Annotated in this window: 64 protein-coding genes (2 of these 64 only partly in view); 35 read left to right on the plus strand and 29 right to left on the minus strand. The window is 44.4% G+C overall.

What is annotated here, in order from left to right; all coding sequences use genetic code 11:
* The 4 genes from LJ658_RS01080 to LJ658_RS01095 all read right to left on the minus strand — a co-directional run.
* Positions 1-831 carry the 5' portion of an LLM class flavin-dependent oxidoreductase gene (locus LJ658_RS01080; RefSeq protein ID WP_230544601.1) on the minus strand. Its footprint begins 186 nt before the window's first position, so only the first 831 of its 1,017 coding nucleotides appear in the window; it begins with the start codon at positions 829-831; the stop codon falls past the left edge of the window.
* A gap of 5 nt (positions 832-836) precedes the next feature.
* On the minus strand, positions 837-1,943 hold the full coding sequence (locus LJ658_RS01085; RefSeq protein ID WP_230544602.1) for an NADH:flavin oxidoreductase: 1,107 nt from the start codon (positions 1,941-1,943) through the stop codon (positions 837-839).
* Positions 1,944-1,958: 15 nt separating this feature from the next.
* Entirely contained in the window at positions 1,959-2,261 is a 303-nt protein-coding gene (locus tag LJ658_RS01090) for a helix-turn-helix transcriptional regulator (protein ID WP_230544603.1), read from the minus strand.
* Between the two features lie 110 nt (positions 2,262-2,371).
* Positions 2,372-2,722 (minus strand): helix-turn-helix domain-containing protein, encoded by a 351-nt coding sequence (locus LJ658_RS01095; protein ID WP_230544604.1) that lies wholly within the window; start codon positions 2,720-2,722, stop codon positions 2,372-2,374.
* A 111-nt stretch (positions 2,723-2,833) separates the two neighbouring features.
* Here LJ658_RS01095 and LJ658_RS01100 point away from each other — a divergent pair, with 111 nt between their 5' ends.
* Complete coding sequence (locus tag LJ658_RS01100) at positions 2,834-3,436, plus strand: short chain dehydrogenase (protein ID WP_230544605.1); 603 nt, start codon at positions 2,834-2,836, stop codon at positions 3,434-3,436.
* Between the two features lie 11 nt (positions 3,437-3,447).
* Complete coding sequence (locus tag LJ658_RS01105; RefSeq protein ID WP_230544606.1) at positions 3,448-3,771, plus strand: hypothetical protein; 324 nt, start codon at positions 3,448-3,450, stop codon at positions 3,769-3,771.
* Positions 3,772-3,842: 71 nt separating this feature from the next.
* On the opposite strand, the gene LJ658_RS01110 is transcribed toward LJ658_RS01105, so the two are convergent.
* A complete protein-coding gene (locus LJ658_RS01110) occupies positions 3,843-4,220 on the minus strand; it encodes a helix-turn-helix domain-containing protein (protein ID WP_230544607.1) in 378 nt (125 codons plus the stop codon).
* Between the two features lie 91 nt (positions 4,221-4,311).
* Between LJ658_RS01110 and LJ658_RS01115 the strand changes: the two genes are divergently transcribed.
* From LJ658_RS01115 to LJ658_RS01175, 13 genes are all read left to right on the plus strand, one after another.
* A complete protein-coding gene (locus tag LJ658_RS01115) occupies positions 4,312-4,899 on the plus strand; it encodes an FMN-dependent NADH-azoreductase (RefSeq protein WP_230544608.1) in 588 nt (195 codons plus the stop codon).
* Positions 4,899-5,753: a dioxygenase gene (locus LJ658_RS01120; protein ID WP_230544609.1), complete on the plus strand. Its 855-nt coding sequence runs from the start codon at positions 4,899-4,901 to the stop codon at positions 5,751-5,753. The genes LJ658_RS01115 and LJ658_RS01120 overlap by 1 nt, the downstream gene beginning before the upstream one ends.
* A gap of 273 nt (positions 5,754-6,026) precedes the next feature.
* The gene (locus tag LJ658_RS01125; protein WP_230544610.1) at positions 6,027-6,794 is read left to right on the plus strand and encodes an SDR family NAD(P)-dependent oxidoreductase; all 768 of its coding nucleotides are present in this window, start codon (positions 6,027-6,029) and stop codon (positions 6,792-6,794) included.
* 88 nt (positions 6,795-6,882) lie between these two features.
* Entirely contained in the window at positions 6,883-7,800 is a 918-nt protein-coding gene (locus LJ658_RS01130; RefSeq protein WP_230544611.1) for an AraC family transcriptional regulator, read from the plus strand.
* A 485-nt stretch (positions 7,801-8,285) separates the two neighbouring features.
* A complete protein-coding gene (locus LJ658_RS01135; protein ID WP_230544612.1) occupies positions 8,286-9,338 on the plus strand; it encodes a hypothetical protein in 1,053 nt (350 codons plus the stop codon).
* Between the two features lie 3 nt (positions 9,339-9,341).
* Positions 9,342-10,160: a glycosyltransferase family protein gene (locus tag LJ658_RS01140; RefSeq protein ID WP_230544613.1), complete on the plus strand. Its 819-nt coding sequence runs from the start codon at positions 9,342-9,344 to the stop codon at positions 10,158-10,160.
* Positions 10,161-10,171: 11 nt separating this feature from the next.
* Positions 10,172-11,005, plus strand: a complete 834-nt coding sequence (locus LJ658_RS01145; RefSeq protein WP_230544614.1) for a transketolase — start codon at positions 10,172-10,174, stop codon at positions 11,003-11,005.
* A gap of 1 nt (position 11,006) precedes the next feature.
* Positions 11,007-11,942 (plus strand): transketolase family protein, encoded by a 936-nt coding sequence (locus LJ658_RS01150; RefSeq protein ID WP_230544615.1) that lies wholly within the window; start codon positions 11,007-11,009, stop codon positions 11,940-11,942.
* Positions 11,943-11,953: 11 nt separating this feature from the next.
* Entirely contained in the window at positions 11,954-13,300 is a 1,347-nt protein-coding gene (locus tag LJ658_RS01155) for an aminotransferase class III-fold pyridoxal phosphate-dependent enzyme (RefSeq protein WP_230544616.1), read from the plus strand.
* Complete coding sequence (locus tag LJ658_RS01160) at positions 13,300-14,103, plus strand: SDR family oxidoreductase (RefSeq protein WP_230544617.1); 804 nt, start codon at positions 13,300-13,302, stop codon at positions 14,101-14,103. Before LJ658_RS01155 ends, LJ658_RS01160 begins: the two co-directional genes overlap by 1 nt.
* 11 nt (positions 14,104-14,114) lie before the next feature.
* Positions 14,115-15,545: an N-acetylneuraminate synthase family protein gene (locus LJ658_RS01165; RefSeq protein WP_230544618.1), complete on the plus strand. Its 1,431-nt coding sequence runs from the start codon at positions 14,115-14,117 to the stop codon at positions 15,543-15,545.
* An 8-nt stretch (positions 15,546-15,553) separates the two neighbouring features.
* Positions 15,554-16,492 (plus strand): sterol desaturase family protein, encoded by a 939-nt coding sequence (locus LJ658_RS01170; RefSeq protein WP_230544619.1) that lies wholly within the window; start codon positions 15,554-15,556, stop codon positions 16,490-16,492.
* 692 nt (positions 16,493-17,184) lie between these two features.
* Positions 17,185-18,045 (plus strand): RNA polymerase sigma factor RpoD/SigA, encoded by an 861-nt coding sequence (locus LJ658_RS01175; protein WP_230544620.1) that lies wholly within the window; start codon positions 17,185-17,187, stop codon positions 18,043-18,045.
* Positions 18,046-18,718: 673 nt separating this feature from the next.
* On the opposite strand, the gene LJ658_RS01180 is transcribed toward LJ658_RS01175, so the two are convergent.
* The 4 genes from LJ658_RS01180 to LJ658_RS01195 form a co-directional block, all read right to left on the minus strand.
* The gene (locus LJ658_RS01180; protein ID WP_230544621.1) at positions 18,719-19,333 is read right to left on the minus strand and encodes a MarR family winged helix-turn-helix transcriptional regulator; all 615 of its coding nucleotides are present in this window, start codon (positions 19,331-19,333) and stop codon (positions 18,719-18,721) included.
* Positions 19,334-19,932: 599 nt separating this feature from the next.
* Entirely contained in the window at positions 19,933-21,003 is a 1,071-nt protein-coding gene (locus LJ658_RS01185) for an alkene reductase (protein WP_230544622.1), read from the minus strand.
* Positions 21,004-21,089: 86 nt separating this feature from the next.
* Complete coding sequence (locus LJ658_RS01190) at positions 21,090-22,073, minus strand: AraC family transcriptional regulator (protein WP_230544623.1); 984 nt, start codon at positions 22,071-22,073, stop codon at positions 21,090-21,092.
* Positions 22,074-22,085: 12 nt separating this feature from the next.
* Positions 22,086-22,451 carry a helix-turn-helix domain-containing protein gene (locus tag LJ658_RS01195; RefSeq protein WP_230544624.1) on the minus strand — a complete coding sequence of 122 codons (366 nt, stop codon included), beginning with the start codon at positions 22,449-22,451 and terminating at the stop codon, positions 22,086-22,088.
* A 102-nt stretch (positions 22,452-22,553) separates the two neighbouring features.
* Between LJ658_RS01195 and LJ658_RS01200 the strand changes: the two genes are divergently transcribed.
* The 4 genes from LJ658_RS01200 to LJ658_RS01215 all read left to right on the plus strand — a co-directional run bounded on the left by LJ658_RS01200 (position 22,554) and on the right by LJ658_RS01215 (position 25,232).
* Positions 22,554-22,928 (plus strand): DoxX family protein, encoded by a 375-nt coding sequence (locus LJ658_RS01200; RefSeq protein WP_230544625.1) that lies wholly within the window; start codon positions 22,554-22,556, stop codon positions 22,926-22,928.
* A 245-nt stretch (positions 22,929-23,173) separates the two neighbouring features.
* Entirely contained in the window at positions 23,174-24,178 is a 1,005-nt protein-coding gene (locus LJ658_RS01205; protein WP_230544626.1) for an aldo/keto reductase, read from the plus strand.
* Positions 24,179-24,186: 8 nt separating this feature from the next.
* Positions 24,187-25,074, plus strand: coding sequence for an AraC family transcriptional regulator (locus tag LJ658_RS01210; RefSeq protein WP_230544627.1), 888 nt, complete (start codon positions 24,187-24,189; stop codon positions 25,072-25,074).
* 8 nt (positions 25,075-25,082) lie between these two features.
* Entirely contained in the window at positions 25,083-25,232 is a 150-nt protein-coding gene (locus tag LJ658_RS01215; protein ID WP_230544628.1) for a hypothetical protein, read from the plus strand.
* 28 nt (positions 25,233-25,260) lie between these two features.
* Here LJ658_RS01215 and LJ658_RS01220 read toward each other — a convergent pair whose 3' ends face one another.
* Complete coding sequence (locus tag LJ658_RS01220; RefSeq protein ID WP_230544629.1) at positions 25,261-25,626, minus strand: nuclear transport factor 2 family protein; 366 nt, start codon at positions 25,624-25,626, stop codon at positions 25,261-25,263.
* Positions 25,627-25,722: 96 nt separating this feature from the next.
* Here LJ658_RS01220 and LJ658_RS01225 point away from each other — a divergent pair, with 96 nt between their 5' ends.
* A complete protein-coding gene (locus LJ658_RS01225; RefSeq protein ID WP_230544630.1) occupies positions 25,723-26,637 on the plus strand; it encodes an AraC family transcriptional regulator in 915 nt (304 codons plus the stop codon).
* 227 nt (positions 26,638-26,864) lie between these two features.
* Here LJ658_RS01225 and LJ658_RS01230 read toward each other — a convergent pair whose 3' ends face one another.
* From LJ658_RS01230 to LJ658_RS01285, 12 genes are all read right to left on the minus strand, one after another.
* Positions 26,865-27,014 carry a hypothetical protein gene (locus tag LJ658_RS01230; RefSeq protein WP_230544631.1) on the minus strand — a complete coding sequence of 50 codons (150 nt, stop codon included), beginning with the start codon at positions 27,012-27,014 and terminating at the stop codon, positions 26,865-26,867.
* Complete coding sequence (locus LJ658_RS01235; protein ID WP_230544632.1) at positions 27,011-27,199, minus strand: hypothetical protein; 189 nt, start codon at positions 27,197-27,199, stop codon at positions 27,011-27,013. Before LJ658_RS01235 ends, LJ658_RS01230 begins: the two co-directional genes overlap by 4 nt.
* Entirely contained in the window at positions 27,196-28,017 is an 822-nt protein-coding gene (locus tag LJ658_RS01240; protein WP_230544633.1) for a PRTRC system ThiF family protein, read from the minus strand. Before LJ658_RS01240 ends, LJ658_RS01235 begins: the two co-directional genes overlap by 4 nt.
* Positions 28,014-28,754, minus strand: a complete 741-nt coding sequence (locus tag LJ658_RS01245) for a hypothetical protein (RefSeq protein WP_230544634.1) — start codon at positions 28,752-28,754, stop codon at positions 28,014-28,016. The genes LJ658_RS01240 and LJ658_RS01245 overlap by 4 nt, the downstream gene beginning before the upstream one ends.
* The gene (locus LJ658_RS01250; RefSeq protein ID WP_230544635.1) at positions 28,729-29,610 is read right to left on the minus strand and encodes a hypothetical protein; all 882 of its coding nucleotides are present in this window, start codon (positions 29,608-29,610) and stop codon (positions 28,729-28,731) included. The genes LJ658_RS01245 and LJ658_RS01250 overlap by 26 nt, the downstream gene beginning before the upstream one ends.
* Before the next feature lie 98 nt (positions 29,611-29,708).
* Entirely contained in the window at positions 29,709-29,885 is a 177-nt protein-coding gene (locus LJ658_RS01255; RefSeq protein ID WP_230544636.1) for a hypothetical protein, read from the minus strand.
* A gap of 3 nt (positions 29,886-29,888) precedes the next feature.
* Entirely contained in the window at positions 29,889-30,104 is a 216-nt protein-coding gene (locus LJ658_RS01260) for a PRTRC system protein C (protein ID WP_230544637.1), read from the minus strand.
* Positions 30,105-30,120: 16 nt separating this feature from the next.
* Entirely contained in the window at positions 30,121-30,741 is a 621-nt protein-coding gene (locus LJ658_RS01265) for a PRTRC system protein E (protein ID WP_230544638.1), read from the minus strand.
* Between the two features lie 5 nt (positions 30,742-30,746).
* The gene (locus tag LJ658_RS01270; RefSeq protein WP_230544639.1) at positions 30,747-30,998 is read right to left on the minus strand and encodes a hypothetical protein; all 252 of its coding nucleotides are present in this window, start codon (positions 30,996-30,998) and stop codon (positions 30,747-30,749) included.
* A gap of 1 nt (position 30,999) precedes the next feature.
* A complete protein-coding gene (locus LJ658_RS01275) occupies positions 31,000-31,371 on the minus strand; it encodes a hypothetical protein (RefSeq protein ID WP_230544640.1) in 372 nt (123 codons plus the stop codon).
* Between the two features lie 22 nt (positions 31,372-31,393).
* Positions 31,394-32,263 carry a hypothetical protein gene (locus LJ658_RS01280; RefSeq protein WP_230544641.1) on the minus strand — a complete coding sequence of 290 codons (870 nt, stop codon included), beginning with the start codon at positions 32,261-32,263 and terminating at the stop codon, positions 31,394-31,396.
* An 82-nt stretch (positions 32,264-32,345) separates the two neighbouring features.
* A complete protein-coding gene (locus LJ658_RS01285; protein ID WP_230544642.1) occupies positions 32,346-32,726 on the minus strand; it encodes a single-stranded DNA-binding protein in 381 nt (126 codons plus the stop codon).
* A gap of 702 nt (positions 32,727-33,428) precedes the next feature.
* Between LJ658_RS01285 and LJ658_RS01290 the strand changes: the two genes are divergently transcribed.
* Entirely contained in the window at positions 33,429-34,304 is an 876-nt protein-coding gene (locus tag LJ658_RS01290; protein ID WP_230544643.1) for a nucleotidyltransferase, read from the plus strand.
* On the opposite strand, the gene LJ658_RS01295 is transcribed toward LJ658_RS01290, so the two are convergent.
* From LJ658_RS01295 to LJ658_RS01305, 3 genes are read right to left on the minus strand one after another with little or no spacing between them, the layout of a single operon-like run.
* Positions 34,301-35,218, minus strand: coding sequence for an S-4TM family putative pore-forming effector (locus LJ658_RS01295; RefSeq protein ID WP_230544644.1), 918 nt, complete (start codon positions 35,216-35,218; stop codon positions 34,301-34,303). The two genes, LJ658_RS01290 and LJ658_RS01295, sit on opposite strands and share 4 nt — an antisense overlap.
* A 23-nt stretch (positions 35,219-35,241) precedes the next feature.
* On the minus strand, positions 35,242-35,661 hold the full coding sequence (locus LJ658_RS01300) for a hypothetical protein (protein ID WP_230544645.1): 420 nt from the start codon (positions 35,659-35,661) through the stop codon (positions 35,242-35,244).
* Positions 35,639-36,613, minus strand: coding sequence for a hypothetical protein (locus tag LJ658_RS01305; RefSeq protein ID WP_230544646.1), 975 nt, complete (start codon positions 36,611-36,613; stop codon positions 35,639-35,641). The genes LJ658_RS01300 and LJ658_RS01305 overlap by 23 nt, the downstream gene beginning before the upstream one ends.
* 118 nt (positions 36,614-36,731) lie before the next feature.
* Between LJ658_RS01305 and LJ658_RS01310 the strand changes: the two genes are divergently transcribed.
* Genes LJ658_RS01310 through LJ658_RS01325 form a run of 4 tightly spaced genes read left to right on the plus strand, consistent with a single transcriptional unit; the run spans position 36,732 to position 39,504 of the window.
* The gene (locus LJ658_RS01310) at positions 36,732-37,394 is read left to right on the plus strand and encodes an RNA polymerase sigma factor (RefSeq protein ID WP_230544647.1); all 663 of its coding nucleotides are present in this window, start codon (positions 36,732-36,734) and stop codon (positions 37,392-37,394) included.
* A gap of 7 nt (positions 37,395-37,401) precedes the next feature.
* A complete protein-coding gene (locus LJ658_RS01315) occupies positions 37,402-37,734 on the plus strand; it encodes a hypothetical protein (RefSeq protein WP_230544648.1) in 333 nt (110 codons plus the stop codon).
* Positions 37,685-38,509, plus strand: coding sequence for an ImmA/IrrE family metallo-endopeptidase (locus LJ658_RS01320; RefSeq protein ID WP_230544649.1), 825 nt, complete (start codon positions 37,685-37,687; stop codon positions 38,507-38,509). Before LJ658_RS01315 ends, LJ658_RS01320 begins: the two co-directional genes overlap by 50 nt.
* Positions 38,509-39,504 carry a hypothetical protein gene (locus LJ658_RS01325; protein ID WP_230544650.1) on the plus strand — a complete coding sequence of 332 codons (996 nt, stop codon included), beginning with the start codon at positions 38,509-38,511 and terminating at the stop codon, positions 39,502-39,504. Before LJ658_RS01320 ends, LJ658_RS01325 begins: the two co-directional genes overlap by 1 nt.
* On the opposite strand, the gene LJ658_RS01330 is transcribed toward LJ658_RS01325, so the two are convergent.
* A complete protein-coding gene (locus LJ658_RS01330) occupies positions 39,497-40,693 on the minus strand; it encodes a hypothetical protein (protein WP_230544651.1) in 1,197 nt (398 codons plus the stop codon). The genes LJ658_RS01325 and LJ658_RS01330 overlap by 8 nt on opposite strands.
* Before the next feature lie 37 nt (positions 40,694-40,730).
* On the opposite strand from LJ658_RS01330, the gene LJ658_RS01335 reads away from it, so the two are divergent.
* The 6 genes from LJ658_RS01335 (at position 40,731) to LJ658_RS01360 (ending at position 47,264) form a co-directional block, all read left to right on the plus strand.
* Positions 40,731-41,819: a DUF4238 domain-containing protein gene (locus LJ658_RS01335; protein WP_230544652.1), complete on the plus strand. Its 1,089-nt coding sequence runs from the start codon at positions 40,731-40,733 to the stop codon at positions 41,817-41,819.
* A gap of 50 nt (positions 41,820-41,869) precedes the next feature.
* Positions 41,870-42,763 (plus strand): FRG domain-containing protein, encoded by an 894-nt coding sequence (locus LJ658_RS01340; protein WP_230544653.1) that lies wholly within the window; start codon positions 41,870-41,872, stop codon positions 42,761-42,763.
* 3 nt (positions 42,764-42,766) lie between these two features.
* Positions 42,767-43,885 (plus strand): restriction endonuclease, encoded by a 1,119-nt coding sequence (locus tag LJ658_RS01345; protein WP_230544654.1) that lies wholly within the window; start codon positions 42,767-42,769, stop codon positions 43,883-43,885.
* Between the two features lie 164 nt (positions 43,886-44,049).
* On the plus strand, positions 44,050-44,406 hold the full coding sequence (locus LJ658_RS01350) for a hypothetical protein (protein ID WP_230544655.1): 357 nt from the start codon (positions 44,050-44,052) through the stop codon (positions 44,404-44,406).
* A gap of 135 nt (positions 44,407-44,541) precedes the next feature.
* On the plus strand, positions 44,542-46,404 hold the full coding sequence (locus LJ658_RS01355; RefSeq protein WP_230544656.1) for an SIR2 family protein: 1,863 nt from the start codon (positions 44,542-44,544) through the stop codon (positions 46,402-46,404).
* Positions 46,401-47,264, plus strand: a complete 864-nt coding sequence (locus LJ658_RS01360) for a hypothetical protein (protein ID WP_230544657.1) — start codon at positions 46,401-46,403, stop codon at positions 47,262-47,264. Before LJ658_RS01355 ends, LJ658_RS01360 begins: the two co-directional genes overlap by 4 nt.
* An 8-nt stretch (positions 47,265-47,272) precedes the next feature.
* On the opposite strand, the gene LJ658_RS01365 is transcribed toward LJ658_RS01360, so the two are convergent.
* Complete coding sequence (locus LJ658_RS01365; RefSeq protein WP_230544658.1) at positions 47,273-49,168, minus strand: hypothetical protein; 1,896 nt, start codon at positions 49,166-49,168, stop codon at positions 47,273-47,275.
* Positions 49,169-49,282: 114 nt separating this feature from the next.
* Between LJ658_RS01365 and LJ658_RS01370 the strand changes: the two genes are divergently transcribed.
* From LJ658_RS01370 to LJ658_RS01380, 3 genes are read left to right on the plus strand one after another with little or no spacing between them, the layout of a single operon-like run.
* Positions 49,283-49,897, plus strand: coding sequence for a DNA/RNA non-specific endonuclease (locus tag LJ658_RS01370; protein WP_230544659.1), 615 nt, complete (start codon positions 49,283-49,285; stop codon positions 49,895-49,897).
* On the plus strand, positions 49,894-51,225 hold the full coding sequence (locus LJ658_RS01375) for a hypothetical protein (RefSeq protein WP_230544660.1): 1,332 nt from the start codon (positions 49,894-49,896) through the stop codon (positions 51,223-51,225). The genes LJ658_RS01370 and LJ658_RS01375 overlap by 4 nt, the downstream gene beginning before the upstream one ends.
* 26 nt (positions 51,226-51,251) lie before the next feature.
* A complete protein-coding gene (locus LJ658_RS01380) occupies positions 51,252-52,268 on the plus strand; it encodes a hypothetical protein (protein ID WP_230544661.1) in 1,017 nt (338 codons plus the stop codon).
* A gap of 175 nt (positions 52,269-52,443) precedes the next feature.
* Here the strand turns inward: LJ658_RS01380 and LJ658_RS01385 are convergent, their stop codons facing one another.
* Positions 52,444-54,864: a hypothetical protein gene (locus LJ658_RS01385; RefSeq protein ID WP_230544662.1), complete on the minus strand. Its 2,421-nt coding sequence runs from the start codon at positions 54,862-54,864 to the stop codon at positions 52,444-52,446.
* A 117-nt stretch (positions 54,865-54,981) separates the two neighbouring features.
* On the opposite strand from LJ658_RS01385, the gene LJ658_RS01390 reads away from it, so the two are divergent.
* Positions 54,982-56,016 carry an HNH endonuclease domain-containing protein gene (locus LJ658_RS01390; protein ID WP_230544663.1) on the plus strand — a complete coding sequence of 345 codons (1,035 nt, stop codon included), beginning with the start codon at positions 54,982-54,984 and terminating at the stop codon, positions 56,014-56,016.
* Here the strand turns inward: LJ658_RS01390 and LJ658_RS01395 are convergent.
* Positions 56,008-56,246, minus strand: the end of a protein-coding gene (locus tag LJ658_RS01395; RefSeq protein ID WP_230544664.1) for an SIR2 family protein. 679 nt of this gene lie beyond the right edge of the window; only the last 239 of its 918 coding nucleotides appear in the window; its start codon lies off the right edge, out of view; its stop codon occupies positions 56,008-56,010. The genes LJ658_RS01390 and LJ658_RS01395 overlap by 9 nt on opposite strands.

The raw sequence follows: 56,246 nt of genomic DNA on the forward strand, positions 1-56,246 counted from the left end.
GGCTTCGGCTTCGTAAGGGTTCCAGATGTCGTCCATCGAATCCACCGGCGGCTGCAATAAAGCGCGTTTACCGGTAATGACCCCCATAAAAAATTGCTGTAAGGACGTGAACAAGCGTTGCGCTTCCGCATCGGTATCAGCGGCGACCACATTAATGCAGGCCATGACATAAGGCTCTGCCAGTTGCGCGGATGGCTTAAAATTGTTCCGGTAAATGGCGATCGCTTCTTTAAAATAGGCCGGCGCGAAATGACTGGCGAAGGCATAAGGCAAACCTAAAGCTGCGGCTAAATGAGCGCTGTCCGTACTGGAACCCAATATCCAGATCGGGATATCGAGGCCTTCGCCGGGATTGGCCCGCACTTTACTATGCGCATTCTCAGCTGAAAAGAAATTCTGTAGCCTTTGTACATCACCCGGGAAATCATTAGGCACCAACATATTCTCGCCACGGATAGCCACGGCTGTCACCTGGTCTGTACCTGGGGCGCGGCCCAGTCCCAGGTCGATCCGCCCGGGGTATAAAGTCGCCAGGGTGCCGAATTGCTCGGCTACGATCAGCGGGGCATGGTTGGGCAGCATGATGCCCCCTGAACCGACCCGGATGGTTTTGGTACCGCCGGCGATATAGCCGATCAATATCTGGGGCGCTGAACTGGCCACGCCGATCATATTGTGGTGTTCGGCAAACCAGTAACGGGTATAACCGGCCGCTTCGGCCCGTAAGGCCAGCTCCATACTGCGTTTAAAAGTATCCGCGGCGGTATATCCCTGCACCACGGTGGCCAGGTCTAAAACCGAATATTTAATATCACTTAATTGCTTGCTCATCGTAGTTATTCCATCACTAAATGTCCCAAAGCTTCTTTGGTAAATGACCTCAGTTCGTTGTTACGTCCATCACGGATCTTCTGCACCCAGAACGGATCTGCCAGGATCGGGCGGCCAACGGCTACCAGGTCAAAATCTCCGCGGTCCATGCGGCGTACCAGTTCCTCCAGCGAGCTGGGCTCGGAACTTTCGCCCCGGAACGAGCCAAAGAAATCGCCTGATAAGCCCACCGAACCGACGGTTATCGTGGCCTTACCACTCAGCTTTTTAGCCCAGCCGGCAAAGTTTAGATCCGAACCGTCAAACTCAGGTTCCCAGAAGCGGCGCTGCGAACAATGGAAAATATCGATGCCCGCATCAGCCAAGGGATTTAACCAGGCTTCCAGTTCCTGCGGGGTTTTAGCCAGCTTGTTATCATAGGCAGATGGCTTGAACTGGGACAGGCGGATGATCAACGCAAAATCTTCGCCAACCTGTTTACGCACTTCTTTGATGACTTCCACCGCGAAACGGGTACGCTCCGGCAGGGTCTTGCCGCCATATTGATCGGTACGCTCATTGGTTCCTTCCCAAAAGAACTGGTCGATCAGGTAACCATGCGCGCCGTGGATCTCCACGCAATCAAAACCCATGCGTTTGGCATCAGCCGCAGCCCGGCCAAAAGCGGCAATGGTGTCAGCAATGTCCGATTCGGTCATGGTTTTCCCGTTGTTAAAACCGGGACGGTTCAAACCTGAAGGGCCTTCAAAGGGTACCGGTGGCAACCAGCCCGAATGATGGTTGTCCATCACGCCCATGTGCCAGATCTGCGGGCCCATGCTCCCCCCGGCGGCATGCACGCCGTCAATGACGTTCTGCCAGCCGGCCAAAGCTTGCTCGCCATGGAAATGCGGAATGTTTGCATCGTTTGAGGAGGACGGCCGGTTGATCACTGTTCCTTCGGACAGGATCAGCCCGACTTCGCCCTCGGCCCTTTTGCGATAATAGGCAGCCACGTCGGCAGTGGGTATGGCATTTGGTGAAAAAGAACGGGTCATGGGCGCCATGACGATGCGGTTTTTGATATGTAAGGATTTCAGCGCGAACGGCTGGAATAAGCTAGTTGTATTCATAAAATAAATATTTTGTTAAACGTCAGAAAGGATTAGTTTGGAGAGTTGTTCGAATGCGGCCTCGTTGCGTTTGTAATAGGTCCATTGCCCCTTACGGGTAGACTGCACCAGGCCGGCGCGCTGCAGTATAGCCAGGTATTCAGAAACGGTGGATTGGGTTAACCCGCTCTTCAGCTGGATCTGTCCGACACAAACCCCATCTTCGAAACCTGCATGCTCCGCCTGTCCAGGAAAACTGGTTTCCGGCTCTTTGAGCCAGGCCAGTATCTGCAGCCGGGTCTTATTGGAAAGCGCTTTGAATAATTCTACCTGATCCATTGCACAAAGATATATCGGAATTTCCCGATATACCAATCAAATCATCAGAAATGACATTCTACTGATCAGTGATGCGAAGCCGCTGCGCCGGCGCTCAATTTGCGGCCCCGTCAAATTATTTGTTTAGCTAAAATGTTCTTCACGCTCCATTCTGACATCAGTTCCATAATATCCCGTAGCGATTCCCCCTTTTTACTCAATGAGTATTCAACACGTGGCGGGACCTCCGGATATGCTTTGCGAACAATAATACCTTCCGCTTCCAATTCTTTTAACTGACGTGATAGAACTTTAAGTGCAATGTTAGGCATCATCTTTCCAAGTTCGCCAAATCGCATCGGCCCTTTAAGCAGGATCCAGATAATAGGCGGTTTCCATTTGCCGCCGATTACGTCAATGGTAGCAGTTATCGGGCATTCTTCCGGGCCGTGCGTTTTTATTTCAACCTTTTTTTCCGTCATTATCTGATTTGCGCCCATATTAGACATAATTGACACTACTTGACATTTGGGTAACTACTTGACAAAAGTATAGTATTGCTATAGTTTTGTCAAATAAATAATTCTTTGAAAATGAAAATTATCATCATCGGTGCAACCGGCACCATAGGAAAACACGTAACGGCAGCGTTAGCACAAGATCACGAAATAATAAAGGCCGGGTCCAAAAGCGGAGACTTTAATGTCGATATATCTTCCGTTGAGTCAATTGAAGCTTTTTATAAACAGGTTGGCAAATTTGATTCGTTGGTTTGTGTCAGCGGTGATGGCCATTTCGGGCCATTAGGCAGTATGAAAGAGGCGCATTTCAGGGTTGGCATTAACAGTAAGTTGATGGGACAGGTTAACCTGGTGCTGATCGGTCAGCATTATATCAATCATAAAGGTTCTTTTACCCTGACATCCGGATCCTTAGCTGAAGATCCAATCATCCTGGGAACTAATTTAAGCGCGATGAACGGCGCCATCAATGGTTTTGTACGCGGAGCCGCAGTTGAACTTGAAAATGCGTTGCGCATTAATGCCGTAGCGCCGGATGTAGTTGAAGAATCTCCTATCTATTTCCCGTACTTTCCCAGGCATATTCCGGTCACTATGAATAGCGTAACCCAAGCCTACTTAAGGAGCGTTCTGGGCGGACAAACGGGCCAGGTTTATAAGGTTTCTAATCACTAACTACCGAAAAAATGAATTACGATAAAATTACTAATGAAACCGTCCGGTCTGCCTTCATCGCCTGGAACAACAGGGATCGCACAAGCTTTCTGAACCTAATCTCAGAAGATACCAAATTTGTACACAATGGCAAAGAAGAGAGCATCGTCGACTTTTCGGACCATTTTTTCTTCGGGCCGGTAAATGCTGTTTTTACGGCGATTCACCGTACAGAAAACAGCGGACAGTCGGTATTTGCAAGCCTGGTATCCGAAGAAACCGGAACAGTTGAAATCCTGATGCGCTTTGAAGTTGTTGACGGACTGATCAAAACCCTTGACGCCGGACGGCCTTAATTAAACCATGTTTCTTGGAGCTTCTATTCCCTGCTTTAATAACAACATCTAAGTCAGATGTTGTTATTTGTTTAGGATTGTCTGCGCATACTTTGCTTTATTTTTTCCCGATGCTGTTCGCCCCAGGCGCTCAGTTCGCCTAAGACATTTTTTAAAGTGCGGCTATAGCCCGTCGCTTCATAAACAATAGTCACCGGGGTGGTAGGGTAAACCTTGCGTGTGATAAAATCATTCAATTCCAGGTCCTTGAGCTCTTTAGCTAAGACCTTGGCGGATATGCCGCTCAGTTCGTGCTGGATCTCGTTAAAACGTTTTGACGATTGTACCAACGAAAGAATCAGCGGCAGTTTCCATTTGCCGTTCAGGACATAGAGCGCGTCGAGGACGTTTTTTAGCGAGTTAGCACATTCGACCTTATTTGGAAGGGGCTCATTTTTAATGACTTTCATAAAGGCAAAGGTAAGCACTTACCCGGATGTAAGCGCTTACCTTTAGGTAACTACTCACTTTTTGCCAGTCGGTAACTTTAGTTTTGCCGGTATGAAAAACATACTTTATATAAAGTCAAGCCTACAGGGCGAAGCGTCCTATAGCACGAAGCTGGGCAATGCCATTATTGAGAAGATTCAACTCAAATACCCTGGCAGCATCGTAGATGAGCTGGACCTGGTCAGCGCCGATATTCCGCATTTGAAACCTGAAGTATTACGTGCGATGTTTGCGCCCGAACCCGACCAGGCAGCCATTAGCCTTTCGGATACTTTAGTTAAACAATTATTTGCTGCCGATATCATTGTAATTGGTGCGCCGCTGATCAACTTTACCATCCACAGCGCGCTCAAAGCCTGGATTGATCATATTACCCGCGCCGGGGTCACTTTCGGGTATGGTGAAAACGGTCCTATAGGAAAAGTCACCGGAAAAAAGGTTTATATTGCCATGTCCTCCGGCGGAGTGTATTCCGAAGGTCCGGGTAAAACCAACGACTTTGTCGCACCTTACCTGAAAGCATTCCTCGGTTTTTTAGGCATGACGGACTTAACGGTGTTCCGTGCCGAAGGATTAAAAGTACCCGGCGTAAAAGAACAGGCAATGGAGAAAGCCGTGAACAGTATATTGATCGACTAATGGGAACATTAAATAGTTTTAAAAATTTCCTTGATACGCTTGCGGTGCAAAGTGTGCGGATGCCGGTATTATTTACCTCGCACGGCAGCCCGATGGATATCCCCCTGTCAAAAGAGGAGAAACCGTTTTGGAACAGTTTGTTTGCGTTGGGAAAGGATTTACGGCACAAGTACGAAATTAAGGCCGCTCTGGTTGTGTCGGCCCATTGGTGTACACAGGGCACCTTTGTCAATATATCGCCACAGCAAACCCAAATCTACGACTATTATGGCTTTCCGGATGAATACTATCGGGTGAAGTATCAGGCAGCGGGTGCGCCGGATATCGCAAGGGAGATCAAAAGAATCGTTCCATCTGTAACCGAGACCCCCGAATGGGGGTTGGATCATGATGCCTGGCCAATGCTGAAGCATCTGTTCCCGGAGGCCGACATCCCGGTTTTTCAAATGAGCATCGACTATCATGCTGCGCCTGATTATCACTTTCAATTGGGCGGGCAACTAAAGTCGCTACGGGATAAAGGGGTTTTGATTATAGGCAGCGGGTCGCTGATTCATAACTTACAATTAGTCAGGCAACGCTTCGCGAGCGGCGACATGACTCCTTTTGGCTGGGAAGCCGACTATGATCATTGGATCAAAAAAGAAATTGACCAGCGGAATTTTGATAGCGTCATTAATTACTACACCAGCCATACCTTAGGCAAACTAGCGGCACCTACCCCGGATCATTTTATGCCGGTATTGTACAGCCTCGGCCTGATGGACAGCAAAGATGAGGTGAAACACTTTTATGAGGGTGCGGCCAAACTTCCGGCATTCAGCGAACGCAGCTTTATACTCGAAAGCTGCTAATTTTCCAGGTCTTTAAGTTCCGTTTCACCTTTACCTATACCGCTGCTTGCACCGGTAATTAAAATCGTATTTCTCATGTTGCAATTATTTGATGATGTAAAGGTCAGCGGAAATGCAAAGCAGCAGATAACACAATTCCGGTAAATTGTATATTTATCACGGTTGGCAGACAGGCTAAAGAAATTCATTTCAGTTACAACTGTCCTTGATTTGGTTACAGTTGCATAAGATCAAATGCAGACTTTTGCTTCATAACAGTTAATCAAAAATCTAATGGAAAATCAAACAGCATCAGCAAATAAACCAATTGCATTAGTGACAGGTGCCAACCAGGGTGTGGGTAATGAAATAGCCAAAGCGCTCGCCGCTGACGGTTATGTTGTATATGTAGGTTCACGCAAACTCGAAAACGGGGAAAAGGCCGCAGCTGAGATTGGGCAAAATGCAAAAGCTATTCAGCTTGATGTTACCCAACAACAAACCATCAATGCAGCAATGGCGCGTATAGAAGGCGAATACGGCCGCCTTGACCTGCTGGTGAACAATGCCGGCATATCGCATGGCGGGACATCCCCCAAAAACCCGGAGGAACTGATGAGCACCGGGCGTGCCGTCAATGTGTCACTGGACGAAGTGCGCACCGTATGGGAAACCAATGTGTTCGGCGTTATAGCTGTTACACAGGCTGCTCTGCCTTTGCTGCGCAAATCATCGGCTGCACGCATCGTCAATGTATCAAGCGGCCTGGGTTCACTCACCTGGATATCCGACCCGGCTTGCTGGGCCAGAGAGCATTTCGGCATTGTGTACGCGGCCTCTAAAACTGCACTTAACGCGGTTACGCTTGCTTTCGCCTTAGAGCTGAAAAAAGAAAACATCAAGGTAAACTCAACCAGTCCGGGCTATACAGCTACAGCACTTAATAATTTCCAGGGCACAGACAGCCTTGAAGTTGGGTCACGTGAGCCGGTACGTGTAGCCCTGGAAACTGATGGCCCCACGGGTGGATTCACAGGACCTGACGGCCCGATGCCCTGGTAATACCGCTTAGCGTACTAAATAACCATATTACAACTCAATTATGACCGGCAGCTGAAACAGTCTCCGGTCATATCTATTATCTTTCAGCATGAAAAACGACAGGCCAAAGATTGTTAAACTCGAATCTATAACTGAGATACACCGTATGCTGGGTATACCGGGACCTGCTCATCCGTTAATCAGTTTGCTGGACACTAGGGAAGAACGGATTAACCTAAGCCGACTGCCGGTGAGCTATGTAACAACGCTTTACAAGATCTCCTTTATTAATAAGTTGGGTGGCAAATTCAGATATGGACAGGGCTATTACGATTTTGACGAAGGGAGCATGGTGTTTACGGCGCCTCATCAGTTAGTAGGCAGTACAGCAATTTACAAGGGAAACGAGGGCTTTTCGCTGATCTTCCATCAGGATTTCCTTCATGGTTATCCGCTTGCCTCAAAGATTAAACAGTATGGTTTTTTTTCCTACGCTTCAAATGAGGCCCTGCATCTTTCCGACCAGGAAAGGGCAACAATCTCCTCTGTTTTTACCATCATTCAGGAAGAATTGAACAGCCGGATAGACGATTTCAGCCACGATATAGTTATCGCACAGATCGAATTGCTATTGAGTTACGCCAAGCGCTTTTACAAACGGCAATTCCTGACCCGGCAAACTGTCACCAGCGATCTGCTGCAGCGACTGGAAGAACTGCTCAATACTTATTTCAATGAAGACAAGCCGGCCAATCAGGGTTTACCTACCGTACAATACCTGGCAGAGCAGTTAAACTATACACCCAACTATTTAAGTGATATGCTGCGTTCGCTCACCGGACTGAACGTACAGCAGCATATCCATGAAAAACTCATCGAGCGATCTAAAGAACTGCTTTCTACCACTTCCTTTACAATTAGTGAAATAGCTTACCAATTAGGTTTTGAACATTCACAGTCCTTTAGCAGGCTTTTTAAAACTAAGACCAGGCTTTCGCCTATGAAGTTTAAACAGGCTTTAAATTAACCTTTAACTGGGCGACAACACTATACTTATTGAATCTATTTAATAACTGAATTACTGGAGTAACAAACTTATGGATCGGACTTTTGTACTTGAAGAGTATTACGACATGCCGAGCGAAAAGGTGTGACAGGCATAAAGCTATAAAATCCTGGAGCAAGATCAAATAGCAAATCAAAACTCAGCGAGCCGATGATCTGTATTTTCTGAATTAAAGCCTGAGATTACCTGCGCTCCGCGGTACGCAACCGGGTGATTGATCACCCGGACAAGAATATTCCCTCTGGTTGAATCTATCTGCCTGCTTCATTAGAGTTTTGTTAGCGAATTCTATCACCACTTTTCCAGTTTTCAAAAGTTCATTCAAGTATCAACCGAGAGCATTTTCATATAAAAGCATTTAACAATTTCATAACCTAAATTTTCGATTAGTTAAAAATACGGCCTCTAAATTTAATATTTCAATCGAGGCTTATTAACTATTGTAAATGAAGAGGGTTTTGTTTATCACGGGTTCCATGCATCAAACTTTGCAAATGCACCTGATTGCACAGGAACTGTCCGAACTGGACTGTTGGTTTAGCCAAGTCTTTACCGATAGCCGAATTATTAACTTCATTATTAAATATACGACATTAGCCGATGGCACTGCGCTGGCAGGGCAGTTCAGGGATAATTCCGAAAGATATATGCAGCTACATAACCTGCAAATTGACTATGGCGCCAGGATTAATAAATATGACCTGGTGGTATATTGCTCAGATCTGCTTATTCCGCCCCGCATGCGGCGGGGAAAAACTATTTGGGTACAAGAGGGGATGGTAGACAAGGCAACGGTAATAAGTAAGCTGGTACAAGCTTTAAAATTACCACCGGCATTATGTGCTAATACCTCTTTAAACGGCTCTACCAATATTTGTGATTTCTATTGCGTTGCATCACCGGGCTATAAACAGCATTTCGAGAAAATGGGGACCAACGCCAGTAAGCTTATTGTTACCGGCATACCTAATTATGATAATGTAAAACAGTTTTTGAAAAACGACTTTCCATTTCGTGATTATGTAATGGTTGCTACAACGGATATGCGCGAGACCTTCAGGTTTGAAAACCGCCCGGCCTTTATTAAGCAAGCCGTAAAAATAGCCGCGGGCCGCTCGTTGCTATTTAAACTCCACCCAAATGAAAAATTTGACCGTGCAGAGAAGGAGATCCGGAAATACGCACCTAAAGGGTCGATGATTTTCAGGTCGGGCAATACAAATCATATGATCGCTAATTGTGCAGAGCTGATCACACAATATTCAACGGTTGTTTTTACAGGAATCGCATTAGGTAAAAAAGTTCACTCATGGTTCAATATCAACGAATTAATTAAGCTAACGCCGATACAAAACGGGGGCATTTCTGCACAAAATATTGCTGCGCTATGCAGAAGCTATGTAGCGCATGATGAAACACACGGGAAATTCAACCCCGCAGGCATCACAAAACAACAACAAACAGAGTCAGAACTATTGGAAGAACTGTTAATTAATTGACAAATGGAGGGTAAGATAGTAATCGTAATCCAGGCCCGCATGGCCTCAACGCGTTTGCCCGGCAAAGTGATGCGTCCCATATTAGGAAAAAGTCTTTTGGCAAGAATGGTTGAACGTTTGCAAATGATCAGCTATCCGGTATCGCTTATTATCGCTACTTCCGAAAATGAGGAGGACGACGTTATTGTACGGGAAGCTGAAGCATTGGAAGTGAAATGGTTTCGCGGCAGCGAGCATAATTTATTAGAAAGACATTATCATGCAGCAAAATTACTGGATGCGGCTTTTGTAGTTAAAATCCCTTCAGACTGCCCACTTATCGATCCTAGGGCTATTGATCGCGTTCTGAATTATTTTTTTCACCCGCCAATTAAATTTGATTACGTAAGCAATTTGCACCCGGCGACCTGGCCCGATGGTAACGACGTGGAAATAATGACCATAGCTTGCCTTACTGAAACGTATAAAAAGAGCAGCCGTAGTTTTGAGCAGGAACACACCACGCCTTACATATGGGAAAATCCCGATAAGTTTAAGATTGGAAATGTAGTTTGGGAAACGGGGAAGGATTATTCCATGTCGCACCGTTTCACGATAGATTACCTGGAGGACTATCATTTTATCAAAACTGTTTTTGAACAGCTTTATCTCCAAAAAAAAACTTTCTCGTGTAATGATGTCCTGGATCTGCTAACCGCACGGCCGGATATTATGCAAATAAACTCGGCTTATGCAGGGGTAAACTGGTATCGTCATCATTTGAGCGAATTAAAAACAGTTAATGCGGGCCAAACAAAAATGATCAAAATGCAAAGTACTTAAATATCTAATTTATGAAAAAAATTGCCTTAAATGTTCGTGAACATATCATCAGGATGGCTACCGCGGGTGGCTGTTTCATCGGCGCTTCGCTATCGGCTGTCGACCTGATCGTTTATTTATATATCGATTTTCTTAACGTCAACGTCAATAATCTTGATGATCCTGACAGGGATTATTTATTCCTATCCAAAGGACATGATGTACCAGCTCTGTACGGCGCATTTGTTGAGCTTGGCTTTCTGGAAAAAGAAAGATTAAATAACCATTTATCACTTACCGACCATATATACTGGCACCCAAACACCCACATCCCGGGCGTCGAATTTCATTCGGGTTCATTGGGCCACCTGCCCGCTGTTGCGGTGGGAGTAGCTATGGATATAAAGATACGCGGGGGTAACAATAAAGTGGTTTGCATACTTGGCGATGGCGAATTGAACGAAGGTTCCTGCTGGGAAGCAATACTGGTAGCCAATGCCTATAAACTGGATAACCTGGTTTTTGTGGTAGACCGCAACCAATTCCAGGCCAATGTACGCACCGAAGAATTGGTACCACTTGAGCCATTACAGGACAAATTTGAGGCATTTGGCGCGGCTGTTAAACGGGTTAACGGTCACGATTTTGCAGCGATAAAGCAGGCATTTGACACCTATCCTTTTCAAAGAGATAAAGTTAACGTGGTTATTGCCGATACGATAAGAGGCAAGGGATTGCCAAGCATACAGGAACGCGCCGACCGCTGGTTTTGTAACTTTTCGGCCGGCGAGGTAGATCAGTTATTGCTTGAGCTGCATGGCCATGCTGTTACCGAATTGACATCTGAAACCTTAATTGTACGCTAAGATGAGTTACGAAGAACTATTGACCGAAACAGCACTTGCGGATGAACGATTTATTGTGATGACCGCCGAAAACAGGGCATTGGTACGCAACCTGCCTGCCCTTTTAGGTAGACGTTTTATAGATACCGGTATAACTGAACAAACCATGGTGGGCGCCGCAGCGGGCCTGGCCTTACGGGGCCGCACACCGATAGTGCACGCCTTGACTGCTTTTTTAACCATGCGTGCATTTGAGTTTGTACGTACCGACGTTGGTATTGCCAATTTGCCGGTTAAACTAAGCGGTTTTATACCAGGTTTGTTGTCCGACGCGAACGGTCCCACGCACCAGGCCATCGAAGATGTTGCGCTAATGCGCGGAATCCCTAACATGACAGTATTTGCCCCTGCTGACGAAGATGATCTGGTTAAAATGTTGCCCTTTATCTGGCAGTCTGATGAGCCTGCTTATACGCGTATCAATACCCGGAAAACGACTTATCAGCACGGGGATTATATCCCCGGAAAGGCCGAAGTAATTTCAACGGGAACAGATGTAACCATTTTAACCTACGGCTTGCTATTTGAACAGGCGCTGGTAGCTGTTGAAATATTAAAAGACGAAGGTTTATCCGTAGGGCTTACCAATATGCGCAACCTGAAACCGGTTGACGAACAAGCTATACTTGATGCAACCACATCAAACCTCGTGGTGACCCTCGAGGACCATTTTTTAACCGGCGGGTTATATACCATAGTTGCCGAAACGCTTTTAAAACACCAGCAAAATGCTGCTGTGCTTCCCTTTGCTTTAAACGACAGTTGGTTCAGGCCCGCGTTATTGCCCGATGTTTTACAAAACGAAGGTTTTACCGGTAAACAAATAGCCGAACGAATACTCAGTTATCAAACTAACCATATTCAATCTGATATCTTAAAATCACAGTTTGCAGAATAAAAACCAAACATATGCCCAACAAAATAGCATTTAACGAAACCTATCCCGATATCACCCAGTCAGATAAATTATATAACCGTGCGCAAAAAGTGCAAAAACCTGTCACCCAGACCTTGGCAAAAGGGCCGGGACAGTTTACAAAAGGCGTTGCGCCAAAATATCTGGTAAAAGGCAAAGGCTCGCACGTATGGGACGTGGATGGAAATGAGTATATCGATTATAATTCGGCAATAGGACCGGTATCCTTAGGGTACGCCTACCCTGCAGTTGACAATGCTATTAAGCGACAGCTGGAAGACGGCATTACTTTTTCGCTGATGCACCCGCTGGAAGTTGAACTGGCCGAGTTGATACAGGAAGTTATTCCTAACGCCGAAGCCGTAAAAATTTCAAAAACAGGAGCCGATGTCTGCTCGGCAGCTATAAGGGTGGCACGCGCATTTACGGGGCGTGATAAGGTGTTTTGCTGCGGCTATCATGGCTGGCATGACTGGTATATTGGCGTTACCAGCCGTAACGCCGGCATACCGGCCGCCATACAGGACATGACCTATACTTTTGAGTATAACGATATCGAATCGATAAGCGCTGCACTCGATGAAACCGTAGCCGCGCTTATCCTGGAGCCTTTTATTTTCGAAGCGCCTAAACCAGGATTCTTGCAAGAACTGGCAGTCGCATGCCGTGAAAACGGCACCTTGTTGATATTCGATGAAATGTGGACTGGCTTCCGAATTGCAGCAGGCGGCGCGCAGGAATATTTCGACGTAAAAGCCGACCTGGCTGTATTTTCAAAAGCCTGTGCCAACGGTATGCCGATAGCGTTACTTACCGGCCGTGCCGATGTGATGGAACTATTTAATTCGCAGGTATTTAGTTATACCACCTTTGGCGGTGAGGCTTTGTCATTAGCAGCCTGTATAGCCACTATTAATGAACTCATTGATAAAGAAGTACCCAAATATCTCGACGAAAAAGGCGCCTTGCTAAAGGATGGTTATAACTGGTTAGTTACTGAGCTGGGCATGGGTAAATATACCCGTTGTATAGGCTTTAACTGCCGCACCATGGTAACCTTTACCCCAGAGGCTGGAAACGGGCTCGAAGTGAAAGCGTTAATGCAGCAGGAAATGATCAAACGCGGCGTACTGTGGGCCGGTTTCCATAATATGTGTTTTAGTCATACAGATGAAGATATTAACTATACCCTCGCGGTTTACCGCGATGTGCTTCCATTGGTTAAAACTGCGATTGAAAGCGGCAATATAAAAAGCTATTTAAAAGGCGAAGTACTGGAGGCAGTTTTCAGAAAAGTGAATGATTATAATATCAAACCAAAAGCCGTTACTACTGCCTGATGGAACTATTTTCATTAAACGGAAAAACCGCCATCGTTACCGGGGCGCTTGGGCTTATCGGTAAAAAACATTGCGAAGCGCTTGCTGTAGCAGGAGCAAATGTAGTGGTTGCCGATATGGATGCGGCGGCGGCAAAACAATTTGCACACGAATTGGGGGCAGGACATTACGGCATCGGCATTGATGTAACCAGCAAAGCTTCATTACAAACCGCTTTGGACGAAATCCTGGCGGTATATAAACGCATAGATGTATTGGTCAACAACGCAGCGGTTAACGATATGTTCGAAAATCCTGCAATGGCGGCGGAACTCTCGGCTTTTGAGAATTATCCGCTTGATGCGTTTCAAAAATCGCTGGATGTTAATGTAACCGGGGTCTTCTTATGCTCACAGGTATTTGGCGTTAAAATGGCAGAACAAGGGGGCGGCAGCATTATCAATATCGCATCTACCTATGGTATCGTAGGTCCTGACCAAACTATTTATCGCAATCAACACGGCGAACAGGTATTTCATAAATCGCCGGCCTATCCTGTCACTAAAGGGGCCGTTATAAATTTCACCCGTTTTTTGGCAGCCTATTGGGGCGGAAACGGCGTAAGGGTCAATACGCTTTCACCAGGTGGCGTTGAAAATAACCAGGACGATTTTTTTATACAAAATTATTCAGCAAAAACTTTATTGGGCCGCATGGCTAAATCTTCCGATTACCAGGGGGCGCTCCTGTTTTTAGCCAGTGAGGCTTCGAACTATATGACCGGGGCCAATTTGGTGGTAGACGGCGGCTGGACAGCAATTTAAACTTATGAGCTATGAAAGACATATTACAACAAAAGGCGCTAAAAATTAAATTATTAATTACGGACTGCGACGGCGTTTTGACCGACGGCGGCGTTTACTACGGAGACAACGGCGAAGACCTAAAAAAATTCAACATACGCGATGGTATGGGTGTAGAGCGTCTGCGTAAATGTGCCGGGATAGAGACAGCGATAATCACCGGCGAAAAATCGCCCTCTGTAATTGCCCGCGCAAAAAAATTACAGGTGGAAGAGCTACATTTATTTGTCAAAGATAAAGCGCAGGTTTTAAAAGAAATTATAAGCCGCCTGCGATTAAGCGCCCAGGAAGTAGCTTATATTGGAGATGACTATAACGACCTGGAAATAATGCAAATGGTTGGTTTAACAGCCGCGCCTGCCGATGCGCTACCAAAGATAAAAAATCAGGCAGACTATATTTGTCTGACCAAAGGAGGCGAAGGCTGTTTCAGGGAATTCGCTGAGATTATCATCGATGCAAAAAACAATTACCAAACCATATCTCCCGCAAAAAATGGTGTTGTTACCTTAAGTAACGGCCGTAAAATCGGGAAAGGGCACCCTTCATATATCATTGCCGAAATTGGCATTAATCATAATGGCTCGCTTGAAATTGCCAAAAAGCTGATAGACGAAGCAGTAGCCGCTAAAGCTGACGCAGTAAAATTTCAAAAACGCACGCCTGAAATTTGTGTGCCTAAAGATCAATGGGACGTTATGCGCGATACACCCTGGGGACGCATGACTTATATTGATTATAAGCGAAAAACAGAATTTGGCATTGCCGAATATGCTACTATCGACCAGTACTGCAAAAAGGCAGGAATAGACTGGTTTGTATCGGCCTGGGATGTGTCGTCTGTTGATTTTATGGAACAGTTTGACACCATATTATATAAACTGGCGTCAGCATCTCTAACAGATTTTGATTTGATTTCCCGTATCCTGGAAACGGGCCGTCCATTGATGTTATCAAGCGGCATGTCGACCATGAAAGAGATTGAAAATGCTTTGATTTTTGTGAATGAGTATGATGTTAATTATCCCGTTTTTTTGGCTCATTCCACTTCAGCTTACCCATGCAAGCCTGAAGAGCTTAACCTAAATATGATCCATACGCTGACTGATAAATTTCCGGGAGTGCCTATTGGTTACTCCGGCCATGAAACCGGGCTCGCTACTACCGTGGCCGCAGTAGCGATGGGCGCTACTTTTGTTGAGAGGCATTTCACGCTCGATCGGGCCATGTGGGGGTCGGACCATGCTGCATCGGTTGAACCACAGGGCTTCCAGCGTATGGTGCGGGATATACGCGATATAGAAACGGCAGCAGGCGATGGAATAAAAAAAATATATGAGTCGGAACTGGCGCCAATGAAAAGGTTACGGGTGAACCTGGGGGAAGAATATAGAATCAAATAAGCGGATTAATGCATCAGTTAAACGTTGTTGCCATAACTACATCCATACTTGTTTGCTGGTTAATCCTGATTATAACTTGGGAACGGGTGTCGCCTTATCGAAAAGGGCTGCCTTTTTTTCGCGAAGGTTTTTGGGTTGATTTGGTTTGGTATACCCTAATACAAAGTTACTTTCTCAAAATCATCATTTTTGATTACCTGATAGCACCCTTAAAAAGTCATTTCGATTGGTCACATTCTCAGTTAGTTCATAATTGGCCGGTTTGGGTTCAGGTAATATTTTTCCTGTTTACGCACGATCTTTATATCTACTTTTTTCACCGCTTTCAGCATAGCAATAAAATATTTTGGCGGATACATGAAGCGCACCACTCGGTAAAACAGGTTGATTTTTTGGCTGGCGCGCGCTCACATGTTTTTGAAATTATCATCAATCAAACCATTGAGTTTGCTCCTATTATTCTTTTAGGGGCCAATCCGGTAGTGGTGCCGATAAAAGCTATGCTCGATTCTATGTTTGGCATTTTTATACATGCCAACATCAAAGTGAACTTGGGGAAATTGAAATATTTTTTCAACACACCTTCCCTTCACTTGTGGCACCATGCCAATTATCAGGAGGTGTTTCATGCCAATTTCTCTACAAAATTCTCGGTCTGGGATTACTTATTTGGGACAGCCTATGATCCCGGACATGAGCCAGGCGACAGGCCGGAGAACTGGGGTCTGTTTTATGATTATCCGCGTGACTATTTTTTGCAACATGCTTTTTCAGTAAAGCGGTTTGATGAGCGTAATTTGTTAAAGTATGGATGGTTTAAAAGCTATTATACGTTACGGCCACGGTTGATTAAAATCCTGCTAAATCAAAAACATAAATTTATCAGCCTGTGCACCAGTTTAAACAACGGGGAGCAACAAGATATTAATTCAGTTAAACACCAATAATCATCCGTCCGGACTATTTATAGATCGGAAGATTAAACCAGATAACTGGCGGCACTCGCTGCCGAAACTTTATTAGGAAAGGTTTTCCTCTCTCTAAAGGATTAAAGCTCGCTCATCAAAGCGGTTTGATATTGCAATTCCTCGAAAAGTGAATTTTTGAAGGGACATCGCACCAATTAATTCTATTTCAGAAGTTGATGATTTTTAATAGATTAAATTGAGTTCAGTTCAATGTTCCCGTTGAAAAATTCGCGCAACTAACCGGGCAGCCTCGCCGGTTTCAAACGCGACTTTCAAAAGATATTTGGTCTGCCGCCAAGACAATGGCTCCAGGATAAACGGCTGAACGAAGCCAGACACCTGATCGAAACCAGACAGCAGAAGCCTTCCGCCATTATCTGGACCTGGGTTTAGAAATGCTGTCGCATTTCCCCATGACCCGCGTTTAGCCCGGCACCGCTTTGAAGACGGCTGGAGGCAGATTTTCGGCACGAATCTAAAAAATCACCTTGCGTGTTATGACATCCAAATAACACTATTTTTTGCTATCGTGCTTATCTTTGTACATTAAAGATTTGGCCACCTTTCTCCCGCAAGCATCAGTAAATCACTGTCATCTCTTGAGAATAATTTCTGCTCACCGCGCATTCTAAGGCATCAAATCTTTAGCATTCACATTAATATTTACATAAATGAGGCAACTTAAAATTAGTGAGTCGATCACCAATCGTGAGAGCGCATCGTTGAATCAATATTTGTCAGACATCGCAAAGATTCCGATGGTTACTCCGCAAGAAGAGGTGATCTTAACTCAAAAAATCCGCGAGGGCGACCAGGCGGCATTAGAACGGCTGACCACGGCCAACCTAAGATTCGTCGTTTCGGTGGCCAAACAATACCAGAGTTCAGGGATGACACTGGGCGATCTGATCAACGAAGGCAATGTCGGGCTGGTTAAAGCGGCGAAACGCTTCGATGAAACCAAGGGTTTCAAATTTATATCCTACGCGGTATGGTGGATCCGGCAATCCATCCTTTCGGCTATTAATGAGCAATCCCGGATGATCCGGCTGCCCTTGAACAAAGTTGGGGATCTCTCCAAAATTGCCAAAGCAGCATCACAGTTAGAACAAAAGTACGAAAGGCAGCCGACGCCGGAAGAGTTAGCAGAAACTTTGGAAATTACTGCTGACAAGGTTAGCGATGTCCTAAGCCATTCAGGCCGGCATATTTCCTATGATTCTCCATTTTCCAGCGAAGAGGATAATACCTTACTGGATGTGCTGCAAAGTTCGGAACCGGGAACAGATAAAGGACTGATGACCGAATCTTTATCTACCGAGGTTGCGGAAAGCCTGCGGGTACTTGGCGAAAAGGAAAGAGATGTATTAACCCTGTTTTTCGGTCTCAGTGATGGGCAGGCGCATAGTTTGGAAGAGATCGGCGATAAATATGACCTTACCCGTGAACGGGTCAGGCAGATCAAAGACAAAGCGTTGGCCAGGCTTCGCGCCAGTTCCCACACCTGGGTGTTAAAGGGCTATTTAGATTAGGGCAGTTTATAATACCAATCTGTCTCTTTTTCGCTCAGCGGCCACAGTTTCCAGCCGTCAAAGCGCTCGTCATAAAAAAACTTTTTTAAATCCAGCGACGTATTAGCTTACTGCCGGACCTAAAGTATAGTGACGTAACTTGTAGTATTACCCTTAGTTGACCGACTTTTTTTTTGCTCAAAATAATGTAAATAAAGACAGTCCCGATTAAGTTAAATTGAACTAGTATTCGGTTGTTGTTATCGATTAATCAATGTCTGTTACACATATGTGGGCACACAAAGTCAAATGCGCCAAATAACATGCTAAAATGGAAAGGTATGCAAAGATTGAACTAGGGCTGAGGAATGTGCGTTTTGCGACTAACGACCTATAATCGGAAAAATAGACAATTATCGTATTGCTCTCACCTAAATAACGGAGGGTTTCATTTACCGCTCTCCGCTATTTATATTAATTACTACGCTAAATTGCTGATAGTCTCTACTCTAACCTAATCCATCATTACGAAAAACAACGAATCACAAACTATTAAAACAAAGAACTCACCAAAAAAGAAGTTAATATTGGCTTTTCAGCTACCTATAAGCCGCGGTATTTCTGCGCATATTGCCAGACTTCTAATTTGTCTACACGGCCGCCCGGCTTAAAAGCAGAATACAGGTAACACTCTTTAAACATCATTTAACGTAGGTTGGAATTTTTTCAATTTATTCCACTTTTTGGCGATCCTGTCCAGCAGCGGCCCAAGTTGTTCCAGGCAGACCAGCATTGCACTTTCCGGCATGTCACCGTAAAGATCACTGTATACAGTATCCAGCGCCTTATGGCCATCTACCACTACCTTTTTACCTTTGGCAGTTATCGTCACCAGGCGAGACCTTTTGTCCAGCTCATCCGTTCTTTCGTCCAGTAAACCCTTTTTAACCAGCCGGTCTATCATTAAGATACCCGAAGATATTTCGATAAAATGCATGTAGATCAGATCCTTTTTTCGGATAGGTTCCGTTTTTTGTACCGTTAAGAGAAACAGGAACTCATCAAAACTTGTCAACCCCATCGGTTTCATTTCAGTCATGGTAAAGAACATCCAAAGGCGCGAAAGACGGTTGATCACCTTGGTCAGCGCGTACCGGCAAGCGTAATCGGGACCACTGTCCTCGGTGTCCGGTATCACCGGAACCTGCTGTTTTTTCAAATAGTCCTTACAGAAATCCGCTATAGATCCCGCCGGGTTCTGCTCTTCGAAACCCACCCATTCCTGCATGATCGCTAACGTCTTATTCATATTGACCTATTAATGGGGTAAAATTAAATAAATAAAATATAAATGCACTATATGAAACATAAATGTTTTATTTTTATCTAAATAAAACACAAATGGATTAATCATGGAAATGAAAGTAGCCAGTTTGGTCTCAGAAACGGTGTATTCAGAAGGATTGAGAAGGATTACTAAAAAATAAAAAGCCCTGTAAATCAACGACTTACAGGGTTATAAAATCAGCTAAATGGCTAATTTGTGCGCCCACCTGGCTTGGTAGGCTATCTCTATATCGTATTGATTTTCAATTACTTACAATGAACATCATCACGCCGGTTGGGCGTTTTACTCGTTCACCGTGTTCGCTTATCCAAATATACCAAAAAAACGGGAATGTCAACAGGAAAATAAAATTGGGTCCCAGGTTCGAGCCCGACCAGGAGCATCATTCATGCAAATGATTATTATTCTATAAATATTCTCTTTTTAGATAGTAAAAATTGTCTTGATTCTTCTGAAAATCGACAATGTAGATTGGTCAATTTCGAACCCCAATAAAATTTTTCTGGGTGCAAGGATATCCTTAACAAATCTGAAACTTAACTGATACTACCGAAAAAACATCAGTTAAATAAAACCGGGTAATCGGTATATCCTTTTGCGCCTGGTGTATACAAAGTGGTGAAATCAGGTGTGTTCAATTCTGCACCATTGATGATGCGTTGCTCCAGGTCCGGATTTGCCAAAAACGCCCTGCCAAAAGCAACAAGGTCCGCATCTCCTTTATTTAATTCAGCTTCGGCTTTCTCGGCAGTAAAGGTGTTACAATAAATAATTGTTCCCTCAAATTCGGTCCGGATCGCTGCTAAGGTTTGTGCAGGCACCTGCGGATTAATACTGATGTGTATAAAAGCAAGCCCGATGCGGTTAAACTCCCGGCTCAAATGAATGTAAGTTTCCTCCGTAGCATCGGCATCATAAGCCTGCAGATCACCAAGAGTGGAATTAGGTGATATCCTGACACCAACTTTTTCTTTGCCGATAGCGTCTGCTACCTGTTGAGCTATTTCCAGTGCAAACCTGCTTCTGTTTTCGATACTGCCGCCATATTCATCCTTACGGTCGTTCACATTGGGATTCAGGAACTGCTCGATAAGGTAGCCGTTTGCCGCGTGTAATTCCACACCATCAAAGCCGGCGGCCATCGCGTTCTTCGCGGCTATCACATAGCCGCTGATAACCTCTTGTACACCCTCGGTAGATAAGGCTAACGGAGTGGGGTAATCCTGCATACCCATCGTATCCGTTTGCATTTGCCCTGCCGCGGCTATCGCGGAAGCACCTACCACCTGAACACCCTCCGGTAGGTTCGCCTGGTGGCCGATACGGCCGGTATGCATTAGTTGCAAAAATATTTTGGTATCGTTTTGATGTACGGCGGCTGTTGTTAATTTCCAGCCTTCAATTTGTTCAGCTGAAAATATACCTGGAATACGGGCATAACCCAATGCCTCCGGGGCGGGTGCAGTACCTTCGGTAATAATTAAACCAGCTCCCTTGCGCTGGCCGTAGTATTCCGCCATCAGCGCGTTGGGTACATTGCCGATAGCACGGCTGCGGGTCATGGGGGCCATTACTAAATGATTCTTCAAATTCAGAGATTTGCTATTGTAGGGCATCAGTAACTTTTTCATATCGTTTATTTTTATGTTTTAAATGATATGTCAAAGGTCGCCAGGTTGCCCAGTTTAAAATAGCCTGGCCCGCCCGAAAAATAGTCCTATCCGCCTGCTGCGTACTTTTTAGGCTTTTGCTGGTGGTGCCGCTCAAATAAGCGGGTAAAGTGACTTAGATTACTAAAGCCTAACTGGTAGCCCGCTTCACTTACGGAGTAGTTTTTATGTTTGAGCAGGTAGGCCGCTTCCTCCATGCGGGCCGTTTGGTAATAATTATAAATGCTGTCGCCGAATACCTGCCGGAACAGGTCTTTCATTTTGGTTTCGCTCATGCCGCCTAATTTAGCCAGGTCAGGCAGGCTGGGTGGCTGACTGAGATCGCTGAGTATGGCTTTGCGGATAATGGACAGCTTTTCCGCATCAGCTTTATTAACAGGGCTATGCCCGGTAGACCGGCGGTTATGTAATTTAGTAAAAACATCGTAGAGCAGCGTTGCCGCCTTAAGCCGATAGTAAAATCCGGCTAAACCGTTAGCCGACTGTGGCTCTGATAGCTGTTTGAGGGTCATTTGTGTTTCGGTCCCCATACTTTCATAAAAAAGAAAGGATCCTTTGGGGTTGACAATGGCATTAATCAATTCGTCAGGCTGCCTAAGTTCCAGCAACGTTTTCAGGCGGGAAATACTGATCCCGAGCACGGTGTAATAAATCTCCGAATTAGCGGGAAAAGTAACTACTGAATCCAGGTTATTGGATGCAATTTGTATCGCCATATCGTTATAACGACTAAAATTCCGTTGTTCCTCGTCATCCGTAACCATGCTTACCGGCTCTTCATTGTTATAGAACATGACACTGATGAAGCTTGCCGGTTCTGATGAACCTATCCGTTTTAAGATCAGTTCCTGGTTGAGCCGGTACCGGTGGATCAGCAAGCGGAAGTCATCATTCAGGTCAACCCGGCGCACAAACCCCTCGCCGAGTGATGATGGGATTTGTAGCTCGTTGTTAACCACAGGCACTTTTAAGGCTTCCGCAAAAGTTGTTAAGAAATTAAACTGCGGCTGGGTAACGAATTCTATTAACATGGATGATACAGTTTACTTAGCGCTCATTTGCTTTACAATTCTCTCCCGGTGCTTGATGCCCCAGGCCGACATTTCATTAATAATAGGCTGGAGCGAATGACCGTATTCGGTTAATTCATATTCGACCGTAATAGGCTTAGTATCCAGCACCGTTCGAGTAACTAATCCATTTAACTCCAGTTGCTGCAATTCCTTGGACAACATTTTTGCTGCGATCCCGTCAATATTTGCTTTAAGCTCCATAAATCGTTGTTTGCCGAAACCAAGGGAACCTATAATCCGGATCTTCCACTTTCCGGACAAAACGTCCATGGTATCGTTAATGGCCATATGGTGGGCGGTACAACGTACAGAATCAAGGTCGATTTTTTCTTTCATATGCAATGGTAGTTTCTTCATGGAAATCGGTTTCCACGAGTAAACCCATTACAAAAATAAACCAAAGTCAGCATAGATTTGCCTTTGATAAAAACAAGAATCATGAAAGCAATAAAAATCACCTATTGGATCACTACCGGACTTATTGTTCTGGGCATGCTGGCCAATGCATATAACTATTTCTTTAATCCTACCCTGAAAGTAGCCTTCGACCATTTAGGATTTCCCGACTGGTTCCGTGTCGAATTGGGAATTGCCAAGTTGCTTGGCGCATTTGCAATAGCTATTCCTGCGGTTCCCGTGCGGGTTAAGGAATGGGCATATTTTGGATTTTCTCTCAGTTTCTCATCCGCGATCATCGCCCATTATAACGCAGGTGACTCTGTATTTAATATTGTAGCACCACTTATTATGCTTTTGATTTTAGTAGTATCCTACTTCAGTTACCACAAAGTGGTACGGCAAAAAATAGCGTGATTTTTTTTAAAATCTTGCATCATGATCAAATGGGTGCGATTGGTCTGACAATGATTTTGCCGATATCCACGCTGCCCGGCTGGCTGATCGGATAAACAACTGCACCCGATATGCATCAGGCGAAAGAGCAATCTCGGTCATCCCATCTATTTTACACCCGGTTCCATCAGTTTAATCCTTGATTTAACTACAAGGTTCAGGGATTTGCTTACATCTGCCCAATTGCATTGAGCGACCTTTGGGTTATGGAATTAAAACAAATTGCATTGGGCAGCCAAGGTTTGGTTGTCCCGATGATCGGGTTGGGTTGTATGGGCATGACCGGTTTTGAAGAAGGACACATGTACGGACCGGCAGATGAGCAGGAGGCCGTCGCTACGATCCATCGTTCGCTGGAACTGGGTGGCAACTTCTTGGATACAGCCGACCTGTACGGGCCGCTGAAGAATGAGCAATTGATCGCAAAAGCAATTGGTAATAATCGAAGCCAGTATATTTTGGCGACCAAGTTTGGCTGGGAAATCAATGATGAGAATAAGGTTACCTGGGCAATCAATGGGAAGAAAGATTACGTAAAGAAAGCTTTGGAACGGTCACTCAAAAATCTGAACACCGATTATATCGATCTGTATTATTTGCACCGCCTGGATAAAAACACGCAGATAGAGGAAACAGTGGAAGCCATGAGTGAACTGGTTAAAGAAGGGAAAGTGGGTTATATTGGTTTGTCGGAAGTATCGTCTGATACTGTTAGTCGGGCACACGCTGTACATCCGATAACGGCAGTACAAAGCGAATACTCTTTGTTTGAGCGGACGGTGGAAGAACGCGGGGTTTTGGCAACTTTAAATGAGCTGGGCATTGGTTTTGTAGCCTATTCGCCACTGGGCCGTGGGTTTTTATCGGGACAGATCAAAAGCCTGGATGATCTGCCGGAGAAAGATTTTCGTAAGGCTATTCCGCGTTTTCAAGGCGCACAATTTGACAAGAATATCGAATTGGTAAAAGCGATTGAAACGATGGCTGAAGAAAAGAACGTGACCGCTTCACAATTGGCTTTGGCCTGGATTATGAGTAAAGGTATTTTGCCGATTCCGGGTACTAAACGTAGAAAATATCTGGAGCAAAACATCGCGGCAACAACGATCAATTTGACCGGCGCAGATTTGACGCAGTTGGAAAGTATCGTGCCGCTGGGTACAGATACCGGCGCACCCTATGATGATTTTAGTATGGGCTTAATTGACTAATTTTGTTTATGAACGCCATTAACTCTATATCTGAATTTCATCGCTTGTTGTCTTTGCCGGAACCACTGCATCCTCTGGTGAGCGTGATCAATCTGGCCGACAGCATCTTTTTGGAAGATGAGGTTTGGAAGGGTTTTGTCAACCGTTTTTATTGCGTGGCTTTGAAACGGGATGCAAAAGGAAAGATCAAATACGGGCAACAGCATTATGATTATGATAAGGGTGTTTTGAGTTTTACCGCACCTAACCAGGTGCAGTATCTCGATCTGCAGAATATGGAGTGCGGCTCGGGCTACCTGCTGATATTCCATCCTGATTTTTTGCTGCAGCATTCTTTAGCGAGCAGTATAAGCAGCTATGGGTTTTTCTCTTATGCAGTGAATGAAGCGCTGCACTTGTCGGCTGAAGAAGAGGAAGACCTGATCACTATTTTAAATAAAATCAATAAGGAATGTGCGCATATCGATAAACATACCCAGGAGATCATTTTAACGCAGATCGAATTGTTGTTAAATTATTCCAACCGTTTTTACGAGCGTCAATTCATTACGCGCCGGAGTAATAATTCTGCGTTGCTGGTGAAGTTTGAGCAACTGGTTGATGCCTATTTCAACAGCGATGTACAAGGTTTGCTGACCGTACAATATATTGCTGATCAAATGAATCTATCGCCAAATTATTTAAGTGATCTGTTACGGGTACATACGGGGCAAAGTACCCAGCAGCATATCCATGAAAAGTTGATCGGGAAAGCTAAGGAAAGGCTTTCCACGACCAGCCTTTCAATCAGCGAGATTGCCTACGCTTTTGGTTTTGAGCATGCCCAGTCTTTCAGCACCTTATTTAAAAAGAAAACCAATCTTTCGCCTTTAGCGTTCCGCGCGGCTTTTAATTGACAATTATTATGAATCTCCAATTTCATGAAAAATCATCAGAAAATTTCAGCTTTTCGCCACACCTGATGGCCTCTCAGAGAAATCTGAGAGGCTTTTCCTTTTTACTGATCGCTTCACCCGGCTTGAACGCGGATATCAATTCATGGTTCTGGCAATAGCTTATCATACTGTTAGTATAACTGATCGCTAATAAAAAAACGTCTCGGTGATGATCTTATCGTCTTTTACACCAAAGACCGCGATTTCTGCCAGTTGTACCCGCTGTCCGTTTTTCAGGGTCATATCTCTGCCCATGGACAGGCTGAAATAATCGCCTCCAACAACTGGTTCGCTGCTGAAAAAGCTGTGTACTTCTGCTATCGTTTCCTGCCTGGCTTTCGATTTGGCTAAAACCGCTGCGATACCCTTAGTTACGGTAGGCACACCCATGGCCAGGGCATGTTCCGGTTCGGTACAAACAATGTCGGCGCTGTATAACTGCTGATAGATTTCCGGTACCTGCCTTGCTTTAAAAAGCTCGTAATAACGATCTGCTAATTCCTGTGTTGTCATTTTCTTTATAATTTATCATACAAAAGTAGCGTGCTACTTAATACTAAAAGCATTAAAAAGTATTGTATATTTGCTCAATCGTATCAAATTATTAGAATGGACGCATTAAGCACGGTATTGGAGGCAACTCGGCTCAAAAGCGTTGTCTATAACAAGATCCCTTTGGCGGCTCCCTGGGGATTGGATATTGTCAAGGACGAAAACTCGCAGTTCTGGCGGCTGGTGAGCGGCAACTGTACGGTTGGCTCACCTGATGGCCGTGTGATCGAAATGAAAGAGGGCGATCTCATATTCGTACCTCACGGGAGCGCCCACTGGATAGCCGATAAACCGACGAGCCTGCGTATGCCATCGCCTGAGTTTGTGAAAGCCCTTCGGGCAGGCATCCCGGTTTTTAATGGTGTCGGAGAGAAAACTGTCCTTATCGCGGGGCATTTTGAATTTGATTACCAGCCGCTGCATCCGTTTTTAAAGGATCTGCCGCCGATTATTCATATCAGGCAATATGTTACAGAAAACCAATTATTGGTCAGACAGGTTGCGCAGCTTATGCTGGAAGAACTTAATAATGAAAAGCCTGGAAGCAGTGTTATGCTGAAGTGTCTGTCCGAAATGATGTTTGTCCATATCATCCGGGCATATTTGGAACAAGCTGCACCCGAAAGTGGTTACCTCTCGGCGTTAAATGACCCCAGGATCAGCAAAGCATTGAAATTCATGCAGGACGCACCTCAAAACGATTGGACGTTGGAGTCGCTGGCTTCGGAGATCGGTATGTCGCGCTCTGTTTTCTTTAACCAGTTCAAAAAATTGGTGCATGAAACACCATTGAGCTACCTCACCAATTGGCGCATCAGGATGGCCCAAAAGCTCCTGGTGACAGACAATAGTAAGATCTCCGAAATAGCAGCAAAATGCGGCTACCAGTCGGAAGCTGCTTTTAACCGGATCTTTAAATTAAAAAGCGGGCAGACTCCCGCTGTTTACAGAAAAATAAAATTTTCCCGGTAATTTTCGATGACGCCTTTACGGTATAAACAATATTTTTGTAGTTGGTTGATCTGAATGCAAGCTGAACCATTGACAGCAGTTTCCGCCGTGGCTGTTCAATGTATGTCATATTTTTATATAAATCCGTGACATAAAAGCGCCCCGTATTTTGCTCCTATTGAAAACAGATCAACCAGCAAAATTCGGGGCGAAAAAACGGGCCCCGCTCTGCGGGGCCGTCCGGCAATTTAAAGTTCAATAACGATGCCGTCCTGACAATCGGCAGCTTCTGCATTTGCGTCCGCCAATTCATCGAATACTTTGTTCCCGCCGTTCTCGTCGGTAACTATGATGGCATATTCCGCACCACCATGTGTTTCTATTACTATGTAACTCATAACTGTACTAATTTTTGATATAGATCTTGCCAATAAGCTTTGCGTTCTGCATCTGCGTCCTTGTATTTCGGGTCAAGACGTTCGTAATGCCGATAGTCATCGGCCTGCATGATAGCTAATTGTAAGTTGTCAATTTCCAACTCAAAGCCGTTCAGGTCTGTTATTTTTAATGGCTGATTTTTCATGCGACTTTTAATGGCTGTGTCCTGAAATCTTTCAGGTTCAGAAAGAAACCCCTGTTAAATAATATCCCCTCCCGAAACAATTGCCATAACAGGGATGCCCCTACATTAGCCAATGCGGAATTGATAAACAAATCCTGTTTGGTCAGGGCTTCCGCTAATGAACAGCTTGGCGTATTATCGGTGGTTTCCGATGCTTTCAATAACTCGCCAAATTCATCGGTTACCATCGGCAGGGTTTCTGCGGTGAGGTATTGTTTGGAATCGGGCTGTTTGATTTTACCGATGGTCGACAGGATAACCTGCCCTGTTTCCCTGCTGTTGCCGAAATCCATGTAATAAAGCGGTTGGCTGCGGCTGTTGCTCATGCGCTTGTTCAGCGTTTTCAGGATGTGTGCAATATCTTCCCTCGCCTGTACCGTATCGACACAACCAATGGTAATGGTCGCCCATGCGCTTTCCTTGTTGCCGCTGTAGGTCTTATCATATTTTTCGGTGATTGCTTTCCAGTTCGTACCAAAAAAACGGTTGATACGGTTAATTAATGCTACGGACTTGGGCAAACCTAATTCAGCGGTGGTAAATAATTGCCTCGCTAAATTAGCCCTGCTGACGGTATCATCATCAAACAGTCTGACAAACAGGCCGGGATGGTTTAATGCCACCAATGCCTGGTTCATCCGTGCTAATGCGGTTAAGACCTGACCGCCTGTTCCACCCGCACCAATCAGGTTAATAGTAACAGGGTTATACGGTTGCAATAATTCCTTATTAACGATATGCACGGCGGTGCGGTTATCATTTGCTTTCGTCTTTTTCATCGGATTAAGTCTTTTAGGGTTCTACCATTTTTGATTAATTCATTCTGCGGGAACTCCCTGCCTGTGCCCACCTGTTCCTGCCATAAAGCGACCAAATTGCCTTTGCAATGCCGATGGTTGCCGAGTGTATGGGTAAAATAGCTGTTAAAAAAATAGGTTTCCCATTGGGTCATAAACTGCTCCAAATAGGTTTGTCGGTCGATATTGATGTTAATCGTACCCATACACACGCTTCCATCTTGGGAGAGGTTAAATAAGGGCGCATAATACAATGGCGTATCGATGTTGGGCTTGGCTTTCCCTTTGAGGGCGAATACCTGTAAGCGCTCTTTGGTGGCTTTCCAAAGCAGGGCGGGTATTTTGGTTCTGCCCGATGGGATGCTTAAACTCTCGCTAAAAAACAGGTCAACTTCCTGTGGCGGTGTGAACCAAACCGCATAGCCGTTATTTTGGGCATTGACATAAATTAATTTGAGCGGTAAAACGCTCTTACATTGCAGGTAGGTGGTTTTGAGTTCTTGGGTGGACTGCATCAGCTCACTCAATAGCATCATTTCGGTAATGGATAATGGATGGGCATTAATCGGGTTACCCTGCTTGCCAATATCGTAGCTTTCCACGTAAATATCGCTTTCTCTGCGCTCGTGGGTTTGGCTTTCCTGTTCGACAGACTGATAAATCAGCAGGGCTTTAACAGGCAGGTATTGTTCGTTAAATGTTTGGCTCACGTTCTTCATAATCATGGTCATTTAAAAGCTTGCAAAGCCTGTCCACCAATTCAAACAAGGCTTTCTCGAACTGAAAATCGGGTACATTGGCTTCGGGAAATTTGTCAAATTTTTGCAGGTGCATCGGCTCGTCCATATAGGCGATTTCCTGAAAGTTACAGTTTATCGTATCAAACAGGGTGTCGGCTAAACAGCCGTCCCCGCTCCAGTAAAAGCTGATGTACTGGTCAGCAGAGATGCGGTCTTCGTCCTCGGGGTAAAGCAGGTCTGAATGGATATTGTCAAATATCGAACGTTGCGGATAATTGTGATATAACCCCAAAAACTCGGCACCAATGGCTACCCAATCCTTTTCCCAATCATCCACAGGACGGAAATTTTCTACTATATGAGCAAAAGTTTCCAGATAATAAGGCTTACGGATTTGCTCATGTAATTTCAATCCTGCGTTGTGCATGGTATAGAGTTCGTCGAGTTGCTGCCTGCGGTCTTCCTCGTCCTCTTGCTCATCGTTGATCCAATCCTCTATCATTTGGTACTGGCACCCGACATAACTTCCATTTTCCGTATAGAACGGTATTTGAACAACCTGATGCAGATAGGCACAAATAGCCAGTAACAGTTCGGCTAACCTTTGTCCCTGACTGCTTTGCAACCAATGCCATAACGGACGTACTGGGATATAGTATAAATTCATGCCCGTGTCGTACCTGCTAACAGTCGCTAAAGTGGCCGTATGGGTATCATCGGAAGCGATGAAGCATTCCAGTTGGCTATCCTTAGCTTTTAACGCTTCGCTGACGACCTGCCATCTTTGGTAGATATGCTGCGGGAATAAGCTATTGTCAGATTGAGGGATGGCCAATCCGTAATAATTACAGAGGTGGTAAAGGGAGTTTTCAAACTCCCTTTCTGACCTGTCCCTGTTGCCGTCAAAAGCCCAAAACGGTTTAAACTGATGCTTTAGAAAACCATTTCGGCTATGCCCTGCGGTGCGCTTCCCAGAGCGTTGCGCCTGACTTCGTTTGCATCGGGCAAGCGGTCTAATTTTTCGACTAACCTGCCGAATCGCTGTTGCAGTTGCCATACCTCGTTCTCCTTTCTTACTTTTAATGTTCGTTCTCCCTGTTGCTTTTTCATGGCCTATCCTTTATGCCCCATCGTACTCTCAAAGCGGTACTGCACTTCATCGTCCTTGATTTCAGGGCCGATGATTTTCGCATTGGTCAGTATGGGGTAATTAGCGGAATAGAAATTCTGTACATCACTTGCGGTAAATTCCGCACCGGGGTCTGCCAAACGCACCTCCTGTCCGTTCTCTTTGTGCAGAAACACCCTTTTTAATTCATTGACTATCATGTTCGTGGCATTAAGGTTAAACTTCCTGTAAACTGGCGTACAATTCCTGACGCTTTTCTAATTGCTGCCGTTTGGTTTTTATTTCGTCTGCCTTGTTGGGATATTCTTCCGCATCGGGTAATTGGGCTATAGCTTCTTTATACTTCATGTCTGTATTCAACTGGCTTACCCTTTGCATGGCTTCGTCATACAGCCGTTGTTTTTCCGCTAAATCCTCGGTTTCATCAGGTTGTTCGTCCAAATCGTCATCCACATCGTTGTCAGGTTCTTCGGCGGGTTGGGTAAACAAGCTGTTATCTGTCGCCTTTTTGGTATTGGCAGGCGTGGTTTTACCATTGGTTTTTTCAGGTTGTTTCTTGGCTTTATCCAGTTCGGCTTGGTAGGCTTCCAAATTGGCGAACAGCTTCACGGTTTGTTTTACAGGTTCACCGATTTCGCCAAAAAACTGCTCGTCCAGTTCCTGTGGCGTTCCTTTTAACAACATGGGCGGTATGTTTTTGCCCTGTGTTAGCTTCGGGTTCGGATTAGTTAACAGTACCGATACGGCAACCGTACCAATATCGTTTGACTGGATACTGATTTGCAGGGTGCCATTGATTTGCAAACCTGCTATCTGTTCAAAAAAATTCGTTTTCATAATTGTTAAATTTTAAAGTGTATAAATCCCGCTATGGCAAGCAGGCACAAGCCTGCCAAACCGCAGAGGTTGCCGATAAAAAGTATCAGCCTTTCCAAAAAAGTAGTGGCCATTGCCTTACCGTAACTGCTATAACTTTGTAAACCTGCCGTACCCCTGCGGTTAAACCTGCGCCTGCCGATATGGTAGCGTATGAATAGGCAAATGCCTATCAGGCATAAACCGCAGGGAATAGTATAGCTGTGGTGCGTTTTCATCTTAATTAAATAAAAGTTCCACAGCTTGTTTGAATTTCAGGTTGGTTTCAGGTCTAATCGCATATTGGGTCAGGACGTGAACCGTAAACATGGCTGAATAACCATCGAACAACTGGTCGGCGAAAACACCACTGCTCCTGCGTAGGTCTTTCGAGTATCGCTCAGCTCTGCTTTTGATGCCCTCTGCCAATTCAAACCAAAAGTCAACCCCAAAGAGTTGCTCTTTCCAACTACTGCGTAATTCTTCTTTACTATCCAGTACACTTTCTGTATACTCGTATAAATAGCTGATGAAATCAGGCATTTCGTTTAGCAGTAAACTGTGCAAAAGCCTTGCTTTCTGCACATTGTTCAACATTTTTAATGGTTGCATAATCTGATTTTTGGGGGCATGGCTATACCCATCCCTGTTGTTTAGCAAATGATTTGATTTCTTTTAAATTGATTTTGTGGCAGCCAACACGGATAAATCGGGCGTTGATTTCAAGGACATCATACAAATTCATCAACTTGTCAGGACAGTTTTTACAACCGCCGTTTGCGATGGTAGCCAGTACAACACTATAGAACTGTTTGCCGACCACAAGGGGTATTTCCACTCTTTGGGTGGTTTCTATGCGTTCAGTTGCTTTATCATAGCGCAAGTAGTCGTAACCGTCTGCCGTTGTGATATAGTTGGTTTGAAATCTACGCCAACGTTTCAGATTGACGTTTTGAATACGCAGGGCTTCCGCTTTTTCCCTTTTGGCTTGGGCTTTGCGTAATTGGGTTTCTTTTTGGATGACCTCCTGATATTGGCCGAGGTTCTTAATCTTGCCCGCCTGTTGCAAAATTTCGGGTATTTCGTAGCCGAAAAAGTCAGCATAGTTTTTTGCCTCACTGAAAATCGCCTGTATTTCCAAAATGTCTTTTTCAGGCTTACGAGAATTATTCAATCCACCTGCGATGCCTTTTATAATACTGTACCACTTTTCAAATAATTCAGCCGCAGGCCATTCGGGATTAGGGACAGAAATTTGCTGAATGTGCCTTGATGCCTGCCTGACGAGCGTTACATGCGCCGAGGTTGATTTGCTGTACTTCTTTTGTGTAATTAGTATAGCATGGCCACCGCTGTCATTATAGACATGCTTGGCTATCAAAAAATGATACCCGTAGGAATAGATATTCTCCTGTTCAAAAAACAGGTTACTGGCTCTTGCCTGTTCCCCGATGCCATTTGCCCAATGGTGGGCTACCGTAGCGATATCCCTTGCTCTTTCCATCTTTTCAATTTTTGCGTTTCAAAACTATTTCGTCAACTCTACTTCAATCGTCATTTTGCCGTGTATAAACGGCTCTAAACGTTTAATTAAATTGCTTGCTTGGTTTGATGACTTTGTTTTTGTTGCCTGCCTGTGCGGGTTTCCCATCATCTGTTTTGCCCGATTTGGTCAGCATATTGATCTCGTCGGTTCGGAATTTCAGGCTTGCCATCGGTTCACCATCACGGCTCACCCACGGTTCGGCGGTCATAAAGCCATGCAATTGCACCAACATCCCTTTGGTTAAATAAGGGGCTATGGCATCCGTGCGCCAATAGGTACAATCCACAAAGGCGGTTTCTTCCTTTTGTTCGCCCTGTGACTTGTAACGGCGGTTAACGGCGACCCTGAACCCTGTTACATTTTTTTCTTCATTTACTTTTCTTACCGTAGCGTCTGCTACCAATCTCCCTGTCAGTTCCATGATTTTATTTTTTTATGGTTAAACTTTTTTTTCCTCGCGGGTCCGTCCGGGCTTGCCCCTCTATCTGGCCTTTGATAAAGCCCGATACAAAACCGCAGGGTGGCTCACAAGGCTGCCGGTACGGCACTTTGCATGGCCTTGTGAGACGCCCGAGGATTTTGTCCCTTCGCTGATAGTGTCGCAAAGGCCAGATAGAGGGGTAAGCCTGTATGAGCATTTTTAGCAACCGATGATAATAGGCATGAAAGTGACAACTGCCCCCGCAGCCTTTGAAGGCACTGAAGGCTGCGCGCAGGCACCCCGACCATGTGGCGGGGCCTGGTTGGCATTTTCCGTCGGGTTTTCATTTAGCCAGTGCGGAGTGACGTGAATTCATTAAGTATGAATTTTAGCGGCGCGATGCTATGGTCTTCGCCGGGGCTTTTGCAGCGCAGCGAAAATGCCATAGGCGGCGGTAGGGATCGCAGCGACATCCTCCGCAGGAGATACAGCGGAGAGCCCGGGCCGGAGGTACCGCACAAACGTTAAGAAGCGGCTATACAACCAAGGTGATTGTGAATGAAATGATATTAATGGGTAAACCACACAATTAAGATGACGGTTATTGTTTTGAGCGCAGTATCGACAAGGATCGATGCTTAGTAGGCACAAATTTGTTGGTAAGAATTAAACGTGGTAAATTGCGGTAACCGGATAATAACGATGCCTAAAACTTTAGCCCAGGGATTCGAACAGTTCCTCGTAAAATTACAGCCTACCAACAGCGAGTATTTGAAGTCTGTTGCTCATAAAAGTTCGGTGTCGCGATGCCTGATAAATAACTGGGCACCGACCAGCCTTTTTGAAACGGGTTCTTTTGGTAATGGTACCGGGGTTCGGCATTTTAGTGATGCCGACTATTTTGCAATTTGTCCCGGGGACGCGTTTTGCGATAATTCTGCGATGACGCTGCGCTATATCAAGGAAACCCTTCAGGGCACTTTCACGCAGACGTTGATCGAGGTTAAAAAGCCGGCAGTCCGTATTTCTTTTGGGGTACATGCTTCCGAAATACTGGAGGTCACACCAGCGTGCTTTCACCAACTGATCGACACGCCGGGTGGGAAAAGGCGGAGTTATTTTATCCCTGATTATGAAGGTTCATGGATGGTGTCCTGCCCATCTGCGCATAATGCTTATGTGGCGAAACAGGATAAGCGTTTGGGTGGTAAGCTTAAGCCTTTGATTCGGTTAGTTAAAGCCTGGAAGTTTTATAATAACGTGCCTATAACTTCTTTTTATTTGGAACTGCGCGTAACCAAGTATGCGGAAGGACGGACAGTAATTGTATATGATCTCGACATCAGGAACATTTTAAAATTATTGCATGATAACGAATTGGCCCGGCTGCAGGACCCGATGGGGTTTTCCGGTTACGTATCGCCCTGTAAAACTGAAACACGAAAGCGTGAGTCGCTTTCTAAGCTGGCAACCGGGTACGGACGTGCTGTTAATGCCTGCGCTTGCCGGATAGCAAGACCTGATCTGGCTTTTGAATGGTGGCAAAAATTCTTTAGCTATGAGTTTCCTGCGCGCTAACTACGGGTTGCTATCGTATCGTTATACTCGTCCACATATTTTTGCGCGGCCTGATTCATGGTCAGCTCGTTACCGTCGCGGGATCTTTTATAAAAAAAATCAAAGATCAGCGGTGATAAAGTACGGTTATCATATATACCGTCCTGTATGCGACGCGATTCATTTTTAAGTTCAGGATCATTTACCGTACCTTTTATGATATCCCTCCATACTTGCTCAATATAGCTGGCTAGCTGCTCCAGGCGGCAATTCATATCTATGTTATCATTGTACTGCTTAATGGCGAATTGGAAGAACGGTACTAAGGCACTGAAGATGAGTATTAATTGTACGGTACCCGTTTTAGCGAACAGGCAACCGCTGATGATGCCGATTACAATAAAAATAATAATGTACTTAATGCGCTGGCAATATTCTTCTCTCAATTTTTTATCCCACCAGCAACTGGATCGCTGGCAGATGATCCTGGCTACCGGCAAGCCGACCTGCCCGATAGCATCCGGGTACCAGTCTTTTATTTTTTCAATATTGGTTGCAATTTTTTGATGTGCCTTATAGTATCGTAATACGTCTTCTACAGTAATTTCTTTGACGGTTTTTAATTCGGAGTAGCTCAGTTGGAGTACACTGCAATCAAACAACTCCTGTATCTTGGCGGCTTTTATTTTTAGTTTTTTGATCTGCGGATCAATTGCCAATAGATCAACGGCAAATATCGCTACGCCGTACCAGGCAATATAAGGTGCCCAGGTATCGAATACGATGGCGAAGCAGGCCAGTATGACCGGTACTGCCACCGTAGCAATAGCCTGTACAGCAAAGATACGTTTGGCAGCACTGTAAAGCTCACGCTGGGCAGCGAGGCGCTCCAGCTCTTCCTGTTTGTTTTGCCGGGTAAGTATATCGTTTTTCATTCCTGTTGTTTAAAGGTAAACATTTATTGCAGCATCGGCCCATGTGGTACTTCCGGACCTATCCATTCGTGATTGTTTTGCAGCCAATATTCGTAAAAGTAAATCCAACCTGCGGTCCAGCCCATAATATCATGAGCGATCAACTTGCGTTCGGTCCAGTGGTAATTATCTTTATGGTATAAACAGAGCGAGCCACTCCCCGGAAATATATGTGGGGCGCCCTCTACCGGTAAAGGGTCAAGAATAAAAATCCTTGGCCGGTCATCGCCGCGATAAATCACCTCAACTGTATATACAGGCAGTTCGGGCTTCACCTGCAGTTGACCCTTAAAAACGATATCCCCATTTTTATTCTTTTTTGCTGTAAATTGCGGGTATCTTGCCCGCATGGCCTGAATCTGGATAGCTGGGTTATAGGGTTTAGTCTTCTGATATACCGCCATGATAACCGCTTGAAGCACCAATACTGTAACCTGTTGACATGGATAAACCACCAGTGGCTGCCACCTTCAAATTACCCTCGCTTATGGCACGTGCAAAATTTTTCGCCTCGGCGGGGTCAATGGTCGGAAATTCTTTGCCAAAAATATCCTTCCAGATTTGTACTGCATCCGACTCCTTGCCATCGGTGCATTTGGCGCTGGCTTCATCCAGCTTTTTAAGAACCTTTTTGATATGCTCAATGGCGCTTAAGTAATCGGCGTTGCTTTTGAATTTGGTAGACAGCAGGTAATATTCCGCATTTTTGAACCAAAGCTCAATACCTTCGCGGTAATTTTTAAAATCATTCAGGATAAAAATACTAATAGCAACCTCTTCAATATGATAGGAAGGTATTAGCTTATCCAGCCCGCGGTTATAGTGCTTCACCGCTTTGATAATTTGCTTCACCTTATAGTTGCGTTGTTTATGCACCGACTCCAGGTTATCATACAGTTGTTCCGGGTAGGCATAGGTCCAACCACTTAAATCAAAATTGGGTATCAGGTAACCGCCACCCACCTGTTCAAAGCTGGGCATGATGTCAAAGTTTTTATCCGATAACCTGATGGTTACGCAAGGCCTGTCTTGTTTAACCTTACCCTCATATATGGTAATGCCATCCAGGTACTTTTTAAACTTGCTGAGTACGGCTTGTGGCTTAGGGAGCTGTTTATACTCGTCCTCCCAGTCTTCCCGCTTCAGTACCGAAAAAATATCAATATCATCTAAAGGGCGGATGATGGTGTCGCGGTCATAGGAACCATTGGTGAAATTACGCTCAATTGATAACCCGCTGTCCTCATCCATCAGGTAAGCATACATGTTATCAAGCGAAGTTTTAATGCCCTCCTCCTGGCGGTCAGTCACGCAGATATTTTCAACGAACTGATTAATAGATTGTAATAATGTCATGAGCTAAATATTTTTTGTATGTTTAAATATTAAATGCGCAGGATTAACCGCCCTGCATAAAGACTATCAAAAGCGTTACCAATGGTTTTTGGTATGTCATTATGACTGCCTTATTCAAATGAGCTGGAAAGAACTGGAGAATGATTCAACAGAGAACCTGATCGAATATATCAGGTGGTATAGTGACCCGGAGTTAAAAGATACTGCCGAGGATGCTTTCCGTGCTTTTTGTTTTCGGTTCCAGTTAGACCTGGCAAAAAAGTGTGAGGTTATTTGTTACAACCTCGGCCACGGTAAAGATATTGCCCACGATCTGGCGCAACGCACCTTTGAACGTTTTTTAAAGTATCCGAAATTCGATTTTACCAAGTCGAGATCTAAAGATTTTGACACAGGTGTACGTTTATATTTGTACGGCATTGCTCAGCGGCTTTTATTGAATTTATATAGTGAACAAGATAAATTCTCGCCTTACAGTGGTGACGAAGGCATTGTTTATGAATTGCTGCCGCTGGATAGTTTACCGGTCAAAGCCGAGCAGCGTAAAGAGGTGACAGCACGTTACGAACTGATCAAAAAAGCTTTGGACAGGTTGGGACCTAAACATAAAGTCATTTACCTGACTTACCAACGATATCAGGAAAAGGGCTTCAAACTCCCGCGCCCGTTGACTGAAAAGCTCCGAACGGAACTGGAGCTGACCCAGGCGACCATCCAATTCTACAAAAAAGAAGCTTACGATAAAGTACAAGAATATTTAGAAATTTATGCCTCAAAATAAAACATATATGACAGCTGAACTGATGCCGGAGTGGTTAGCCTCTACCGGTTTCCTGTTCCCAACGAACGAGTTGGAACTCGCCCGTTTCGAAAAGATCTATGCAGAGGAAGCAACGGATTTAGCCGGTTTTGAGGTGGATTGTGACCAGATCTTAGCTAGAAATTTACATGCCAAAATTGTTCGTTTTGAACCGAAAACAAAGCCGGAGAATATTGCAGCCTTAAAAATGGTCGCCCGCAAAGGCAGCAGTTTACCCAAGCATATACAGGATAAAATCAAAAAGAACCAGGATGAGCGAAACGGTGGAGCTAACGGCGGTCCGGAAAAAGGAACTGAATAAACTGGCGGACTTTGTTTCCGGGATGTTCTCCAAAGGCAATGTCACCCTTTTGCAGGAAATTACGGCTTTCGAAGAACTGAACGTTTACGTTGACCATTATGAAGATTGTTTTGATGGCATGCTGGTATTCGATGAAGAACAGTTCCATATCCACCTTAACATTGACCGTCGTAACAATTGGAACACCAACAGGGGGCGCTATAGCCTCAGCCATGAGTTGGGCCACTATTACATCAACGAGCACCGTATTGGTTTGCAGACCGGCCTGCTGGAGCCGCATACCTCATTTGCCGAAGCCGATAAAAATGACCTTATCGAATTAGAGGCCGACTATTTTGCAGGCTGCCTCTTAATGCCCTATCAAAAGATCTATTATTTCGATGGCGTAAAAAAATTCTCACTGGATAAAATAAAAACGATCTCAGCTAGCTTTCAGGTAAGCTTACTGGCCGCAGCGATCCGGTATTGCGAGGTTTGCCCGCACGAACTCATGATCGTGGTTTCTGAAAACAACAAAGTTAAATGGTACGAGCGCAATGAACATTTCCCTAAATGGCCATTTCGTTTTAAAGTGCACGGCAGTTTGCCCCCAACCACTGTTGCCGGGGAATATTTTACCAAAGCTAATAGCCGCTTCGAAACGATTGAAACCGTAAAACCGGACGACTGGTTTTACCCCTTTACCGGCGACTACCGGGCAAACCGGGAGATGAACGAGCAATGCTTTTATTCAGATGGATTCGGTTATGTTATCAGTTTATTGTGGTTTAAATAATGGAAATCATCAGGGTGATTTATCAGGGGTTCAGTACCGAATCTAATCAGTATGCAAATTGCATTATGATGATCCGGCGGGAGGATTTTTCTGTAGCGCAGATTTACGAGATATCAGTAGCCGAGAAATACCCGATCTGCTCGGATATTCATTTGGATATTTTAATTGAGGCTGAATGTAGAAAGGAAGGCGGCGAATTTTGGGACGCCTACCTCGAAGCGGCGCAGGATAGGTATTCCCTGACCTGTTTTGTAAATACCAGTGGCCGGATGCCGGCAATGATTCCGCGGTTTTCTGAAGCTGATTTCGCCACGATATTTAAGGGGCTGGGCGGTCAGAAGATACCGGAATGCAGTGCAGAGACGCCCGATTTCCGCCTGTGCGACATTATTATGGAGCTGAAAGACATTCAGCAGGAATCCCTGAAAAACACAGAACGTCAGGAAAATATCGCCGCCGTGTTTGGGAAACTTACTGACAGATGCGTTGACCTGGACCCATTAGCCGATTACGGTGATCTCACCATAGCCTATCACCAATTGATCCGGAACTCTATTCATAACCACCTCAAAAAGGCTTCGTCTCAAATCAAGAGTTACCGTAAAATAGCCGGGGTCACTGCTGGCGGTATGATCTTTTTAAACACCGGCATGTTCAGCCTGCCGCATGAATTATTTAAAGTAATGATCGCCGACCTGCTCACGCACAGAACAAAAACCATTGAGTTTGTCTTTGTCTTTTCGCAGGTTATGCAGGGTAATGGCTTTGACCAGTACGCCATTTTTAAAGGAGAGTTTATCGGCAAAGTGCCGGATAACATTCAAATCCTGCAACAAAAGGTTAGCGAACTTATCGGTCAAAAAATGACTGCAATGATGCGGGGCCCTATTGAAATGCTGACCCTGGCGGAACAGCAACCCATCTCGTTTGAAAAGAATGGCAAGATCTATTACTGGAACCCAGGCCAGGTCCCTGATTCCAGGTTCCCTAGTTAAGTTTTACAAAGGCGTTATCGGGCTGCTCGTTACGGAGCGCATAGTGATCGATCACATATCCGTTAAAACCGACATGGGTTAATAATAAACGGTAAATGAGCGATAGCTGCATTTGCATTAAACCTACCATTTCCGACCCTTCCAGATCGTCAACCTCTCCATGCAGGATAGCATTGCGCTTGGTCAACATCGTTTCTTCCGAAGCAGTCAGTTTGGCTAATTGGCCAAACACTGCCTTGAATTTTGGAATGTTGCCCAGGCTGGTATAGTTTGGCGGCAGGTCGGCTTTAAAAAGATGGTAAAAGAATTTTCGCAGGACTTCTAAAACAGTATAAAAGCAGCTGTTTTTAACCAGCAGCGAAAGCTTGTTGCTGTTGGCCTCATTAAATAATACAAGCGCGTATTGGATCGCATGATGGTTGTTGCAAAGTTCGGCAAGCCTTCCCAGGGAATCTGTATCCAATGCTTTTAACATCTGGCTATCCGCGATGGCCTTTGTTTTTTCACGGCCGAGCATATCTTTATAGCCATGAGCATTCCAGGTCAACGCATGGTAAATGGAATCGCTGCCTTGCCTTAACCGTCGGTAAAGGAAATGTTTACCTTGAAAGGTGTAATTATGGTCTTGAATAAATTTACCGGTAATAAAGCCGACAACGACCATCAAATTGTAAACAGCTTCGGCATAAATATCATGAGCAACGGGGTCTGTCGTTTCTACGACCAGAAAATTATCGTGGGACAAAAGGCGGTAATTGATACTATTGATCGAAAAACTTAAAGCTTCCTTAAATCCAAAATAATCGTAGATAAAACGGTCGCTCTTCAGATGATAGTAAGTCCGGAACAACCCAGAGGTATCTTCCACCCAGTTCTCACTTTGAATGCGGTCAATCTTACCATAGGAATGCCGGTCTGCCCAGCCTTCCGCGCGGTTGACCGTATTGTGCTCGCCGGTTATAAACCCTGTCACTTTTAGCTGAAAGCTTTCGGTTTGTAAATTAAAAATGCAGTCATCCCGGTCAAGCCGTAAAACGCGGCTGATCTTGAAGGTCGGCGAATCGACTGAACCATCCAGTTCCGCCTGGCAAACCTCACCGTTTAAATCAGCAGTACCACCCTGTTTAGTGCGCAAAGCATTAATGATCTTAACCTCTTCGTCCAGCAATTCCCAATAAGTTTCCTCCATTTGGTAAAATTAATCATTATTGTAAATTCACCTCCATATGAACCAGCATTATGTACCCAGGGTTTACCTGAAAAATTTCGCCGAGAAGAAAGGCTCAGAGTACTTCGTGGACGTTTATGACATCACCAAGAAAAAGACCTTCAACACGAATATCACGAATATCTGTGCCGAGCGGCACCTGTACACACTGGATGTTGATTCCAAGATCAATGGAGATGTAATGGCCATTGAAAAAATGTTTGCGGTGGGTTTTGAGCCAGCCTATCAAAAAGTTTACGACCTGTTAATCAACGACGAAATCATCCATATCACCAATGAGCAACGGGAAGAGATACTGGGCGCCATTCTTCAATTGTATACGCGGAACCCCCGTATCTTAAAAATCAGTATCGCACATCATACTGAATTAATTAGGAAAGCTTATGCAAGCGCCGTCAAGGAAGGCCAAAAAGGCGTGACCTATCTTGATGAAGATTACAGTTTCCAGGAATGGACCGAGCAAGCCATCGTTGACCATGTCCAAATGTTGGTCACCAAAGACTTTAAGATTGGTAATATACACCGCTTAATCGAAGTAGGCACCTTTCATGAATTCGCCAAACTGGAGGTCCGTAAAAACAAAGGCCCAAGTACCTATTTTACAAGCGACAATCCTTTAGTGATTGAAGATAAATTAACCCGCGAGGCGCATCCGCTGGATATCTCCGTCGAATTCCTCATTGCCTTAAATCCACAATATTTGCTTCGGATATATCATGACAACCAGCTCGACCTCAACCTGATCTGGCGTACGCCCAGCGGCAGTGCGGATACCGCAACCAGTAATCAGACGATCTATCAGCAAGCCGAAAGGTTCATTATTGGGAAAACGCAATCCTTAACTGAGTACCTGCAAATGGAAGAAGCGCTATTTAAAGATAACTCGATAGATGCCATCATGAAGATCATGCGCCCAATCATTGATCATATCGAAAAGGAAAACCGCCATGATGAATACACTTTATTTCTAAAAAAATATTTGGAATTGTATGAGCAGCATGATGGTTTAACTCAACAGGAAGAACAGGATTTTTATGCGCAATACCATGCCTCGAACCAGGCCTGGCGACGATCCCGCTTAACCTAAGTGACAATATTTTATTAATTTCGGCTATGCCGAATTATAGTAAAGCTTTCGTGGAAACAACATTGGAGTCATGGGAGGACATATTTAAACTGCCTCAGCGTTTTATGGACCGGTTTGTTTTCAGGGGACAGGGCAACCATCAATGGCCCATTAGTCACTCGCTTGAGCGCTCAGTAGCTAAGTATTATCCGAATAATACCGACAGCATGCTGGCCTTCATAGAAGAAAAAGCGATGATCAAAGAGTTTAAATGGAAGTACCCGCTTTATTCCAAATCAAAACCAGATCCGAAAGATATTGTCGAATGGCTGACGATAATGCAGCATCATGGCGCGCCAACGCGCCTTGTCGATATCACCCGTTCCCTATTTGTAGGCATTTATTTCGCGATCAGCGAACATCATACCACCGATGCGACTGTTTGGGCAATCAACAGTACGATCTTGAGGGGATATTTGTTTGAGCGTTACCGCAAACGATTTAATGTAAATATGGCGAGTCATGAAGATATCAGTGCCTATTCCCATGATTGTGCAAACGAATTGTTGACAGGCGTTCCTGTTTCCGAAAAAATGGGTGCCGGCGTGTTCTATATTGAGCCCAAACTGGCTAATGACCGGTTGGCCCGTCAGCAAGGCGCGTTTTTAATGCCGTCAGATATAACCCAACCCTTTGAAAAACATTTAATGAGCCATGTGAATAATGATCGCCCACTGGCGATTGATTTTAAACCGCTCATCAATTATGCTGAAAGCGCAAAATATAAACAAGACGATATCGCGATATTAAAAATCAATATCCCACATAGGTTGAATTTCGAAATAGGAAAATACCTGCGTGCCATGAACATTACAACAGAAATACTTTTCCCGGGTTTAGACGGATTATGCAAGTCGCTGGCTTATCTGCGGATGGAAGGTATGGGCAATCCTTTCAAATTATAGGAAATGAAATTAGATATTACCGATAGCGAGGAGTTTAGGGAAATTGTGCGGCGGAGCCGCGCGCGGGAGTTGCATGAGCTGACGCGACGGTTGTATAGTGGAGCCGTGGTGGTTTATGGTGAGGCGGGTATGGGTAAGACGACCTTGCTGGAAATGTTCCGGGCAGAGAACCCGGGTGCTTATCGTAAGATCACGCTGTTGCGGGGTTATGACATCGAGCTGGATAAGTCTTTGCTTGTTCCTTATATTTTGCCTGGCGGTATGCGGCCTACGGCGTTCCCGGAGTTGATAATTATTGACGGTTTGGACGAAGTCCTCACTCCTGCTTTGCGGGAACAAGTGGCGGATATTGTCCGCGAAGGTTGGACCAGGGGCTACAAGGTTATTCTGTCGGCCAGGAAACAGCCTGATGAGAAGGTGTTTGACCAGTATACGAGTTCCATTAACTTGCGGGGCCTTAATGAAAAGGAAATCCTGTTACTCTATGAAATGTTTAGGCGTCATTCCAACAAGCATCCCGATTTGGACATGACCGTACGCGACTTGGTTTTGGCAGACTACAATAAACCACGGGATATTCTGACACAATTCAATTTTTTGTTGGACGATGAGGGTGAATATCTTTATCGTAATCCGGTCATTATTGAAGAATTAGAACGGCCAACTATCATCTTAGAGGAAGCGCCGGAAATCATTACCGATCTGCGATTTGTCAATAAAAAACTATTAGACCGGATCGGCCGCAGGCCGGAAGCGATTCGTGATTTATCGCCCCGGCAGTTCGAGGAACTGGTTGCCGAAATCTATGAAGAACGGGGCTACAGCGTACAACTTACCCAGCAAACCCGGGACGGCGGCAAGGATCTCATTATTATGCACCGGAGTGATATCGGCAATTTTATGATTTATGCTGAGTGTAAACATCGTGCACCTGACCGTCCGGTAGGCGTTGGTGTGGTCAGCGAACTGTTCGGACGCATCAATTTCGACCGGGCTACAGCCGGCATGGTCGTCACCAGTTCCTATTTCTCACCGGACGCCAAAGTTTTCCAATCCAAAATTGAACATCAAATGAGTTTGGTTGATTATGCGAAACTCAGTTCGATGATGGGCCGGTCATAGCGGTCTTTTTATTTATTTTTTCCAGACCGCAGCAGGACGGACACATCCGAGGAAAACGGGGACAATTGCTGTAAGCATCTGTTCACGGCCCCCGGAGGTGTGGCCGGATGGCGCTGTCTTTCGTTTTTGTTGTTATATTTAGGGCGTAATAAAACCTTTATAACATGGCTGTAAACGCGCAAGAACTCCGCATCGGCAACTTTATTCAAACGCCTGAAGGCCTGGCTAAGGTCGTGACTATTGCCAATATGAAAATCGGCGGTACCCGCCTGGAGAACGGCAACCACAAAGTGATGGAATACGAAGATTGCGAACCCATCGAACTGACCGTGGACTGGCTGGATAGATTCGGTTTCATAAAAGAAGACGAAACCTGGTGGAACAACCACGTCGGTGTCAAAACCGTTGAAGGCGGTTTTTATTTCAGTGCGATGCATGATGGTATCACAGATATATCTTATGTCCATCAGTTGCAAAACCTGGCCTATGCAATCAATCAAACCGAGTTGACGTTGGAGTAAGTTCAGGCATTAGCAGATCGCGAAATTGCAAGCCGATTCACATGAACAAGATGTTACCCCGGTTTATACATTGATGTATGAACTATCCCATGACATCGCTTGATTATTTAGCTAATTACTTTAGTATATTTGGTCATGGCTTTAGAAAGATTGTTTGAACTGATCAGAAAAGAAGATGTGGTATTGTTTTGCGGAGCGGGAATGTCCATGTACGCTAGTTATCCCTCAGGCTATCAACTTTCACAACTCATATATGACCAGTTAACTACCGCAGAGTCGAATGAAATAGGAAAAGGATTGACCCTTCCGGACTTAACGGAAGAACTGGTCAATTTGCGGATGAGCCGTAATTCATTGATCGCTTTGTTGAAAGACATCTACGCTAAAGCGCCGGCTGATCAAAGCCTTCATTTGAAGTTGGCCGGCATTCCCCATATTAAAACGATCATCACAACGAATTACGACCGGCTGTTTGAAATGGCTTATGGCGACGCTTGTAGTCTGGTCAGGTCTTCAGTTGACTTACCTTATATCAAAAAAGATCAGCCAGAGGTTTTCAAAATACACGGTGATCTATCATTGCCGGATAGTATCCTGATCACCAAAACGGATTACACCCGGTTTTTTGACTCTCAAAAAGAAGATGTGCTTTGGACCGTCGTTAAGGAACGCTTGGCTACCCACCATGTCTTGTTTATCGGTTACAATTTGGACGACGTAAACATGGAATCCATCTTTCGTAAAATAAAGGAGAACCTGGGTGACAATCACAAAGAACTTTTCCTATTGGCCCCCGATTTAAAGCTTCCTAAGGTACAGCGGTTAATCAAAGATGGCATTCATTATATTGACAGTACCGCCGAAATATTTATTGATAGTCTTTTGGCCAATATCAAAGATCATATTTATGAAGATTTCAAGCGTAGATGGTGCGGGCCTGACACCTTTCGTATCTTTCTGCAGAAGAACAATCTCGCGCCTACGTTAAAATCAGAGAAAGATCAATTCAAAGTTTCGGCATTAGCCGGTTTGAACAAACCCCTAACGACCCGAATGACGTTTGGTGTGCCTATTGATCAGCAGGAATTTATCGAACGCCTGGAAAACGTGTTACAAAACAAAGAACTGGGTACGGTCACATTAGATGCAGCAACAGTTTTGAATCTGAACGTTTATTTTAATGATATCAAGATCTCGGCACCGGATGGCGGCGGGCCGATGACCTTTAGCTCCGCACCTGTGCGTTCGGCGGTAATCGCTATCATGTTCGATGACGGTACGGAATACGATAACTTGAAAGTAGACTTGTTCAAAACCCAAACGCACCTGATCTTTTCTTTTCCGTTTCCAAACGTCGATCTGAAATTTTACACTGCGCCCGAGGAAATGGTCAATTTGCAATATGAACTTAAACTTTTACGCACCGGCGATTATGGTGCGTTGAATGATGAACTCCGGACGATCACGTTTTTGAGAGATATCGGCTCGGGTAAGAAATTTACCATACATGTACCAGGTTCAACCCCTACTACTCTTCAAATGGCTCCGGCTGACCCTTTACTCGCCCTAGCTAAAAAACATCTTTACTATTTTGAGCGTTTGAAACAAATCGAGAGACATTTTGCGATTCGGTTTAATCATATCGGGGAAATCACTAAGGAATCTTATAATACATTGAATCTGTTGATCGCACATATAGAAGGCAAACCATTTTTAGGGGTTTTTGAAAGCGCTTGGAGCTTGCGGCCTACAGACAGAACGAAAGCGCTGGAGTTTATTAAATCAGTCACGCCCGAAAGCGAACTTTTACAGAACGGCTCAGAACCTGAAAACTGCGTTTTACATGGGCAAACTATCGCTTTGGGTTACCGGCGCATCCAGTTGCTGGAGCCCTATATCGCCAATATCAAGGAGGTAGAGAGCGATCCCACAGCTTTTATCCAACTTGCCAGCAAATCGGAAACCATCGCCATATCTTTCTCGGAAAGCCCTTCATGAATGGATTAAAACAATATCTGACACGGGACCTGATCAAATGGGTCGAGCAACAGGCAAAAGACCCGATCTGGCAGATGGGCGTTTTGGCTTCGTTTAAGAAGCAGTGGTATGGCATTATGTCTATTTCGGCTGCGGGTCTGATCCATATTCACGGTAACAGGGATACGGGCTGGGCACATATCATCAGCCGTCATAGTTATTATTCCAATGACCTTTATTTCGGGCTGGGAGCCTTAGGCGAACCGAGCCGGTTCCAAAATACTGGTATACCCATATTTGACTGGCGACAAATCGCTGATGACATTTTCGTACAGGGTAACATCGATACGAAAGAACACCAGGACGCAGCACTATTTGTAAAATATACTGGTTCCTCCTCCCGTTTCACCAGCTCAAACGGAGAAAGCAAGGATTTTATATTGATTCTTTACCGTGATACCCGGATCGTCCATTCTTTATTCCCTAAAAAGAGTTTACAACCGGATACGCCCAAATCCAAGCTGCGTGAATTCAAGCGGGCACTGGACTATATCAGCGTCGAAAGGCCGATGTTGGGCGACCACCTGACGATGCGTATTCCTTATCTTAATGAGGAACTCACCGAACGTTACGTTATTGTCGTACATATTGATCTGAATACGATGCAAAGCCTTGCGCATTTACAAGTTAACTGGCCGAACGGGCAACCGCGTTATAGCATCCATACCTTACTCATTTTTGATGTTCGGTTGGACAAGGCAGACGTAGACGCCAATACTATCGAGTTCACGCGTTTTATCAATAGCTTTACCAAGTACAGCGACTTTGAGCATATCGAAGAAGTAATGGCTCGTACAGAGAAAAATTTATTTACAAATTAAACATGGGTCTATTTAAAACCTGACTTATCAACAGTTGGGATGCCCGTACCGCGTTGCTCGTAATACAGATCAATACCATCTTTAAAACCGACAACTTGTAAATGTGTATCTTTTTTTATTTCACCAAGCGGAAAATGTCCCTCCATATGATAGCCCAAAATATCCAGCTCGTCTGAAAATGAAATATCTTCCCGGTCGTATATCGCAAGCCTGTTATCCAAATATTCCTTGAATTTGGTTTCATTCGGCATGAGGTCGGCGAATACCATCAGGTCAAATATGGAGATGATCCAGGACCATTTATATTCTTCACTCATTACGCCACTGCTGATCAAATATTTTAAGTTCGAAGCGATACCGGCAAGGTGCTCGAAAGTTACGGTGATCTTATAATAAGACTTGACCGAAGATTTATCTATGATAAGCTGTTTCCGGACCTTGTCCGCTACGTAACTAAACTCGGGACGCTCATTGTCAGTAATATATTTTAAAGCACGGTGACCCTGATAGGAACCAGCCGCTACGGTTTGCTCCAGTCTTAATTTTAAACCTTTTAATGCCCCGCGTTTGTGTTTATCATTCAGCAAGCCTGCTTTGACCTCAATAATATACACCGCATCAGCAGAAATGCCGATGATATCCAGTTCCGTTTTCTTGGGTTTGCCGTTTTCGTCGGGTACAAAATAATCCAATGATGAATAAAACCCGGCGCTTGGCAGCAATTTTTCGAATAAGCGCTTTGTTTTCCGCTCGATATAATTGTCCTTGGAATTTGGATCGGTGTTGCCCTGATAATGGTTTTCAAAATAAACCTCACTGGTGGATTTGATCAGATTTTCGGTTATCCTGAAAATGTTCCTGAAAGCCAGATTCAGGGAAAAATGGTAAAATTTATCCTTTTCTTTAACGAGCGGCTGCAACTTGATGATCGTGTCATTTAGTATAAAAGCTTTGAATTTTTCAGGTTGGAAAAAAACTTGGTTATCCCCAAAGGCCGCGGCCAGTTTTTCGAATACAGCTTTCTCTGTTTCGGTATGCGGGATTACCCAAAAAATCGTAGGATAACCAGCGATATCATCCAAACTGTGCAGCAGGACGGAATCGGGCGTATCCGGATTTTTAAGGTCAGGGTTAGCATCAGTAAATTGCTGAATAAAATGTTTGCCGGTTTCCATCATTGTTTGGAAAACCCTTTCCTTTCCCTGCATGCTCATCCATTCTTTTAAACGATCGTGTGAATTAGCAGAACCCAAAGGATTCCCTACTTTAGAATAGACCAAACTGTCCAGCTTAAGAATTACCCGGAGTAAGTCATTAGCGCTGAAGTGATAATATTGGTTTAAAAAATCACTGAATGGGGCAAAAAGTTCTTCAAAAATTTCTGTGATATGGATATGATAACCACTCCCCCTTACATTAATGCTCTCAGTGACGATCTGCGTGCGCAGCCAATGATCTGACTGATTGCCAGCTTCGGGTAATTCTGCCGACATCTCCCACATACCCATATTGTATTTGATCTTTGATAACTGGTCATAAATGGCTTGTAATTCCTCAGCATTCGGTATCAGCACACTTGTATTAGGTGTGGCAACAGCAATACTCATCGCATATTCGAGCAATAACTCAATTTCGTCATCTTTTTGTACAAGCTCGTTAGGATCAATCTCGTCCAACCCCTGATAGTTTTCCAAAAATTGGCTATATGAATTAGGCATTGCCTTAATTAGTCTCGCCCCCAGGCTTCCCAGCACATATACCTTATCAAATTTATTTATCGATGCTATTAACACCGCTATCTCTGCTTTTATCCATTCCAAATACCGTGGCCGATCTTTTTGGATATTCGCAAATAGTTCCTGCATCTGTCTTTTCAGTTCATCGGGAAAATATTCCGTGTGCATTGTCTTTAAATTAGTTAATGTTTAAACGCCTGCGAGGTTTTCGGAGAAGGATGATATCTAAAGGTTTCAATATAAGTTATTTAAAGATAAGGATTTAAACGCTAAATTAACCGCATGAAACCTTATTACAAATTGTTCGGTGATATCCCGGATGGTGACTACGATGGCTGCGTGGCCTTCCTAGAGAAGGAACTGCGTTTTGAGCTAACGGCGGCGTATGAGCAGGAGTTCGTGGATGCAGAGGTGCGACATTTTAATGATGCGGCGCGGCGGCTGTATACCTTGTATTTTGATTGCACGGAGGATTATGAGAGTACTGATATTTATTCACGAGCTGCGCGGGTGGTGTTTGTGTACGGCCGGTCGGCGGCGGGAACCAAGGAACGTGACAGCAAGCGGATGCGGCAGTTCTTGGGTACTTTTAAAAACCAGCCGGAATATGTGGGTTATGATAAGGGGCATTTTATCGCGCATTGCAATGACGGGCAGATTGATCAGAATTTATATCCCCAACTTAAGGAACTCAACCGAGGGTTATCGCCGCAAGGTAAACTCTTTCGGTCGATGGAACGCTATTTACAGCGAAACGAGGGCGTGTTTTATTTTGTCCGGCCGATCTATAACGATCTGACCTGGATACCGCACCAGATCGATTTTGGGATATTTACGAAAGAAAAGGGATTGTTATTGAATCGCTTTGATAACCGCAAACCAAATGACGCGGTATGACGATAGCATCGGATCTATTTAACAGCAGGGAAATAGCGTTAGGGATATGGTTAATTATCGCTGTAACCGCCGTTTTATTCGGAAAGTCTACCCGAAGCGACTTTGGTGGTGTGCTGAAAGCGCTGTTTGTTTGGAATTTGATGAGTTGGCTGGCGGGGATGGCTGTTTATATTTCGGTCTTTATTTATTTGTTTGATCGGATCGGGTTATGGACCTCTGACCTGCTGAAAGATACGGTGTTTTATATCTTGTTTTCGGCGACCGTCAGCATGTTCAAAGCGAATAAGATCAGTGAGAACAAGCATTTCTTCCTGGAAATGCTGAAGGATAATCTGAAGCTGGGCGTTTTGCTGGAATTCCTGATCGGACAATATACTTTCGATTTATGGGTAGAACTGCTGATCGTGCCAATTGCGGTGTTGCTGGCAGGTATGCAGGCTTTCTCCGGAACCGACGCGAAATATGCAAGCGTTAATAAATTGATCAATCGTATCTGGTTAATTACCGGTGCTTTTGTAATTTATCATATTGCCGATTCAGTTATCCAACACTTTCATGATCTGTTGTCTATTGATGTGCTCCGGCAAATATTGCTCGTGCCCAATTTAACGTTGGTGTTTATCCCTTTCCTCTATATCTTGTCGCTACGTATGGTTTACGAAGAGCAATTTATTTTGCTGAGTTTTAAACTTCGAGATAAAAAGCTGTTGCGGTTTGCCAAACGACAGGCGATAGCGAAATTCAATACTGATCTCCGCGGATTAAAGCGCTGGGTAAACCGCTGGAATTTATCACATCCGCAAACCCGTGAAGAAATCCTGGCAACTATAAACGCGTTTAAGGCTCAACAGCAACTCGAAAAAGCACCGCCGATTGTATTGTCGGAACAAGGCTGGTCACCTTATATTGCCAAAGGCTGGCTGCCGGATGAGAAATTAAAACCGGCTTTTTACGACCCGGCCTATGAAGAAAAATGGTCCGCAAGGTCGGGCAACCTGAAACTGGATAAAGACTGGTCCGGCAATAATATCACTTACAGCGTTATTGGCACCCGGCTGGCCGCTGATCAATTGGAACTGCGCCTGGCGGCCTATGAGCCCGGCAACATCGCTGAATTGCATCAGGTCTTTAAAAAGCGGGTAGCCTTGCTCTATCAAGCCGCTTTAGGTGTTGAACCGCCTTTAAAACTCACCAATGCTTTAGCGAAAAGCAAAAACAGCACTTATCGGCAAGGCATACATTATATTAAACTGCGAAAGGTGAACTGGGGTAATATTACGAATAGTTACGACCTGATTTTTACCATAAGTATCCAAGATAACGACTGATTGTCCTGTTTGACTATATTTGATACATGAGCGAAATTGATCTTGACCAGTATCTCGGTACTCCTGATGCGCATTTTAATGCCAATGCGCAGGCCTGGTATTTCGAATTTACCGGTACTAAAAGGCCGGACTGTGATATGTCATTTGAAGTATTTATTGCTGCCGTGCATGAGTTATATTTATTCGTACTTGCGCATAGGGATAAGCCGATCGCTTGTTTGAATTCGGTTAAAGATCTGCCGGTTCGCCTTAGTCTTACCGAAAAAGACACGTTGGTTATCGTAGATCGACTATTAGGTGTTTTGAGCCATCATGATGAATTGCCGAGCTTTATGCGGCCGTTCATGCAGATCGTTGACCACCGCCATGATTTAAGTCCGTACACGGAGGATCCGGATGTAATAGATCATAAGTGGGAATTTAGTTTCGAAGAAACAAAAGCCCAGATGGACGCCATAGCTACCACCAAAGAAAAGATGGTGTATATCATCAACCTGATCACTGATTTCAAACATAAATCAACGGAAATGGACGAGCTCACCTTACATTACTATATGGATACCGGTTTTCTGCAAAAGTGTATCGATGAGGTAAAACGTATCCAGTTGATCGACAGACTGGATAAAAAAGAAAACACGCCGCCAGTACCTGTCAAAAAAGGATACAGCGACACTGAGAAAAAAGAGATCGCCACCAAATACCTGCATTTCTTTAGTGGCTATAATTACAGCCATCGCAAGATCATGACAGATGCCGACTATGAATTATTATTACACTATTTCGATGAATTTCTCAAAGATGAAGCCGTACCAAGTGGAATAAGGCCGTTGCCTCAATTAGCTATTTCAAATGAATTCATACGCTATACTTTTTACCTGATTCACAAAGAACTGTATGGCACCCATCAGATCAGAATGCCTATGATCCATTTTATTCATACCGTATTCAGTCAGTTTGCAGGTACTGAGATAACGACGACCAAAACGAAATTCTCTGTTAAACCCAAATTATATAACAATGATTCGCAATACAGGAACGGGTAATATTGGTAAACTGCCGTTACCTGTTTCTTACCAATCCGTTACCCAGGTGATTTGTGATTATGAAAAAGATTACAAATACCCCCGCAGACAGAGTCCTAAAATGGGCCAATCTGATTGTTAGCCTGTTTAATATCCTATTAAAGTTAGTAGAACTCTTAAACTAGCTAAAGCGGGATTAGGTTCTGGATGTTGCAGAAGAACGGGTTAAGTTTGTCCACGATTGTTTCCAAGGTGGTAAGCCAAGATAGCGTTTTTGTGTTTCCTGGCAAATGTCGTAAAAACGTTGGGTGTAACTGCCTTGGTAGTCCGGCCAACACCAGGGGATAGCCTCCGATGTCAAAAGTTCGTTGCCAGTGAGCACTAATACAGGATTAACCGGGCCGTCGTTTTTCCAGTATTTCGCACCTTTTTTGGCAATGGCTTTTATGCCTCGTATCTCCGCATCGGTCAAAGTTTTTTTCAAGGTAGAGAATACTAGCACAGCGCCAGGGAATTGCTTGGCCAAAGCAGCCATTTTATGAAAATCTTTTGTTTTGAAACTATTAAATGTTTTGGATTCCCCGAATAGCGTTCCTTCCTTGTTTTCGGAAAAATTATTATCCTGCCAAAACATCGCATAATCAGCTTCCAGTTTTTGCCCGTTTGGCGATATAGCCTCAAAACTCGTTACTGGTGTGGTTTGAAAATGGATTAATTCAAAACTGCTCAATTGTCGCAGGGCGAGTAACACCGCAAATGCACCCGATGCAAATTGAGGTATACTAAACGGACCGGCGGTCTTATAACTCCAATTCCCCTTTTCTACGGTACCGGTTGCTCCAAAGTGATTTAGGCAGAGTTTACAATCCAACTGGTTATCCAGTTTCTCCATTGGATACCAGGACTCACGAAAGCAATGTGGACACTTTACCTTTAAACCAACCTGAAAGACTTTTTTATCGACAAGATAGTCTAGCAATCCATCCGTTTCGGCAGGTGTTCTTAATCTTCTTTTAAGCTCACCAAAATCAACTGCCCGTTCTTGATAAATTGGGATTTGATCACCAGTCTTTTTTTTTGGTTTACCTAGTGCAACTGCCCCTCCATTCATATATTCAAGCAGGTTAAGCAATTTTTCATTAGCGAGCACGTGGATATAGCCCTCTAATATCTCGTAGAGCCGCTTGGCGATAAGGCCAGGAACGGATATATTAGCTTCATACCCCTTATCTTTGAGCCATCCAAAAAAAAGCGACTCAGGTTCAGGAAGCTTCCATCGTTCGTGACCAGCATAATTAACTAACCTATTCATACCGGATCGACCAATCCGCCACTGCCTCCGCAACCCGGTCGTACTACCGATAGCGCGGAGATAATTTCGACCCGATGCTTTTGGAAAAACCGCAGCGGCAAACTGATCAGACCCATAAAGTCGCAGATTAATGGCATTTACGCATACCGGATGACCGGTGTATGATTGCTTATTCTGAACAAATTCAGGTATAAGCAAATCGAAATATATTTCTGCGCCCTGTACTTGGTCCAGATGGAATTCCTTTTCCTCACTATAAAAATCTTCTGGAATAATTCCATCTTTATCGATCGCCCACTCGTCCCAAATACGGGGAAACCAATACTGGTAAGATACAATATGATTGTGGCCGGTGATCGTGACATGCTTTTCAACCTCGAGCGAACGCATAAACTCCATTACTTCTTCCTGTCGCACGTTGGACGAAATAATTACTGTAGTATCGGCATAAACCTCGCTGTCCAAATGGCGTGGCCTGAAGTTCTCTAATAAATAGCTCAAGGCTAGCTTGCGCGCTGCTTCGTCTCTCAAATATTGCACCGCTATAGCGACGACCAACTGACCACAAGCGCGTAAGTTCCAGTAATCGGTCACATCATCCATACGGTTAGCGTCGATGAAAAGTAAGTAGCTTTTTCCGCGAAAGCCGTTTTTGTTTCTGCTATGCAGGAATTGCTGAGTTAACCGACGGGGAAAAAGCACATTGGGATCAAGCATCAAATCAAAATGCGCCAACGCGTTGCTATCCTCATTAATTTCAAGTGGTGCGTAATAGTGTTGTTTCAACGCATCGTTCACAGGCTTAGAGTAACTACCAAATAAGGCAGCCCAAAAAAGCCGATAGCGGTTACCAAGATCGGGCACATAAACCTTTACTGGATTTTTCGCCTGATATTTGAAATGTTCCTCATAGATCTTATTAAGCACATGATAGATACTGATCCCATAATCTGGTTCAGAATTGACGGGGTTTCCATGTTGCCTCCAAAAATCTTTTTCTTCGATAATCGTTAAACTCAGTTCCGTTATTTCGTGTGGCAACTCTTTAGCCAACTTAACAAAAATATCAGGATCAAAGCCATTAATGTAACCGATCAGCACACTGGCGATTGATGCCCGGCTATACCTTTCTTTCCAGTTCCGGGGTTTACGTTTATAAATGGGCAAAATCGGACAATAAGCCCCGCCCCAAAGAGCGCTGCACATTTCAATCGCTTTTAAAAACTGGTTTTGATCGCTATAGTCAACGAGAAAACAGAATTTAAGCGGTTTAACCTGACTTGTAATACTTCCGTTATAAGGCACCTTCTTAATAATTAAATATTAATAAATATCACCTTTTTTACCAACATAACTACAAATTCCTCGACAGTTCAAGAAAGTAAAGCTAATGTTGAAGTCATTGACTATAATGTATATTTGATGATGGATTTGCCTTATCAAAAAGATCTACCAGTACATTTATTGGCGGGGTGTTTTAATAATACTTCGGCGACTTATAAGTTTTATTGGTTTTTGGCTTTGTTGGGTCGAGTAGAGATTGGTGAAACCACGATTCAAAAACGCGACCTTTTTGCAGAGATGGTCGCGCATGCCTGGTACACGGTCAATTACTTTAAAGTATCATTTGGGAAACAGGATAAACTGCAAGCAGCGATTGATCAGATCAAAGTTTTAGAGCAATTGACCATAGATGCGGATCGTAGGTTGATTTTTCAGCACTTAGTAGCGAGCGAAAATAAACAGACCTTGCGTGAGTTGCGTTATTTTAACGGCGAAGTGCCACATCGATTTTTAAGTCCCTGGTTTCGCGCCGCTGATAGCCAAGCTGCTTATGCAGCCTCGCAAGCGTTAGAAAATCAATGCTTGTACGCACTTTACACAAAACATATCGAAATCAACCCGACCTGGATAGGTTACCTCAAACAACATGCGGGTATTTTACGCCAGTTCTGCTACTGGAACCTGGCCGTTTATTTACAGGCAAAAAACCCTAATGTGCCCGATATCCCGAGTAAACTTATCAAAACACCGATCAGAAAAACGTTAACAGAACAGCGTAAATTCTGGGACATCGTTGTTGGCGAGCTAGGGGGCGTCGACTGCATTTATACAAATAGGAAGCTTTTGATTGGTGATTATGCAGTGGAACATTTTCTTCCTTATGCTTTTGTATCACACGACCTGATATGGAACCTTATTCCTGCTGACCGTACTTTCAATAATTCCAAGAGCGACAAACTGCCTCCGTTTGAAAAATATTTTAAGCCCTATTTCGAATTACAGCGATCAGCACTGGAGATCATTCAACATAAGGCTCCTAAAAATAAATTTCTGGAAGACTACTTAACTATCATTCCTGACCTGTCCCTATTTGATGAGTTACGTATTTACGAGCAATTACAGCCAATGGCGACGATAGCGCGTAACAATGGCTTTGAAATGCTGTTAACGTAGTGTATTAATAAAATTCCGGTAGAATTCTTCATAATCTTTTGATTGTGTCGTCACGTAAATAACCTCAACTTCCAGGGCCATCAGTAAATCAACTCGGTCTTCTTCTTTTATTCTGGAAAACATGGGAATGATCCAACGTATCGTATTCGGAATGTGGACCCCCGCTCTTTTAAGCCTCGCCCTAAAATTAAGAATGAACCATAAGTGCGCTTCGGTATAATCCATTCCAA

Source organism: Mucilaginibacter sp. UR6-11, from assembly GCF_020880695.1.
GTDB lineage: Bacteria > Bacteroidota > Bacteroidia > Sphingobacteriales > Sphingobacteriaceae > Mucilaginibacter.

Excerpts from the sequence above, each read along its gene's own strand:
- LJ658_RS01180 (WP_230544621.1), bottom strand. The coding sequence starts at position 19,333 with ATGAATAAGACGTTAGCGATCATGCAGGAATGGGTGGGTTTCGAAGAG.
- LJ658_RS01225 (WP_230544630.1), top strand. The coding sequence starts at position 25,723 with ATGGACGCATTAAGCACGGTATTGGAGGCAACTCGGCTCAAAAGCGTT.
- LJ658_RS01110 (WP_230544607.1), bottom strand. The coding sequence starts at position 4,220 with ATGAAAGTCATTAAAAATGAGCCCCTTCCAAATAAGGTCGAATGTGCT.
- LJ658_RS01335 (WP_230544652.1), top strand. The coding sequence starts at position 40,731 with ATGAACCAGCATTATGTACCCAGGGTTTACCTGAAAAATTTCGCCGAG.
- LJ658_RS01155 (WP_230544616.1), top strand. The coding sequence starts at position 11,954 with ATGCCCAACAAAATAGCATTTAACGAAACCTATCCCGATATCACCCAG.
- LJ658_RS01175 (WP_230544620.1), top strand. The coding sequence starts at position 17,185 with ATGAGGCAACTTAAAATTAGTGAGTCGATCACCAATCGTGAGAGCGCA.
- LJ658_RS01190 (WP_230544623.1), bottom strand. The coding sequence starts at position 22,073 with ATGTTAATAGAATTCGTTACCCAGCCGCAGTTTAATTTCTTAACAACT.
- LJ658_RS01185 (WP_230544622.1), bottom strand. The coding sequence starts at position 21,003 with ATGAAAAAGTTACTGATGCCCTACAATAGCAAATCTCTGAATTTGAAG.
- LJ658_RS01280 (WP_230544641.1), bottom strand. The coding sequence starts at position 32,263 with ATGGAAAGAGCAAGGGATATCGCTACGGTAGCCCACCATTGGGCAAAT.
- LJ658_RS01105 (WP_230544606.1), top strand. The coding sequence starts at position 3,448 with ATGAATTACGATAAAATTACTAATGAAACCGTCCGGTCTGCCTTCATC.
- LJ658_RS01310 (WP_230544647.1), top strand. The coding sequence starts at position 36,732 with ATGAGCTGGAAAGAACTGGAGAATGATTCAACAGAGAACCTGATCGAA.
- LJ658_RS01220 (WP_230544629.1), bottom strand. The coding sequence starts at position 25,626 with ATGACAACACAGGAATTAGCAGATCGTTATTACGAGCTTTTTAAAGCA.
- LJ658_RS01375 (WP_230544660.1), top strand. The coding sequence starts at position 49,894 with ATGACGATAGCATCGGATCTATTTAACAGCAGGGAAATAGCGTTAGGG.
- LJ658_RS01350 (WP_230544655.1), top strand. The coding sequence starts at position 44,050 with ATGGCTGTAAACGCGCAAGAACTCCGCATCGGCAACTTTATTCAAACG.
- LJ658_RS01095 (WP_230544604.1), bottom strand. The coding sequence starts at position 2,722 with ATGACGGAAAAAAAGGTTGAAATAAAAACGCACGGCCCGGAAGAATGC.
- LJ658_RS01270 (WP_230544639.1), bottom strand. The coding sequence starts at position 30,998 with ATGAAAACGCACCACAGCTATACTATTCCCTGCGGTTTATGCCTGATA.
- LJ658_RS01230 (WP_230544631.1), bottom strand. The coding sequence starts at position 27,014 with ATGAGTTACATAGTAATAGAAACACATGGTGGTGCGGAATATGCCATC.
- LJ658_RS01295 (WP_230544644.1), bottom strand. The coding sequence starts at position 35,218 with ATGAAAAACGATATACTTACCCGGCAAAACAAACAGGAAGAGCTGGAG.
- LJ658_RS01255 (WP_230544636.1), bottom strand. The coding sequence starts at position 29,885 with ATGAAAAAGCAACAGGGAGAACGAACATTAAAAGTAAGAAAGGAGAAC.
- LJ658_RS01125 (WP_230544610.1), top strand. The coding sequence starts at position 6,027 with ATGGAAAATCAAACAGCATCAGCAAATAAACCAATTGCATTAGTGACA.
- LJ658_RS01240 (WP_230544633.1), bottom strand. The coding sequence starts at position 28,017 with ATGAAAAAGACGAAAGCAAATGATAACCGCACCGCCGTGCATATCGTT.
- LJ658_RS01320 (WP_230544649.1), top strand. The coding sequence starts at position 37,685 with ATGAGCGAAACGGTGGAGCTAACGGCGGTCCGGAAAAAGGAACTGAAT.
- LJ658_RS01290 (WP_230544643.1), top strand. The coding sequence starts at position 33,429 with ATGCCTAAAACTTTAGCCCAGGGATTCGAACAGTTCCTCGTAAAATTA.
- LJ658_RS01300 (WP_230544645.1), bottom strand. The coding sequence starts at position 35,661 with ATGGCGGTATATCAGAAGACTAAACCCTATAACCCAGCTATCCAGATT.
- LJ658_RS01205 (WP_230544626.1), top strand. The coding sequence starts at position 23,174 with ATGGAATTAAAACAAATTGCATTGGGCAGCCAAGGTTTGGTTGTCCCG.
- LJ658_RS01195 (WP_230544624.1), bottom strand. The coding sequence starts at position 22,451 with ATGAAAGAAAAAATCGACCTTGATTCTGTACGTTGTACCGCCCACCAT.
- LJ658_RS01285 (WP_230544642.1), bottom strand. The coding sequence starts at position 32,726 with ATGGAACTGACAGGGAGATTGGTAGCAGACGCTACGGTAAGAAAAGTA.
- LJ658_RS01275 (WP_230544640.1), bottom strand. The coding sequence starts at position 31,371 with ATGCAACCATTAAAAATGTTGAACAATGTGCAGAAAGCAAGGCTTTTG.
- LJ658_RS01170 (WP_230544619.1), top strand. The coding sequence starts at position 15,554 with ATGCATCAGTTAAACGTTGTTGCCATAACTACATCCATACTTGTTTGC.
- LJ658_RS01330 (WP_230544651.1), bottom strand. The coding sequence starts at position 40,693 with ATGGAGGAAACTTATTGGGAATTGCTGGACGAAGAGGTTAAGATCATT.
- LJ658_RS01365 (WP_230544658.1), bottom strand. The coding sequence starts at position 49,168 with ATGCACACGGAATATTTTCCCGATGAACTGAAAAGACAGATGCAGGAA.
- LJ658_RS01215 (WP_230544628.1), top strand. The coding sequence starts at position 25,083 with ATGAATCTCCAATTTCATGAAAAATCATCAGAAAATTTCAGCTTTTCG.
- LJ658_RS01120 (WP_230544609.1), top strand. The coding sequence starts at position 4,899 with ATGGGAACATTAAATAGTTTTAAAAATTTCCTTGATACGCTTGCGGTG.
- LJ658_RS01305 (WP_230544646.1), bottom strand. The coding sequence starts at position 36,613 with ATGACATTATTACAATCTATTAATCAGTTCGTTGAAAATATCTGCGTG.
- LJ658_RS01235 (WP_230544632.1), bottom strand. The coding sequence starts at position 27,199 with ATGAAAAATCAGCCATTAAAAATAACAGACCTGAACGGCTTTGAGTTG.
- LJ658_RS01325 (WP_230544650.1), top strand. The coding sequence starts at position 38,509 with ATGGAAATCATCAGGGTGATTTATCAGGGGTTCAGTACCGAATCTAAT.
- LJ658_RS01085 (WP_230544602.1), bottom strand. The coding sequence starts at position 1,943 with ATGAATACAACTAGCTTATTCCAGCCGTTCGCGCTGAAATCCTTACAT.
- LJ658_RS01150 (WP_230544615.1), top strand. The coding sequence starts at position 11,007 with ATGAGTTACGAAGAACTATTGACCGAAACAGCACTTGCGGATGAACGA.
- LJ658_RS01130 (WP_230544611.1), top strand. The coding sequence starts at position 6,883 with ATGAAAAACGACAGGCCAAAGATTGTTAAACTCGAATCTATAACTGAG.
- LJ658_RS01135 (WP_230544612.1), top strand. The coding sequence starts at position 8,286 with ATGAAGAGGGTTTTGTTTATCACGGGTTCCATGCATCAAACTTTGCAA.
- LJ658_RS01100 (WP_230544605.1), top strand. The coding sequence starts at position 2,834 with ATGAAAATTATCATCATCGGTGCAACCGGCACCATAGGAAAACACGTA.
- LJ658_RS01260 (WP_230544637.1), bottom strand. The coding sequence starts at position 30,104 with ATGATAGTCAATGAATTAAAAAGGGTGTTTCTGCACAAAGAGAACGGA.
- LJ658_RS01090 (WP_230544603.1), bottom strand. The coding sequence starts at position 2,261 with ATGGATCAGGTAGAATTATTCAAAGCGCTTTCCAATAAGACCCGGCTG.
- LJ658_RS01245 (WP_230544634.1), bottom strand. The coding sequence starts at position 28,754 with ATGAAGAACGTGAGCCAAACATTTAACGAACAATACCTGCCTGTTAAA.
- LJ658_RS01160 (WP_230544617.1), top strand. The coding sequence starts at position 13,300 with ATGGAACTATTTTCATTAAACGGAAAAACCGCCATCGTTACCGGGGCG.
- LJ658_RS01265 (WP_230544638.1), bottom strand. The coding sequence starts at position 30,741 with ATGAAAACGAATTTTTTTGAACAGATAGCAGGTTTGCAAATCAATGGC.
- LJ658_RS01370 (WP_230544659.1), top strand. The coding sequence starts at position 49,283 with ATGAAACCTTATTACAAATTGTTCGGTGATATCCCGGATGGTGACTAC.
- LJ658_RS01145 (WP_230544614.1), top strand. The coding sequence starts at position 10,172 with ATGAAAAAAATTGCCTTAAATGTTCGTGAACATATCATCAGGATGGCT.
- LJ658_RS01355 (WP_230544656.1), top strand. The coding sequence starts at position 44,542 with ATGGCTTTAGAAAGATTGTTTGAACTGATCAGAAAAGAAGATGTGGTA.
- LJ658_RS01165 (WP_230544618.1), top strand. The coding sequence starts at position 14,115 with ATGAAAGACATATTACAACAAAAGGCGCTAAAAATTAAATTATTAATT.
- LJ658_RS01380 (WP_230544661.1), top strand. The coding sequence starts at position 51,252 with ATGAGCGAAATTGATCTTGACCAGTATCTCGGTACTCCTGATGCGCAT.
- LJ658_RS01315 (WP_230544648.1), top strand. The coding sequence starts at position 37,402 with ATGACAGCTGAACTGATGCCGGAGTGGTTAGCCTCTACCGGTTTCCTG.
- LJ658_RS01345 (WP_230544654.1), top strand. The coding sequence starts at position 42,767 with ATGAAATTAGATATTACCGATAGCGAGGAGTTTAGGGAAATTGTGCGG.
- LJ658_RS01360 (WP_230544657.1), top strand. The coding sequence starts at position 46,401 with ATGAATGGATTAAAACAATATCTGACACGGGACCTGATCAAATGGGTC.
- LJ658_RS01200 (WP_230544625.1), top strand. The coding sequence starts at position 22,554 with ATGAAAGCAATAAAAATCACCTATTGGATCACTACCGGACTTATTGTT.
- LJ658_RS01390 (WP_230544663.1), top strand. The coding sequence starts at position 54,982 with ATGATGGATTTGCCTTATCAAAAAGATCTACCAGTACATTTATTGGCG.
- LJ658_RS01140 (WP_230544613.1), top strand. The coding sequence starts at position 9,342 with ATGGAGGGTAAGATAGTAATCGTAATCCAGGCCCGCATGGCCTCAACG.
- LJ658_RS01210 (WP_230544627.1), top strand. The coding sequence starts at position 24,187 with ATGAACGCCATTAACTCTATATCTGAATTTCATCGCTTGTTGTCTTTG.
- LJ658_RS01115 (WP_230544608.1), top strand. The coding sequence starts at position 4,312 with ATGAAAAACATACTTTATATAAAGTCAAGCCTACAGGGCGAAGCGTCC.